This is a genomic window from Candidatus Endomicrobiellum trichonymphae (assembly GCF_002355835.1).
Taxonomy (GTDB): Bacteria; Elusimicrobiota; Endomicrobiia; order Endomicrobiales; family Endomicrobiaceae; genus Endomicrobiellum; species Endomicrobiellum trichonymphae.
Window position 1 is genome coordinate 1,038,088 of the sequence record NZ_AP017459.1, and the last position, 57,671, is coordinate 1,095,758.

The 57,671-nt window shown below is 36.1% G+C and carries 63 protein-coding genes, 2 tRNA genes and 3 pseudogenes (1 of these 68 running past the window's edge); 29 read left to right on the top strand and 39 right to left on the bottom strand.

Annotated features, from left to right (window positions below; translation table 11 throughout):
• Nucleotides 1–740: 740 nt before the first annotated feature.
• From RSTT_RS05315 to RSTT_RS05335, 6 genes are all read right to left on the bottom strand, one after another.
• Nucleotides 741–1,337: a 3'-5' exonuclease gene (locus RSTT_RS05315; protein ID WP_096525930.1), complete on the bottom strand. Its 597-nt coding sequence runs from the start codon at nucleotides 1,335–1,337 to the stop codon at nucleotides 741–743.
• A gap of 981 nt (nucleotides 1,338–2,318) precedes the next feature.
• The gene (locus tag RSTT_RS06870; RefSeq protein WP_269457761.1) at nucleotides 2,319–2,450 is read right to left on the bottom strand and encodes a hypothetical protein; all 132 of its coding nucleotides are present in this window, start codon (nucleotides 2,448–2,450) and stop codon (nucleotides 2,319–2,321) included.
• A 123-nt stretch (nucleotides 2,451–2,573) separates the two neighbouring features.
• Nucleotides 2,574–4,163, bottom strand: a complete 1,590-nt coding sequence (locus tag RSTT_RS05320) for an MBL fold metallo-hydrolase (protein ID WP_096525931.1) — start codon at nucleotides 4,161–4,163, stop codon at nucleotides 2,574–2,576.
• Between the two features lie 14 nt (nucleotides 4,164–4,177).
• The gene (locus RSTT_RS07140) at nucleotides 4,178–4,297 is read right to left on the bottom strand and encodes a DUF4411 family protein (protein WP_096525932.1); all 120 of its coding nucleotides are present in this window, start codon (nucleotides 4,295–4,297) and stop codon (nucleotides 4,178–4,180) included.
• A 54-nt stretch (nucleotides 4,298–4,351) separates the two neighbouring features.
• A complete protein-coding gene (locus RSTT_RS05330; RefSeq protein WP_096525933.1) occupies nucleotides 4,352–4,585 on the bottom strand; it encodes an ImmA/IrrE family metallo-endopeptidase in 234 nt (77 codons plus the stop codon).
• Nucleotides 4,586–4,771: 186 nt separating this feature from the next.
• Nucleotides 4,772–5,254 carry a hypothetical protein gene (locus RSTT_RS05335; protein ID WP_096525934.1) on the bottom strand — a complete coding sequence of 161 codons (483 nt, stop codon included), beginning with the start codon at nucleotides 5,252–5,254 and terminating at the stop codon, nucleotides 4,772–4,774.
• A 447-nt stretch (nucleotides 5,255–5,701) separates the two neighbouring features.
• On the opposite strand from RSTT_RS05335, the gene RSTT_RS05340 reads away from it, so the two are divergent.
• The 16 genes from RSTT_RS05340 to thiC all read left to right on the top strand — a co-directional run bounded on the left by RSTT_RS05340 (nucleotide 5,702) and on the right by thiC (nucleotide 15,123).
• Complete coding sequence (locus RSTT_RS05340; protein ID WP_015423718.1) at nucleotides 5,702–6,355, top strand: histidinol phosphate phosphatase domain-containing protein; 654 nt, start codon at nucleotides 5,702–5,704, stop codon at nucleotides 6,353–6,355.
• 2 nt (nucleotides 6,356–6,357) lie between these two features.
• The gene (locus RSTT_RS05345) at nucleotides 6,358–7,002 is read left to right on the top strand and encodes a tetratricopeptide repeat protein (RefSeq protein ID WP_172412887.1); all 645 of its coding nucleotides are present in this window, start codon (nucleotides 6,358–6,360) and stop codon (nucleotides 7,000–7,002) included.
• 72 nt (nucleotides 7,003–7,074) lie between these two features.
• Nucleotides 7,075–7,449 (top strand): glycine cleavage system protein GcvH, encoded by a 375-nt coding sequence (gene gcvH, locus RSTT_RS05350; RefSeq protein ID WP_015423720.1) that lies wholly within the window; start codon nucleotides 7,075–7,077, stop codon nucleotides 7,447–7,449.
• Nucleotides 7,450–7,465: 16 nt separating this feature from the next.
• Entirely contained in the window at nucleotides 7,466–8,797 is a 1,332-nt protein-coding gene (gene gcvPA / locus RSTT_RS05355; RefSeq protein ID WP_096525936.1) for an aminomethyl-transferring glycine dehydrogenase subunit GcvPA, read from the top strand.
• A gap of 20 nt (nucleotides 8,798–8,817) precedes the next feature.
• Nucleotides 8,818–9,147 (top strand): AvaI/BsoBI family type II restriction endonuclease, encoded by a 330-nt coding sequence (locus RSTT_RS06875; protein WP_096525937.1) that lies wholly within the window; start codon nucleotides 8,818–8,820, stop codon nucleotides 9,145–9,147.
• Entirely contained in the window at nucleotides 9,128–9,520 is a 393-nt protein-coding gene (locus tag RSTT_RS06880) for an AvaI/BsoBI family type II restriction endonuclease (RefSeq protein WP_096525938.1), read from the top strand. Before RSTT_RS06875 ends, RSTT_RS06880 begins: the two co-directional genes overlap by 20 nt.
• Before the next feature lie 7 nt (nucleotides 9,521–9,527).
• Entirely contained in the window at nucleotides 9,528–9,638 is a 111-nt protein-coding gene (locus RSTT_RS07145) for an AvaI/BsoBI family type II restriction endonuclease (protein WP_369698032.1), read from the top strand.
• Nucleotides 9,620–9,814 (top strand): hypothetical protein, encoded by a 195-nt coding sequence (locus RSTT_RS05375; RefSeq protein ID WP_172412889.1) that lies wholly within the window; start codon nucleotides 9,620–9,622, stop codon nucleotides 9,812–9,814. Before RSTT_RS07145 ends, RSTT_RS05375 begins: the two co-directional genes overlap by 19 nt.
• 140 nt (nucleotides 9,815–9,954) lie before the next feature.
• Nucleotides 9,955–10,209 carry a hypothetical protein gene (locus RSTT_RS05380; RefSeq protein ID WP_096525941.1) on the top strand — a complete coding sequence of 85 codons (255 nt, stop codon included), beginning with the start codon at nucleotides 9,955–9,957 and terminating at the stop codon, nucleotides 10,207–10,209.
• Nucleotides 10,210–10,240: 31 nt separating this feature from the next.
• On the top strand, nucleotides 10,241–10,573 hold the full coding sequence (locus RSTT_RS05385; protein WP_096525942.1) for a hypothetical protein: 333 nt from the start codon (nucleotides 10,241–10,243) through the stop codon (nucleotides 10,571–10,573).
• Between the two features lie 24 nt (nucleotides 10,574–10,597).
• A complete protein-coding gene (locus RSTT_RS05390; protein WP_096525943.1) occupies nucleotides 10,598–11,014 on the top strand; it encodes a hypothetical protein in 417 nt (138 codons plus the stop codon).
• A 54-nt stretch (nucleotides 11,015–11,068) separates the two neighbouring features.
• Entirely contained in the window at nucleotides 11,069–12,505 is a 1,437-nt protein-coding gene (gene gcvPB / locus RSTT_RS05395; protein ID WP_096525944.1) for an aminomethyl-transferring glycine dehydrogenase subunit GcvPB, read from the top strand.
• Nucleotides 12,506–12,563: 58 nt separating this feature from the next.
• Complete coding sequence (locus tag RSTT_RS05400) at nucleotides 12,564–12,971, top strand: adenylyltransferase/cytidyltransferase family protein (RefSeq protein ID WP_096525945.1); 408 nt, start codon at nucleotides 12,564–12,566, stop codon at nucleotides 12,969–12,971.
• Nucleotides 12,952–13,482: a hypothetical protein gene (locus tag RSTT_RS05985; protein WP_149030055.1), complete on the top strand. Its 531-nt coding sequence runs from the start codon at nucleotides 12,952–12,954 to the stop codon at nucleotides 13,480–13,482. Before RSTT_RS05400 ends, RSTT_RS05985 begins: the two co-directional genes overlap by 20 nt.
• A 67-nt stretch (nucleotides 13,483–13,549) precedes the next feature.
• Nucleotides 13,550–13,783: an AlbA family DNA-binding domain-containing protein gene (locus RSTT_RS07150; protein WP_096525947.1), complete on the top strand. Its 234-nt coding sequence runs from the start codon at nucleotides 13,550–13,552 to the stop codon at nucleotides 13,781–13,783.
• A 74-nt stretch (nucleotides 13,784–13,857) separates the two neighbouring features.
• Nucleotides 13,858–15,123 carry a phosphomethylpyrimidine synthase ThiC gene (gene thiC / locus RSTT_RS05415; RefSeq protein ID WP_096525948.1) on the top strand — a complete coding sequence of 422 codons (1,266 nt, stop codon included), beginning with the start codon at nucleotides 13,858–13,860 and terminating at the stop codon, nucleotides 15,121–15,123.
• Between the two features lie 17 nt (nucleotides 15,124–15,140).
• On the opposite strand, the gene RSTT_RS05420 is transcribed toward thiC, so the two are convergent.
• Both RSTT_RS05420 and RSTT_RS06285 read right to left on the bottom strand, forming a co-directional pair.
• Nucleotides 15,141–15,608, bottom strand: coding sequence for a hypothetical protein (locus RSTT_RS05420; RefSeq protein ID WP_096525949.1), 468 nt, complete (start codon nucleotides 15,606–15,608; stop codon nucleotides 15,141–15,143).
• 1,056 nt (nucleotides 15,609–16,664) lie between these two features.
• Entirely contained in the window at nucleotides 16,665–16,841 is a 177-nt protein-coding gene (locus tag RSTT_RS06285) for a hypothetical protein (protein WP_172412890.1), read from the bottom strand.
• 438 nt (nucleotides 16,842–17,279) lie between these two features.
• Here RSTT_RS06285 and RSTT_RS05430 point away from each other — a divergent pair, with 438 nt between their 5' ends.
• Both RSTT_RS05430 and RSTT_RS05435 read left to right on the top strand, forming a co-directional pair.
• Entirely contained in the window at nucleotides 17,280–17,807 is a 528-nt protein-coding gene (locus RSTT_RS05430; protein WP_096525951.1) for a DUF4416 family protein, read from the top strand.
• 11 nt (nucleotides 17,808–17,818) lie between these two features.
• A complete protein-coding gene (locus tag RSTT_RS05435; RefSeq protein WP_172412891.1) occupies nucleotides 17,819–18,898 on the top strand; it encodes a metallophosphoesterase in 1,080 nt (359 codons plus the stop codon).
• A 164-nt stretch (nucleotides 18,899–19,062) separates the two neighbouring features.
• Here RSTT_RS05435 and RSTT_RS05440 read toward each other — a convergent pair whose 3' ends face one another.
• From RSTT_RS05440 to RSTT_RS05450, 3 genes are all read right to left on the bottom strand, one after another.
• A complete protein-coding gene (locus tag RSTT_RS05440; protein WP_096525953.1) occupies nucleotides 19,063–20,397 on the bottom strand; it encodes an SPL family radical SAM protein in 1,335 nt (444 codons plus the stop codon).
• Nucleotides 20,387–21,067 carry a phosphorylase family protein gene (locus RSTT_RS05445; RefSeq protein WP_015423729.1) on the bottom strand — a complete coding sequence of 227 codons (681 nt, stop codon included), beginning with the start codon at nucleotides 21,065–21,067 and terminating at the stop codon, nucleotides 20,387–20,389. Before RSTT_RS05445 ends, RSTT_RS05440 begins: the two co-directional genes overlap by 11 nt.
• Before the next feature lie 279 nt (nucleotides 21,068–21,346).
• Nucleotides 21,347–23,665, bottom strand: coding sequence for an ATP-dependent helicase (locus RSTT_RS05450; protein WP_096525954.1), 2,319 nt, complete (start codon nucleotides 23,663–23,665; stop codon nucleotides 21,347–21,349).
• Between the two features lie 421 nt (nucleotides 23,666–24,086).
• Here RSTT_RS05450 and RSTT_RS05455 point away from each other — a divergent pair, with 421 nt between their 5' ends.
• The 11 genes and pseudogenes from RSTT_RS05455 to RSTT_RS05510 all read left to right on the top strand — a co-directional run bounded on the left by RSTT_RS05455 (nucleotide 24,087) and on the right by RSTT_RS05510 (nucleotide 34,424).
• Nucleotides 24,087–24,587 carry a nitroreductase family protein gene (locus tag RSTT_RS05455; RefSeq protein WP_015423731.1) on the top strand — a complete coding sequence of 167 codons (501 nt, stop codon included), beginning with the start codon at nucleotides 24,087–24,089 and terminating at the stop codon, nucleotides 24,585–24,587.
• Nucleotides 24,578–26,242 (top strand): arginine--tRNA ligase, encoded by a 1,665-nt coding sequence (gene argS, locus RSTT_RS05460; protein ID WP_096525955.1) that lies wholly within the window; start codon nucleotides 24,578–24,580, stop codon nucleotides 26,240–26,242. The genes RSTT_RS05455 and argS overlap by 10 nt, the downstream gene beginning before the upstream one ends.
• Nucleotides 26,243–26,495: 253 nt before the next feature.
• A complete protein-coding gene (gene bioB, locus RSTT_RS05465) occupies nucleotides 26,496–27,455 on the top strand; it encodes a biotin synthase BioB (RefSeq protein ID WP_096525956.1) in 960 nt (319 codons plus the stop codon).
• Between the two features lie 836 nt (nucleotides 27,456–28,291).
• On the top strand, nucleotides 28,292–29,602 hold the full coding sequence (locus RSTT_RS05470; RefSeq protein WP_096525957.1) for a sodium-dependent transporter: 1,311 nt from the start codon (nucleotides 28,292–28,294) through the stop codon (nucleotides 29,600–29,602).
• A gap of 257 nt (nucleotides 29,603–29,859) precedes the next feature.
• Nucleotides 29,860–30,194: pseudogene (locus tag RSTT_RS07240) on the top strand (glutamine synthetase III domain-containing protein).
• On the top strand, nucleotides 30,169–31,587 hold the full coding sequence (locus RSTT_RS05485; protein WP_096525959.1) for a glutamine synthetase III domain-containing protein: 1,419 nt from the start codon (nucleotides 30,169–30,171) through the stop codon (nucleotides 31,585–31,587). The pseudogene RSTT_RS07240 and the gene RSTT_RS05485 overlap by 26 nt, the downstream one beginning before the upstream one ends.
• A gap of 62 nt (nucleotides 31,588–31,649) precedes the next feature.
• Nucleotides 31,650–31,919 carry a hypothetical protein gene (locus RSTT_RS05490; protein ID WP_149030056.1) on the top strand — a complete coding sequence of 90 codons (270 nt, stop codon included), beginning with the start codon at nucleotides 31,650–31,652 and terminating at the stop codon, nucleotides 31,917–31,919.
• A gap of 434 nt (nucleotides 31,920–32,353) precedes the next feature.
• Nucleotides 32,354–33,034 (top strand): annotated as a pseudogene (locus RSTT_RS05495) (DNA cytosine methyltransferase).
• Between the two features lie 47 nt (nucleotides 33,035–33,081).
• Entirely contained in the window at nucleotides 33,082–33,285 is a 204-nt protein-coding gene (locus RSTT_RS05500) for a hypothetical protein (RefSeq protein WP_149030057.1), read from the top strand.
• 199 nt (nucleotides 33,286–33,484) lie between these two features.
• Complete coding sequence (locus RSTT_RS06600; RefSeq protein ID WP_197701998.1) at nucleotides 33,485–33,844, top strand: hypothetical protein; 360 nt, start codon at nucleotides 33,485–33,487, stop codon at nucleotides 33,842–33,844.
• A gap of 160 nt (nucleotides 33,845–34,004) precedes the next feature.
• Nucleotides 34,005–34,424: a very short patch repair endonuclease gene (locus RSTT_RS05510; RefSeq protein WP_231941949.1), complete on the top strand. Its 420-nt coding sequence runs from the start codon at nucleotides 34,005–34,007 to the stop codon at nucleotides 34,422–34,424.
• A gap of 286 nt (nucleotides 34,425–34,710) precedes the next feature.
• Here RSTT_RS05510 and cimA read toward each other — a convergent pair whose 3' ends face one another.
• From cimA to RSTT_RS05635, 28 genes and pseudogenes are all read right to left on the bottom strand, one after another.
• On the bottom strand, nucleotides 34,711–36,300 hold the full coding sequence (gene cimA, locus RSTT_RS05515; RefSeq protein WP_096525962.1) for a citramalate synthase: 1,590 nt from the start codon (nucleotides 36,298–36,300) through the stop codon (nucleotides 34,711–34,713).
• Between the two features lie 140 nt (nucleotides 36,301–36,440).
• On the bottom strand, nucleotides 36,441–36,683 hold the full coding sequence (locus RSTT_RS05520) for a type IV pilin protein (RefSeq protein ID WP_172412892.1): 243 nt from the start codon (nucleotides 36,681–36,683) through the stop codon (nucleotides 36,441–36,443).
• The gene (locus RSTT_RS05525; protein WP_197701999.1) at nucleotides 36,680–38,017 is read right to left on the bottom strand and encodes an aspartate kinase; all 1,338 of its coding nucleotides are present in this window, start codon (nucleotides 38,015–38,017) and stop codon (nucleotides 36,680–36,682) included. The genes RSTT_RS05520 and RSTT_RS05525 overlap by 4 nt, the downstream gene beginning before the upstream one ends.
• 249 nt (nucleotides 38,018–38,266) lie before the next feature.
• Nucleotides 38,267–39,184, bottom strand: coding sequence for a homoserine kinase (thrB, locus tag RSTT_RS05530; protein WP_015423737.1), 918 nt, complete (start codon nucleotides 39,182–39,184; stop codon nucleotides 38,267–38,269).
• 54 nt (nucleotides 39,185–39,238) lie between these two features.
• Nucleotides 39,239–39,466 carry a NifU family protein gene (locus RSTT_RS05535; protein ID WP_015423738.1) on the bottom strand — a complete coding sequence of 76 codons (228 nt, stop codon included), beginning with the start codon at nucleotides 39,464–39,466 and terminating at the stop codon, nucleotides 39,239–39,241.
• Nucleotides 39,467–40,068: 602 nt separating this feature from the next.
• Nucleotides 40,069–40,242: a hypothetical protein gene (locus RSTT_RS06290; protein ID WP_172412893.1), complete on the bottom strand. Its 174-nt coding sequence runs from the start codon at nucleotides 40,240–40,242 to the stop codon at nucleotides 40,069–40,071.
• A gap of 131 nt (nucleotides 40,243–40,373) precedes the next feature.
• On the bottom strand, nucleotides 40,374–40,709 hold the full coding sequence (locus RSTT_RS05540) for a hypothetical protein (protein ID WP_149030058.1): 336 nt from the start codon (nucleotides 40,707–40,709) through the stop codon (nucleotides 40,374–40,376).
• 85 nt (nucleotides 40,710–40,794) lie between these two features.
• Entirely contained in the window at nucleotides 40,795–41,286 is a 492-nt protein-coding gene (locus tag RSTT_RS05545) for a Fic family protein (RefSeq protein WP_096525965.1), read from the bottom strand.
• Between the two features lie 15 nt (nucleotides 41,287–41,301).
• Nucleotides 41,302–41,424 (bottom strand): Fic/DOC family N-terminal domain-containing protein, encoded by a 123-nt coding sequence (locus RSTT_RS07160; protein WP_158302861.1) that lies wholly within the window; start codon nucleotides 41,422–41,424, stop codon nucleotides 41,302–41,304.
• Between the two features lie 319 nt (nucleotides 41,425–41,743).
• Nucleotides 41,744–41,817 (bottom strand) — tRNA-Arg (locus RSTT_RS05555).
• 283 nt (nucleotides 41,818–42,100) lie between these two features.
• Nucleotides 42,101–42,174: transfer RNA gene (locus tag RSTT_RS05560), tRNA-Glu, on the bottom strand.
• A 159-nt stretch (nucleotides 42,175–42,333) separates the two neighbouring features.
• Nucleotides 42,334–43,566: an amino acid permease gene (locus RSTT_RS05565; protein ID WP_096525966.1), complete on the bottom strand. Its 1,233-nt coding sequence runs from the start codon at nucleotides 43,564–43,566 to the stop codon at nucleotides 42,334–42,336.
• 211 nt (nucleotides 43,567–43,777) lie between these two features.
• A complete protein-coding gene (gene purB, locus RSTT_RS05570; RefSeq protein ID WP_015423740.1) occupies nucleotides 43,778–45,073 on the bottom strand; it encodes an adenylosuccinate lyase in 1,296 nt (431 codons plus the stop codon).
• Between the two features lie 103 nt (nucleotides 45,074–45,176).
• Nucleotides 45,177–45,800, bottom strand: coding sequence for a phosphoribosylglycinamide formyltransferase (gene purN / locus RSTT_RS05575; protein WP_096525967.1), 624 nt, complete (start codon nucleotides 45,798–45,800; stop codon nucleotides 45,177–45,179).
• Between the two features lie 566 nt (nucleotides 45,801–46,366).
• Nucleotides 46,367–46,684 (bottom strand): hypothetical protein, encoded by a 318-nt coding sequence (locus RSTT_RS05580; RefSeq protein ID WP_015423742.1) that lies wholly within the window; start codon nucleotides 46,682–46,684, stop codon nucleotides 46,367–46,369.
• Between the two features lie 140 nt (nucleotides 46,685–46,824).
• On the bottom strand, nucleotides 46,825–47,787 hold the full coding sequence (purM, locus tag RSTT_RS05585) for a phosphoribosylformylglycinamidine cyclo-ligase (protein ID WP_096526028.1): 963 nt from the start codon (nucleotides 47,785–47,787) through the stop codon (nucleotides 46,825–46,827).
• Nucleotides 47,788–48,099: 312 nt separating this feature from the next.
• Nucleotides 48,100–48,246 carry a DNA methyltransferase gene (locus RSTT_RS06605; protein WP_231941950.1) on the bottom strand — a complete coding sequence of 49 codons (147 nt, stop codon included), beginning with the start codon at nucleotides 48,244–48,246 and terminating at the stop codon, nucleotides 48,100–48,102.
• Between the two features lie 94 nt (nucleotides 48,247–48,340).
• A complete protein-coding gene (locus tag RSTT_RS06705) occupies nucleotides 48,341–48,460 on the bottom strand; it encodes a site-specific DNA-methyltransferase (protein ID WP_231941951.1) in 120 nt (39 codons plus the stop codon).
• Nucleotides 48,461–48,464: 4 nt separating this feature from the next.
• A complete protein-coding gene (locus RSTT_RS05595) occupies nucleotides 48,465–49,016 on the bottom strand; it encodes a hypothetical protein (protein WP_096525968.1) in 552 nt (183 codons plus the stop codon).
• Between the two features lie 525 nt (nucleotides 49,017–49,541).
• The gene (gene pyrE, locus RSTT_RS05600; protein ID WP_096525969.1) at nucleotides 49,542–50,768 is read right to left on the bottom strand and encodes an orotate phosphoribosyltransferase; all 1,227 of its coding nucleotides are present in this window, start codon (nucleotides 50,766–50,768) and stop codon (nucleotides 49,542–49,544) included.
• Nucleotides 50,769–50,770: 2 nt separating this feature from the next.
• On the bottom strand, nucleotides 50,771–51,415 hold the full coding sequence (pyrF, locus tag RSTT_RS05605) for an orotidine-5'-phosphate decarboxylase (RefSeq protein WP_015423746.1): 645 nt from the start codon (nucleotides 51,413–51,415) through the stop codon (nucleotides 50,771–50,773).
• 152 nt (nucleotides 51,416–51,567) lie between these two features.
• Complete coding sequence (locus tag RSTT_RS05610; protein ID WP_096525970.1) at nucleotides 51,568–52,488, bottom strand: dihydroorotate dehydrogenase; 921 nt, start codon at nucleotides 52,486–52,488, stop codon at nucleotides 51,568–51,570.
• A complete protein-coding gene (locus RSTT_RS07210; RefSeq protein WP_371828468.1) occupies nucleotides 52,485–52,631 on the bottom strand; it encodes a hypothetical protein in 147 nt (48 codons plus the stop codon). The genes RSTT_RS05610 and RSTT_RS07210 overlap by 4 nt, the downstream gene beginning before the upstream one ends.
• A gap of 28 nt (nucleotides 52,632–52,659) precedes the next feature.
• Nucleotides 52,660–53,286, bottom strand: a complete 627-nt coding sequence (locus RSTT_RS05615) for a type II restriction enzyme (RefSeq protein ID WP_197702001.1) — start codon at nucleotides 53,284–53,286, stop codon at nucleotides 52,660–52,662.
• Between the two features lie 139 nt (nucleotides 53,287–53,425).
• Nucleotides 53,426–54,207 (bottom strand): annotated as a pseudogene (locus RSTT_RS07015) (DNA-methyltransferase); the annotation flags it as partial.
• Nucleotides 54,208–54,400: 193 nt separating this feature from the next.
• Nucleotides 54,401–55,276 carry a dihydroorotate dehydrogenase electron transfer subunit gene (locus RSTT_RS05625; protein ID WP_096525971.1) on the bottom strand — a complete coding sequence of 292 codons (876 nt, stop codon included), beginning with the start codon at nucleotides 55,274–55,276 and terminating at the stop codon, nucleotides 54,401–54,403.
• A gap of 243 nt (nucleotides 55,277–55,519) precedes the next feature.
• Nucleotides 55,520–56,788, bottom strand: a complete 1,269-nt coding sequence (locus RSTT_RS05630; RefSeq protein WP_096525972.1) for a dihydroorotase — start codon at nucleotides 56,786–56,788, stop codon at nucleotides 55,520–55,522.
• On the bottom strand, nucleotides 56,772–57,671 hold the 3' portion of the coding sequence (locus tag RSTT_RS05635) for an aspartate carbamoyltransferase catalytic subunit (RefSeq protein WP_015423752.1). The gene runs 39 nt beyond the window's last position; the window shows 900 of its 939 coding nt (coding positions 40–939); its start codon lies beyond the right edge, outside the window; it ends in the stop codon at nucleotides 56,772–56,774. The genes RSTT_RS05630 and RSTT_RS05635 overlap by 17 nt, the downstream gene beginning before the upstream one ends.

Consider the following 57,671-nt stretch of genomic DNA (forward strand, 5'->3'; position numbering starts at 1 on the left):
TAAACATTGATTTTCCAACCAGATCTATCTTGACTGGCTCGACTAAGTCGTTTAAAGATTCTACTAGCATGTCCATCACCTTTTTGTAGGCGAACGATTCATTTGTCATTTTACCTTTCCTCCATCAAGATGGTGCTAGCTGGGCTAAAAGGGTATAGGTAACTCTTATCGAGGACTCGACACTATTAATCATAGCTATCATACAGTCAACGTATGGGTGATAATCAAGAATAGTCGACTGAACTCCCTTTTGATATTCGCTAATCTTTCTCTTGCATTACGTAAAAGAATTATTGTGTTTTGCCAGACTTCTGGATTTGGGTACTGACCTTGTCTCATCATTTCCTTTTCAACTTTTAACAGTTGCTCGGCAAACACTTCCTTAAACATTAGATATGACTTCTTTTTCCTGTTCCTGTATCAAACCCTCTCCTGCAAATGCTACCTGTGATACCATAAACATACACATCAATCCTGCAATTAGTTTTTTCATTGTTTCATCCGTTTGTTTAAATTCCATCCGTCCCACATTTGTACCAACTTCTCTGCATCCTTTACCGCTATTTCTTATGGATCAATTCTGTCTATAAACAAATACCTGTTGAAAAATAAACATAAGTTTTTTTCAACATATTCTAACTTTTACTGCATGTAATAATTATGAGGGGTCAATGTAATATATAGAAAAAAAATCACAAAAACATATATTCCGTTCTGTTGGTTAAGTAATGGGCATTTGCTTAATCAGGATTGTATTTATATACGGAAGGCTCTATCATATTTATATCTTTTCTATACATATTTGCAAATATATATTTTGCGACCGAAAACATTGTCAAAACATCTGCCATTGCCCTGTGTCTCAATTCCGCTTCAATGCCTATAGCATCCGCTATATTGCCAAGTTTATTTGAATCAAAACTGAAATACTGTCTTGCAAGTTTTAAAGTGTCTATATAGCGGATATTTTTTACAGGCACTCCTGCCAGGTAAAGTTCTCTGCAGACAAAAAGTAAATCAAAAGGAGCGTTGTGACATACGACAACGCTGTGTCCGATAAAAGAAAATACATTCCCCGCAATCTCGTCAAAAGACGGCGAATTTTTTATCATATCGTCGTAAATAGCATGGACTTTAGAACATTCCGAAGGTATTGGCAGACCCGGATTTACAAGACTTTCATATCTCTCTTCAATACCGCCACACACTTTAAGCATTGCGATTTCAACTATATTCGCGCCTTTTTCGGGATCAAGTCCTGTAGTTTCGATATCTAAAAAAACTAAATTATCGGGCAATTTTTTAAAAAGCAGTTTTACGGCAGATTGATATTTCATTTAATATTCCGTAACTTTAAGAAAAACAATAAGTGTTATCAAATAAATAAGCCCCGTAAAAAATTATCTAGAAATTTGTTGAAAACTCAGAAAAACCAGCTTTCTCTATTTTAAATACCCGGCAGCACGTCAGATGAGAGTATTTAAACAAAAGCGAAGTATAAGGGATAATTATACTACAATAACACCGAAAATCACAAGCGATCCCAAAATAAAACATGACATTATGCCCTTGCCGACAAAACAGTAAAGCAGTATGCTCATCAAATAAACAATTACAAAAAACAGCACTTTTTTATCTCAAATCAATTCCTATGTTTCTAAGTCCACCGACAGCATCATCGTTGCCGCAGAACGCCACTTTCTTTAAATACTCCCCCCCCTTTTTACGACATACCGAGAATATAACTTGCTTTGTGTCACTGTCAAGATTTATTTTTTCAGAGCTTTTAACAACATTCTGCCGCTTCAGAGAAATTGTTCCTGTCGTGATAGATATCAGCTATACGGAATTATAAAATCTTCATCAGCTTTTATTGCTTTGCGGTAATTAAATAACGCTTCGGCACGGTTATTTAATTTCAAATACATGTCGCCAACGCTGAGTTATGCGGCGACAAACAAACTATCGTTTTCTTTTACCTTTTCATAATACGGACAGTGCCTCCTTGTATCTGCCCTCTTCTCTAAACGTATTGCCAATTAAATTGTAAAAACCGGCGTTGCTGAAATTTTTCGACAAAAGAGTTTTTTTAAAACATCCTCGCATTTTCATGAAGTCCGCAGCTTTTAAAACACAACCCTATAAGCTAAGCAAATATGACTTTTAGGAATATGAATCCAGATTTATAGTTTTTTCAAGATAGCGGACTGCCTGTAAAAATTTTTCTCTACTATCATATTCGGAAGCCTCACTAATATAAAGCGACTCCTATACAATAGTAGTTATCAGAATCGTCGGAATCAAGGCCTACAGCGAGTTTAAAATACTTTACCGCCAAAATTATAATTTCCCAATCTAAAAAGAGAAGTGTCGTAATTTCTGTACAATTCTGTGCCTAAAGCGTTTAAATCTACGACTTTACTAAAATCTTGCATACCGTTCGTCCGCATAATATTCGTCTGCCTTCTGAAAGATAACGTCTTTGGAATAACCTAAATTTCCGTCGATGTATATTCCTGTAGACGCAAAAATAAAACACGCCGTTATTATTATCGGACGGTCTTGAAAACATATTAAAATCCTAATTTTACCGATTCTCCGGCTTTTGCGCCGTTTACTCCTTTACAGCCTTTACTTTTCAAGAGTTTTATCATATTCTGTGTATTTTTATCATTTGAATGTATTATGTATATTTTAACATTATTTTTATCCTGATTTGAAAGCCATTTCTGCAACATTTCAAAATCAGCATGATCTGAAAAAACATCATATTTTTTTATTTTTGCAAAACTCTTCGTTCCTGAACGGGTTTTTTTATTTTGAAGCAGAAGTCCTGCATTGCTTTCGGGACTCACGTAATTTACTATTATTATAAAAACATCTTTCCTTATCGACATTGTAGGCACAAGATGTTCTGATCTTCCTTTATCCATATCGCCGCTGGAGGAAATTAAAATTATATTAGAAGCATAATTCCCCATTGTCTGCAGCCTTACACTTTTAGGGAGAATCGAACCATTCTTATACACGCCATCTAAAAACCAGTAGCTGCTAATCGCCGATTTTTCAGATTCATCCTTTTTTTTTGCGGCTTCTTTCTGGTATAAAGCCGTTATGGCGTTTGCGCAGGGAGAAATAGAATAAACCGGTATTTTCTTTGACAGGCTGCCGTCATCCTGCATAAGCTTTAGTTCGTACAAAACTTTCTGCGTTCTGTTAAAAGATAAAGCGGGTATCCAGACAGTTTTTCCTGCTGCGAGAGCTTTTTTCAAATCATTTCTGAAAAGTTCGTATTGTTCCATGCCTACTTTATGCCGGCATTCAGCATAAGTCGCCTCCATAAAAACTAAATCGACCTTTTCCGGAATATCAAACTCGCCGTTAAACCTCGAATAACCGCTTCCCAAATCTCCGGAAAACAAAATTTTCTTATTGTCAATCGTAAAAACAAAACAGGCGGAACCCGGCACATGTCCGGCATTTATAAGTTTTGCTGTAAAGTTATCGGAAATTTTGATATCCCTGTCATATTTAACTGTAGCAAATTGTTTTTCTATCTTTTCAGTTTCTTCTTTACAACAGTTTTTACATAATAAAAATTCAACGCTTTCTCTCGCTTCCAAGTCTTTTAAAGAAATCTCAGTGTCAGAATACTCAGCGGATTTTATATTTTTTTTACAGTCGTCGGTCCAGTGCGCTACAACTTTGCCGTTGTTAGCGTAGCGCGCTTTTTCTCTTTGACTTTTCGACCAGAACCATTTTCGCTCTATCAAATCAAATCCATTTCTCTCTTTGAAAAGAGTCAAAGCAAGTTCTTTCGTAGCTTGAGTCGAATAAATTTTACCTTTAAACCCCCTGTGTATTAAAAGCGGAATTCTGCCGCTGTGATCTAAATGCGCATGCGTCAAAAAAAGCGCTTCTGCTTCAATAAGCTCATCTTGAATCCGCAGATTTTTTAATTTTGCAGTTTCACCGCCGGCAGAACCGCTTTCCTCAGGCATAAAAAGACCGCAGTCGATAAGGAATTTTGAATTTTCCGTCTCCAAAAGAAAACAGCTGCCCGAAACGGTCGAAGCCGCTCCATAGGGAGTTACAGACACACCTGCAAAAACTGCGGGTATAAACAAAAAAAAAGAAAAGATCGCTGAAGCTATTTTTTTCATGTTATTTTACGCCGTTAAAGAGACTCTTTTAATTCTTTCAACATATCAAATGTATTAATGCATTCAACTTTGAAAGTTTTGCAAACATTGGGGATTAGCACTTTTTTCTTTATACGCAAATTAAGTTTTTCCATTGTAACCAATTATATCCATTTGCTAAAGCAAACGCTATCAAATACGGATCGGCATTATCTGATTGCGCAAACTATAGGATTTACCTTAAAACTCTCCGATATGCTGTCAAACCTATATTGATTCTCTTCCCACAATTTACGAAATTCAGATTCAGGAGCTAAAAATTCAGCTGCAATATTACTGCATCTTATTTCGATTTCTTCTTTGCCGGGATGCATTTTGTCGAGATTAAATATCCTGCCTGTATTCAACCATAAATGAGCAAGTTCGTGGGCAATAGTAAACATATCTGCGCTGATTTAGCATCTGAATTATTAACAAATATCAAAAGGAGCATATTCATCATATAACACAAATCCCCTGAATTATTCCACAAGCAATTCCCTTTTTGTGTTATTTGCAACAATTCCATCAAAAATCAACATAATTCCAACATCTTCAATTTTATTGTTTAGCTTATCAAGAGCCTCTCTCTACTTCCCGCAATTTTCCGACCAACTGTAATCAAGCCCCAATGTTTTTCTTATATTTTTTGCAATTTCAACATCACTTAATTTTGAAAAAGAAGCGGCAAAATCTAACGGCTTACTGCCATTTTCAATTCGATAAGAACGCAGCCAATCTTGTTTTCTCTGCATAAAGCAAACTGTTTCAATCAATTCAGGACTTGGACTTCTTATTATAAGTTTATCATCAACAGTGCGACAGTCAGGGACCGGCAGTTTTTCAATAAACGGTTTTTTCAAAAATAAATAACCGAATGGAATCGTTGCTCTTTTAGAAAAATCTTGAAGCTGTTTTAAAGTAGGTTTAACATCTTTTTCCCAAAGAGAAAGTTTAGGGAAAGACTTCGTAAAAAAACCTTGATCTTTTCCCGAACGATCTATTGCCCACTTTATCATTGAATTCTTTATATTGATTCCGTTATCAATCAAATGTTCTCTTATTCCATCCATTTATGAATCAACTTTTCAGTCAACTCTTACTATATAAAAAGCACGACAAACGCGTTTGACAGCAAATAGGCAAACAACAATAATTTAGTCAATACTGCCAAACAAATTATTGTATTTATTATTTATTAGCCTATAACAAAACTATGCAATTGTCCTGTTTCTCCCGCGCATTCTTTACTTTTATTATATCTTTTATCTTTTAAAGCAACTATTTGTGCTTCGCTGCATGTTTAATATGCACTAATGCGTTTTTTCTTTCTTTTGTAAACGCCTATATTGAAAGTCCGTCGTTAAGCATTAAATAAGAACCTCTGTCTTTGACCAAAAAAAAGACTGGATGTTTCGGGAACTTCATATCCTTTAACATGACAAAGAAAGACTTTCATATTAGAAAAAGAATTGACTGTTATTTGTATCTTTGTTATAATTTTTTGGGGATTAAACTAAATGATAGATTTACATACACATACTTTTTTTTCGGACGGCGTTTTAAGTCCTTCTGAACTTGTTTACAGAGCAAAATACAAAGGCTATACTGCCATTGCACTTACAGATCATATCGATTGTTCCAACATGAAAACTGTTATTGCGGGCATAACTAAAGTTGCAAAAATACTGACGGAAAACTATGATATTCTTGTCCTGCCGGGAGCAGAGCTCACCTATATTCCTCCAAAACTTATAAAAGACTCCGCTGCCAAATGCAGAAAACTAGGAGCTGAAATTATCATCGTTCACGGTGAGACCGTAGCTGAAACTGTGCCTCCGAAAACAAATATATACGCTGTTGAAGCAGGCGTCGATATATTGGCGCATCCGGGACATTTGTCCGAAGAGGAAGCCGGTATTGCGGCTGAAAATAACGTCAAAATAGAAATCACCTCAAGAAAAGGACACAATGTAACAAATAAGGAAGTTGCGGAAGTTGCACTTAAAAAAAAAGCAAAACTTGTTTTAAATACCGACACTCACAGTCCAGAAAATCTTTTGAGTAAAGAACTTATAGCGAAGGTTTTGTCGGATGCGGGTCTGTCGTCTAATTATTATGACATTATGCAAAAGAATTCTCTTGAAATTATTGAAAGCAAAAGGATTCAATGAAAATGCATTCTATATCAGACAGAAAATCGATCGGAGGAACAATTTCGGGGTTTGTCGTAAAACAGGCTAAAGGAAATAAAACTAAATTCTTTGCGGTTGTAGCTTTTGCTCTGACAATAATTTTTATAGGAATATTTATTTTGAGACTTCACGCGTTTGAAGAAGCGTCATCTGCAAAACTGGCTGCGGCTTACGCATCTTTTATGCATGGTGACAAAAAAAGCGGAACTGCTCTTATAGACGAAATGATAGCGAAGTTTCCAAAAACTTCCGCCGCCTATCATGCAAGACTTATTAAAGCTGATTTTCTCACTGAAATTCTCGAATATGATGAAGCTCTAAAGATTTTAACTGAAACTGTAAACAACGGAAAATCCGATGCTATAAAATCGCTTGCACACGCAAGGATTATTTACATTTATGACTCTAAAAAAGATTATCTTAACGCCGCACTTGTTTCAAAAGAATTTATCGCCAAATACCCCGACCATTTTCTTACAAGGGATATTTATCTGAATTTGGCTGAGTATTATATTCTTTCCGGCTCAAAAGACGAGGCGGCGGAAGTTTTTAACGAAGTGTTGGTAAACTTTCCTGCAACGCGGGCAGCGGAGAGTGCCCGCAATAGATTTAACCAGATTAAGTAAAGAGAAAAAATATTATAAAGAAACTTTTTTCATTTTACTTATAACCGTATTGGTGTAAGGGGGGAGGACATAATGAATATTCCACAAGATTTAAAGTATACTAAAACCCATGAATGGGTAAAAATTGACGGCAACAAAGCTAAAGTCGGCATAACTGACTTTGCCCAATATGAAATTACAGACGTCGTACACGTGGAACTCCCTGAGATAGGCAAACAGGTTAAAAAAGCACAGCCCGCAGCCGTTGTAGAATCCGTAAAATCCGCTTTTGACATATACAGTCCGTTAAGTGGCAAAATACTTGAGGTAAACGACAGTGTTTTGAGAAGTCCCGAAGTCATAAATCAGTCGCCGTATGAAAACGGCTATTTATTCATAATTGAATTTACAGATGAAAAAGAGATTGCCGATCTGCTTGAAGCAGACAGCTATAAAAATTTAATTTAACAAGAGATACCATTCTATGGATTATACACCTCAAAATCAAAAAGACAAAAAAAAGATGCTTGAAACAATAGGTATCGATGACGTAAGCGAATTGTTTGACACAATTCCTAAAGATTTAAGAGCAAAAAAACTTAATATCTCCGGCGGTAAAACGGAACAGGAACTCTTAAATTATTTTTCGGATATTGCATCTGAAAACAAAGTGCTTATTTCTTTCAGAGGTGCTGGAATTTACGATCACTATATACCATCTTTAGTAGGCGAAGTTATAGGAAGATCAGAATTTTGGACTGCATATACGCCTTATCAAGCCGAAGCAAGTCAGGGTACTCTTCAGTCTATCTTTGAATACCAGAGTTTAATTTGCGCTTTGACCGGACTTGACACGTCAAACGCCTCTTTGTACGACGGTGCAACTGCAACAGCGGAAGCTGTCTTGCTTGCTTTAAGAGCAAGCGGTAAAAATAAAATATTGATTTCGCAGGGTTTACATCCCGAATATATGCAAACCGTAAAAACATATCTTGAAAATTCCAAGGCAGAGATCGTCACTTTGAACATCTCAGAAAACGGCGTGATAGAAAAAGATGCCGTTGATGCATCTGTTGACGACGATACGGCGGCTGTTATAATACAATCGCCAAACTTTTTCGGCGTTGTTGAAGATATGCAGGCTTTGTCCACTGTCATAAAAAGCAGGAATTCGTTGTTTGTCGCAGTGTTAAATCCTTTATCGCTTGGTGTTTTTATATCACCGGGCGAATACAAAGCAGATATTGCCGTCGGCGAAGGACAGGTTTTAGGTTCTGCTATGAGAGCGGGCGGTGCGACATTCGGATTTATGGCTGTAAAAAAAGCTTTAGAATGGAAAATGCCCGGAAGGATCGCAGGGCAGACTACTGACAAAAACGGCAACAGAGGATTCGTGCTGACTTTGCAGTCTAGAGAACAGCATATAAGAAGAGAAAAGGCAACGTCTAACATATGTACCAGTGCGTCTTTAAACGCATTGGCAGGCTGCGTCTTTTTATCAGGCTGGGGGAATGACGGTTTTAAAAATCTTGCTGAAATTAATATATCAAAAGCAAGATATGCTTTTAACAAAATAAAATCTTTGAAAGGATTTAAATCAAAATTTGAAAATAAAGTTTTTTTTAATGAATTCGTCATTGAAACGTCAAAAAATATTAAGAAAATTCAGAACATTCTGCTTAAAAACGGCATTCTCGGTCCTTTGGATTTATCCTGTATAAATGAAAATTTTAAGAATTGTCTTTTGTTTTGCGTAACGGAGCAGAGAACTAAAGCCGAAATTAACAGGCTGACTGAAATTTTAGCAGAAGCGTAGAAGTTAATAAAAGCAGAAAGATGAATATTAAAACTCCTGAGGATTTAGTAACTTCTCGCGAACAAACGAGAGCTGGATTTATTTCTTTTGCATTAGAAAAAAACCGTCGATCTACGCCTGTTACAGAAAGCGCTAAATCATTCAAAATACTGCTTTTAAATGTAAAAATAGCAAAATCCTTACTGAAAGTTCCAGAAATCAGGACAGCTTTGCTAGCGGCATCCGGATTATCTGATAAAGCTTTAAATTACTTTACGGAAAAAGATAAGAATAAAGCTATATTAAGTTTAATAAAAAATTTTCTTGAACCTGCAGGCAAGTATTTTGCAGATGAAGCGGTTTATAGGTAATCTTTTAAATAAAGACGATTCTCTGGGCGGTTCAATGCGTAATATTGTCGGAACTCTTGCGCGACAAAAATTAATAAGAACATTGCTTTCCAACTTGTCGATAATAGGTATTTACTATCAATGGTTCAGCAATAAAACTGAAAATTGGGGAAATAAACCTGCGGATGATTTTGCTATAGAGGAAAACTTAAAAGCCTTATCGTGGATAAATTCAAAAGGCAAAAGACGCATTTTGGTTTTCAATCTGCATATTCCCGTTGTGAGCAATAATGTAGATATATGCCTGTTTAAATCAGATGCCTGCTTTTACAAATACGGAAATATTGCAGATGAACCGAAAAATATTGACTTCATTTGTTGCAGCGACGATTGAAAAGAGAATGGCAAATGAAATATTTTCCCAACTAAAAACTAAGACTCTTTCCTATGCTGCCAATCTGACGATCGATTCCCAATTAGTTAATTATTGCGATTGGTTATTAAAATTATGACTATGAAACAGCTTAACTTATTAGACACTCCTCCAGCTATTGAGAAATGGAAAGTAAACAGTTTTTCTGCGAATAATTTCGGAGAACAGATCGCTCGCTTAAATCTTGAACAAAAACTTATTAATATAACGGAAATTTCAAATGATTTCAACCGGCAAAGCGTAAGCGTTAAGTAAAAAAGATTGTATCCACAGATGGCTGAAATACAAAGAGGGTTTTTCAGCAGATTTAGTAGAGCAGCTACTGGAAGAGTTTAAGATTAAGCCTGGATATACTATTCTAGATTGGTTCTGGAACAACTTTATCAGTGTACAAAATGAAAGGCATTAATAGTATAGGTTTTGATATTTTGCCAATGTCAAAAATTGCTATCAGCGCTAAAGAAGCAGTTTACAAATATTGCACATCCGAACTGATAAAAGATATTGAAAATTTATTACTTCCAACAGATTATACCAAGAGAACAACTTATATTAATATTACGGAGGGGCATATCCCGATGAAACGGAGAGAGAAATATCCTTTTTTACAGAATGGAATAAAAAAATTCCAGATATTCGGCGATCACTAAAAACCTTGTTAGCCTCTGTATATTAAATTCGTTGGAAAAAGTCAGCTATACCGCTAAAGACGGTCAGTATTTAAGATGGGATTATAGAAATAAAAAAATGCTCAAATCCGTGCAGTACAGAAAGCAAAAAGGAAAAGCTCCATTAATTATCAGGTTAGATAAAAGAGAGATTCCGTCTTTGAAAGAAATACTGTTAGATGAACTAAGAAGCGTTACGGGAAATATTATTTTTATTCAAAGAGATAAAAACCGTCCTACGGACTCGACATTAAAATTTGTTGAAGGCAGTGCATTATTTGAATTACCAAAACTTGAAAGCAATATTTTGGACGGAGTAATAACTAACATCGCCTCCTTATTGTAATCGGTATGATTATACGCGTACCTAATGTTTCGTGCTGACTACAATAAAATTCTGATTATTGTTGTTAATAACGAGGCTCTAAATGAAGTAAACAGTTCTCTGATGAAACGCAGTTTCAACGGAGACATAAACAACAAGGGCATACTGCGAATGGTCAATGGATATTTTACAGAACTGTCATTTATTTTTGCAGAAATATTTCGCTTGTCAAAACATGGATCCAAAGTGGCTTTTGTCAATGATAATGTACGTTACGGCGGCGAGATTATTCCAGTAGATTTTATCTCAACAGAACTAGCGGAACAAGTTGGTTTTAATCCCATAAAAGTATATTCTTTGAAACAACAAAAGGGCAACAGCAGTCAGCAGATGAAAAAATTTGGAAGAGTGCCATTGCGAAAAAGCATTGCTATTTGTGGGAAAAGCCCTGATTTAAATTAAGATTAAGAAGTTATATACAGTGTGTAATATAATTGAAAAAGGCAAGGTATAAAAATGGAAAAATTATTGAATGAGTTGTCTTCCGAAAACAGACCGGCCTACAGCGTGGATTCCGACGTTGAAATTGATGCGCAAATTCCCGAAAATTTAAAAAGAAGTTCCGGTTTAGGTCTCCCCAGTATTACGGAAAACGATTTGTCAAGGCATTTTACAAACCTTTCAAGAAAAAACTATGCTTTAAGCACGTCCTTTTATCCGCTTGGATCATGCACGATGAAATACAATCCTTTAATAAACGAGCGCGTTGCAAAAAACGAAGCTTTTAATTTTATACACCCGTATCAGCCGGGAAAAAGCATGCAGGGCGTTTTAAAAATAATGTACGAACTTGAAAAAGACTTATGCGAAATTTCCGGAATGGATTGTTTCTCGCTTCAGCAGGCAGCTGGAGCACACGGAGAGTTTACGGGGCTTTTAATCATCGCAAAATATTTTAAATCAATAAAACAAAAAAGGACAAAAATAATCATTCCTGACACCGCTCATGGGACAAACCCGGCTTCGGCTGCTCTTGCGGGTTTTGGAACTGTTTCTTTAAAATCGGAGTCCGACGGAAGCATATTGCCTGAAAAATTAAAAAAAATTTTAACTCCAGAGATTGCTGCAGTTATGCTTACCGTTCCCAACACTTTGGGAGCTTTTGAAAAAAATATACCCGAAATATCAAGAATAGTTCATGAAAACGGCAGCCTTTTATATTATGACGGCGCAAATTTGAACGCCGTTATGGGCATAGTAAGACCCGGCGATATGGGTTTTGACGTCATGCACATAAATCTTCATAAAACCTTCTCAACTCCGCACGGCGGAGGAGGTCCTGGATCGGGTCCCGTCGGCGTAAAAGAGTTTTTAGAGCCTTTTTTGCCCGTTCCGAAAATAGAAAGCAGGAAATCTAAATTTGTTTTAAATTATAAAAAACCGAAAAGCATAGGAAAATTAAAAGCATTTTTGGGGAATTTTCCCGTGATATTAAAAGCATACGTATATATAAAATCATTAGGTGCAGAAGGTTTGAAAAATGTTTCCGAATGGGCTGTTTTGAACGCAAATTATATGCTTGCCAGATTTAAAGATAAAATTGATGTCCCTGCCGGAAGCAGATGTATGCACGAGTTTGTTCTCTCTCCTAAATCTTTGTTTAAAAACAACGTAAAAACTCTAGATGTCGCAAAGAGACTTTTGGATTATGGCTATTACGCTCCGACCATATACTTTCCGTTGATTGTTGAAGAAGCGGTTATGCTAGAGCCTACCGAGACGGAATCCAAAGAAACTATGGACGCATTTATCGATACTCTTATTAAAATTATTTCTGAAGAAGCAACGCAAGAGCCGCAGAAACTTAAAGAGGCACCGTTTAATACTTCTGTCAGAAGATTAAACGAGGTAGAAGCGGCAAGAAATCCGGTTTTGAAATGGAAAAAAGCATAGCCTCTTCTATAAAGAAAATGCAGAAAGAAGTAAAAAAACTCCAAAAAGCCGGGAAAAAGTGATTTTCACAAATGGCTGTTTCGATTTGCTTCATTTGGGTCATATAAATCTTTTTGAAAAAGCAAAAAGTATGGGAGAGGTTCTACTAGTTGCCATAAACTCGGATAAATCTTTGAGTTGCCTGAAAGGTCCGCAAAGACCTTTGTCATGGGAAAAAGATAGGGCAAAACAGCTTCTCTCTTTAAAGTCTGTAGACTATGTAGTCGTGTTCGACGAGCAGACACCGAAAGAAATTTTAAGCGAGCTGCGACCTGATATTCTTGTAAAGGGCGGCGACTATAAGCTGTCTGAAATAGTCGGAAGAGAATGTGTGAAGAAAGTTTGCAGATTCCCTTTTATAAAAGGAAAATCAACAACAAATTTAATAAATCTGATAGTAAACCGTTATGGCTATAAAAAAATGTAAAGCGGAGAGCGAAGTTAAGAATAAAATAAAAGTTTCTTCGTCTGATGCTCTCAGATATACGGAAAATGTAATTCCTGAAAATTTTAACCGGGAATCTGTTCTAAGAATAATAGATGCAAATTTAAACCGCTGCCGCGAAGGGTTAAGAGTCGTTGAAGACGGTCTGCGTTTTGTTCTCAACGATAGTTTTCTTTATAAAAAAATCCGCAGGATTCGTCACAGCGTCGATAAAATCTTAAGAAGCAGTTATGACGAACTTATAAAAGAAAGAGAGTCTTTTGACGATTCTGGCAGACAGATGCCGGAAATATCAAAGAAAGAGCTGGCAGGTATAATAACTGCAAATTTTAAGCGGACGCAGGAATCTTTAAGAGTTTTAGAAGAATATTCAAAAACTCTTTTTCCAAAAGCATCTACAGATTTTAAAAAACAGAGATATGCGGCATACGATGCCGAAAAATCTGTTTATTTAAAATATAGAAAGTTTTTGTTGCAGACGGTGGCACTATGACAAAGAAGTTCTCTACAGTGAATAAAAAAATAAAACAAATGCTTTCCGCGGGGGCGAAAGATCAAATATAGAGTTTAAAGAATGCATACACGACATATCAAATACAGTGTATGAAACTATATATGCATTTTTGAACGCGAGAGGCAGAGCCATTTTACTTGGAGTTAAAGATAACGAAAATATTATCGGAATTACAAAAGAGTATATTTCGTCAATTAAACAAGACTTTGTTACTGCTGTAAATAACCCATCAAAATTGTCACCGACAGTTTGTCTCTCTTCTGAGGGAATTTTTTTATAGATGAGAATAATATTTTATATATTATTGTGCCGGAAAGTTCTCAGGTACGCTACAAAGATATAAACGGAGGAAAAATGACATTGATAGAAGATGCTCAAAATAAAAAAGCGAACGGTCTGATAAAGAGAGCGTCGGAAGCCGAAAATTTAGATGAAGAATTTATAAGAGCCGGCACTGCTGGCGGGAGCATTGTCATACCCAAAAATGTCAATAGAAAACTTCGGAAAATAGTCGCCGTCGGAAAGGGCTTAAAAACAAAAGTTAACGCTAATATTGGTACTTCGCCCGATCATATTGATATTGTGGGTGAACTTGCAAAACTTGATGCCGCCGTCAAAGCCGGCGCCGACGCTGTTATGGATTTATCAACAGGCGGCGACTTAAAACAGATAAGAAAAGAAATTCTTGAGGCTTCGCCGGTACAGGTAGGAACAGTGCCAGTTTACGAAGCTGCCTGTAAAACGGTTGCAAAAGGCAAAAAAATATCTGAAATAGATGGCGAGTTATTATTTGACGTTATAGAGGAACAGTCGCAACAAGGTGTGGATTTTATTACCGTTCACTGCGGAATTAATAAAGACACCGTAGAAATATTAAATCGTCAAAAGCGACTTGCGGGTGTTGTAAGCAGAGGTGGATCTTTTTTGGTTAAGTGTATAAACGCGACTGGAAAAGAGAATCCTTTATTTGAGAATTACGACAGACTTTTGAAAATAGCAAAAAAATACGATGTTACACTGAGTCTAGGCGACGGATTCAGACCAGGCTGTGCGTTTGACGCTTCAGACGGATCGCAACTTGCCGAACTCTCAGTTTTAGGCGAGCTTGTTTTAAGAGCGAGAAAAGCTGGCGTTCAGTCTATGATAGAAGGTCCAGGACATGTTCCTCTGAACCAAATTGAAGCAAACGTAACTATTGCAAAAAGATTGGGGCACGGAGCACCGCTTTACTTTTTAGGACCTCTGGTAACCGATATAGGTGCAGGTTATGATCATATAACTTCTGCAATCGGCAGTGCATTAGCGGCAGCTTATGGAGTCGATTTTATTTGTTACGTTACTCCTGCCGAACATCTAAGGCTTCCTGACGTTGGGGATGTCCGCGAGGGCGTTATCGCCGCAAGACTTGCCGGACATGCCGCAGATATTGTTAAAGGAGTTAAAGGCGCAAGCGAGCGCGATGCCGAAATGTCCAAATGGCGTAAAGCAAGAAACTGGGAAAAACAAAAAGAATTCTGTATAGACCCCGTAAAATTTGCAAGAGAAAGAGAAAAACTTCCACCGCAACAGGAAGATGTATGCACAATGTGCGGAGAGTTCTGCGCTATGAGAGACGAATAAACAAAGCAAATACCGGCTCAGCTTTCCGCCTCTTGTAAGCGCTTTTTAGATTCTTTATATTTAAGCTTTTCGATGTTTTTTTCTTTTTTTAAGAAAGATATATAATCAGGAAACGCTACAATTTTTCTTGCTTTGCCAAGCCACACGTAAGCAGCCAAGTCTTTCTGAAACTTAATCTTTACGGGGTTTGCAGGAGCCGCTTTATTTATATGCCATGCCGAACCGATAATATTCTTGCTCTCAGTCGTTTTTTTATTTGCCGCTGGCATATTTCCGTATATTTTTAACTGTTGTTTCACTATTTCTTCTGCTTCTTTAGGTTCCGGAATAACGCTTATAAAATTGACATGCAGTATTGCCAGCATGCCTGGCGATTTTTCTTGAAACTCTACAAAATAGTCAGTTTTTTCGGCAAAATTCACGAAACAAAAAATATCTGTCGCAAAGATTAATGTAAAAGATACCGTAAAAAAAAAATTTTTCATTGTAAATCTTTGAAATCAATACGTACTATAAACTTTAGAAACAATCGTGAATAGCTTTAATTTTTTCAAGAATCTTCCAAAAGTGGCACTACCCTACCGCAAAAGAATTCCACCGCTTTTCGGTCATTATCTTGTTGCACCAGTACCTAAATAAAACATTATTCAAAACTAATTGTCTATACTAAAACTATAAATTAGTCCGTCCGGATAAAGCTATAGTCAAAGATTCAAGAAGAACATCACTACCTTGTTCTTTAATTCTTGAGATTATATGATATTTCACAAGGTTCTATTTTCAACAATACCCTCTATCCTCTATATATAACAAGCGAGACAAAACAATATAGACAACACAATGTAATAGCATAAAATTTCTTATCTTACAAATAATACCTTATTAAACTCATTTTTTATTTAGATTATTTTTTCATGAGAAAGACGTCATCACAGTATTAAGGATATGCATAGTCGATATTCCTTTAAGATATTCATAGCTCTCCAATTCTGTATTTCCAGTTGATTCATTATTCTCTACGTACCACAGTTCATTAATAGAACTAACCGTTATGGGGGATAGCGTTAGCGTCAGACTTCTTTCTTATAAGTTTATCACGACTGAAAAAACACAAAACGTAGTAAAACATAGTGCAACAAAACAACATACTAATCTTTTCACTTTTAATCTTTTGTCAACTCAATAAATTGATTATTTAAGAATAATATACTTATGTCGCTTTCAGGCTTTACAGTGTCTATTGCATACTCTTCGCACTATACTCTCTCTGTTCTTCTTTCTGCTTAGCAGACAAAATAAGCAAGTCTCTGGCTCTTCTCTCTGCTGTCTGGTATACCATCATTTACAACATAGTCTAAATGCTTCAATGCGACACTTTATATATTCAAGGACTTTATAGCTTGTGTACCGGCATAGAAATAGCTGCTTTAATAACAGACGTAATTATGTTTATATATTTTGAATAAGCAGGTTTAATTCTTCTTTTTTTCTATCATTTGAATGAATCCTCATTTTAGATATATTTCCCCGTCTCTTAACTCCTAAAAGAACTTAGTTTTCAGCTTTATGCTCGGAACGTGTAAGCTAAAACACTTATCTTTCGTTCCTTTTTCTTTGCCTGTCTTTATAACTTCAGCAAACATAATCTTATCGCTGTCAAAATAGATTGCTTTTTCAGTCTTAATAAGTCGCGCGGCATTGAGGACATTGCATTTCACTTCTCCAACTGTGATAAGACCCAACAGAAAGCAAGTCCGCCTAAACGGTCTTATAACTAGTTTCATAAAAACATTTTAAATTTCTTTTCGCCGCTCTTTCTTAAAAATTATCAGGTTTGTCATAGGTAGATGTTTACGCAGACACAGAGAAATAGAGTTGATGTCGTCTACTTTTATCCACCTCTCCATTCAGTATATCATCCTTTTTGTCCTCTTCACTTTCCTACTATCTTGCTGGCTATACCTCTACAAATACTATTAAATCTTTTTATCACAAATAAATTAACTACTTTTCTTAAGTCGTCCAGAGTACTTATCAACGCAACGTTTAACAGCTCCTCAAATATATAATCTAATCTTAATATACATATTTTACAATTTTAATGCTTTATAGTAAACTTTATCTGTACAAAATAAAAATGATGAGGAGTGGAAAGAATGGGCGTTATAAGCGCACCGAAAAAAGCGAAATTGTTCTGCGGTATAATTTCATCCAGTGCAGAAATAGAACAAAAATCACTTGCAGGACTTGAAAAAAAATTCGGTGAAATTGATTTGACAAGCACTGTTATACCTTTTGACTTTTCGGATTACTATAATCCCGAAATGGGCGGTAATTTGAAACGTTTTTGGATTTCGTTTAAAAAATTAATAACTGCTGCCGATATTGCCGGAATAAAAATTTTTACAAACTCAACTGAAGCCAGCTTTTCTGTAAACAACAAAAGACAGATAAATATTGATCCCGGGTATATAACTCCTGCAACCGTTATTCTCGCTACGACAAAAGATTACAGCCACAGAATTTATCTCTCCGACGGCATATACGGAGAAGTTACAGCGATATATAAAAAAGCCGCAGTTGTTAAACTTCCATGGTCATATCCCGATTACCTTTCTAACACAGCAAAGGAATTTCTTTTGAAAGCGCGGAAAGATCTTATAGAACAATTGAGAACGGCATGATGTCCATTTTAATGATACTGGTAATATACTTAACCGGATATATTTATATTGCATGGCGCGTGAATTCAGGTTTAAATATACGCAGATCTTACAGTATCTATTCATATTTGACATTTGCTGCTTTCGGAATTATAAGTATTCTTTCGCTTGCCGCCGGCCATAACAAAATTCCATTTATTTCCGCAATAGTGACTTTCGGCTTTATATGCATGGGAACCTGCGCAATAATGTTCTCTTTTCTCGTCGCAAGCGATATATTGAATTCGGTTAATTTAGTGTTTAAAGTCAGGAATTTGAGATATTATTCAACTCTGACAGCTGTAATTTTAGGCATGGCAGCATCGGTCTGGTCTTTATTGAATTTTGCGTTCATATTGAACGTAAAAGAAGTAAAAATAAAAGTTCCGCAGCTCCCTGTAGATTCCTTGAAAATAGTACAGCTTTCAGACATACATATCAGTTCGTTCACTTCATCTGAAATCATAAACAAAATTTTTGATAAGGCTATGTCTTTTAAACCCGATATGGTAGTTATTACGGGCGACGTAATAGACACTGATCTCAACAAAGACGATAAATATGTTAAATACGGTTTTAAAAAATTAAAAGCAAAATACGGCATTTTTGCCGTCTCGGGAAACCATGAATATTATGCGGGTATTGAGTCGTATTTTTCAATGCTTAAAAAATTAGGATTTAAAGCCCTTCAGAACGAAAGCACTTTGGTTGAAAATCTGGTTAATGTGGCAGGTATAAACTATATAGACTGTGACAAATCTGAAAAAATTTCAAAAGTTTTTGCCGATGCAGATAAAAATTATCCCGTAATTTTTTTAAGCCATGAGCCGAAATCTTTTGACGAAGCTTCAAAACATAGCGATATAAAAATAATACAACTTTCAGGACATAGCCATGCGGGACAGATTCCGCCTGTTGAAATAGCGAGAAAATATTTAATGAAATACAATTACGGCTTATATTATAACAACGATGCGGTTATGTACATAACTTCCGGAACGCGTTTATGGGGACCACCGATGAGGTTATTTAACACAAGCGAAATAGCAGTGATAACATTGGAACGCGGGTAAACCGAATCTATGCCTAAGGACGGACATATCCGCGGTAAGAAGTAAAAATTAGAACGCAGAGAAATTTATGTGCATTAAAATAAATGGGAAAGAACCGTAAGAAATACTTCAATCAAAAATCTGCTGTTCCGGTAATAAATTTGAAAAACTCAGTTCTTTGAGAATTAAGTTTCGAATACTGCTTTCCATACTTGACTGTCTTCCATACACAGATATACTACGGCTCTGGATTTTTTTGATTTAATAATCCGGCTTAAGTATTTATACATTTCAATTCTCAAATCTCTAAAATATCTTAATTTATGTCCTTGTTCTAAAAGAAGTTCACCGTTGAGTATTTCGATACCGGGAAAACGGTTTTCAATAACCGTTTTCTGCGTCGCCGGCATTCTCAAAGATCCCAGACTTATCCATTTTATGCTATAATTTGGCACGATGTCAAAAACCATATCTATTGTTTCTCTATATCCCTGTTTCCAGTTGTCATAATAAATTATCGGATCAAAATGAAAAGCTGTACTGAAACCGTTTAAAGCGCATTCTTTTGCTGCTTCGAGCCTTTCTTTAATTAGCGGAGTTTTAAATTCGTTGTCTTTGCTGATTCTTATTGAATTTACGCTCCATGCAACAACAATATTTTCTTTTCCTCCGCTTTCAAGCAGATTTTTGACATTTGCGCTTTTTGTTTTAAATTCAAAAAAGGTATCATTCTTTTTTTTAAAATAGCCGATTATTCTTGTTGAAAATCTTGTAATATCGTCAAAAACTAATGAATCTGTAAATTCGCCATTTCCTATTCTTTTAAAATTAAAAAACTCTTTTATCGAACCCTCAATTTTTTCATCGCAAAGATAATCTTCAATGTTGTAAGGTATGATAATACCGGCTGTATTTTGATATCCCTGCAAAAAACAATAGCTGCAGTCGTATATGCAACCCATGCCCAAATTCATAACCGAATACCCGCAGTTTACAACTCCGGAAGTACAGGGACATTTTTTAAAAAAATCATACTTTTCCTTTACAATAAACAAATTGTTGCTGCGGTTATTATAGTCTTCTACAGTAAAAGAATTATTCCTTGTAAAATTTTTTAACGACTCTACTTCGGCATACTCTGAATCGGGAAATAATGTTTTAACTCTTTCAAAAAGAGGAGTTATACCGGCGTCTGATTCGTAATAAATATTTTTCGGATAAAATTTCCGTGATTTTAAATCAGCTTTTAACAAAATATCAGTTTCATATTCAGGCAGATAAAAAGAACTTAAGGGAATTTTGTTGAAAGTCCCGGGGTATCTGCGTTTGAGAAGAAACTCTTTGACTGATTTATAGTCTTTTCTGTGAAAATCATTCAAAAGACTCTCAATTTTTACCTTTTCAATTTTTGATATTTCACTTAACAGCCGCAATATCTCTCTAGATTTATTGACTCCGAAATTGGGAAACCTATTTTTAAAAGCCTTGCCCTCACTTAAATTTTCCGTATTATTTTTCATTGCAGAACCTTAAAATCATATCTGCGAGTTTTTTTCTTGACGCGACTATTTTTCTCTTTAAAGATTCAGCGCCAATATCGGTTGTAAAGCCCCGTCCGACTAAATCTGTAACGTACATAAAACAAACGGCATTTCTCTTTATTCTTTTTGCCGCAGACAAAATTATTGAAGATTCCATATCTACAGCCGATATTTCCTTTTCTCTAAACCAATCTGAAAAATTTGATTCCAGTGCTAAAGAGCCAACGCAGGCGGAATTTGTTTCCATTAAATTTTCACGGCAGTTTTTTTTGTAAAAATCAGAAAGCAAACCTTTTGACGACCGGTAATATTCGGGATTTTTATCACAGTTTAACATCTTTGAAAAGCTTTCCAGATTATAGGCTTTGTCAACTGCTATTAAGTCGCCGTATTCTGTGCTGCCAAAGCCGCCACATCTTCCGAAAAGAAAAATGTTTTTACATTTTGTGTGTTCTAAATGCAGGATTGTGTCTCCCGCAAGAAAATTATTTTTTAAAGCAATAATGGTCGCATTGCCGGCATCTGCATATTTGACAAAAAGCCCGCTGGAAGTTTTGTCTGTAAAGGTCGAAATATCAAAACTCTGGCATATAATACAGTTTGGTCTTATATTTTTTTCAACAGTACAGAAATATTTTTTAAAATCCATGCAGACATTTTATAAAATTGCTGAAATTTTACAAAATCTCCGCCAAAGATATATATATATCATGCAGGAGAAAAATTAACGATACGTTTGGCGACGGTAATAGTCTTTTTCAGAAGTTTAAAGTAATTATGGGCAGAGATCCGTCCTGAAACTGCTAAATGTGCCGAAAGTTAGGAACGGGAGCAAAGCAATTATGCTGTCTTTCGGGAGACAGTTAATGAGATCTTTAAGCCTTAAAATCTCCCGATATCTCCGGGATTTGCATGGAAATCCGCAATATTAAATTAAAGTGAGATTGGCTATTCTTGCGAGCAGTTTTTTCCACTGTCCAGTTTCAAATAAAACTACAAGTTTTAAATCGTTTCCCACACCGCTTTTTTCAATAATTTTACCTCTGCCGAAAACAGGATGCGAGACCGCCGTTCCTATTTTGTACGGACTCAAATCTTCAGCGGGATTATCAAACCGTTCAGCTTTTGTTATCTCCCCACCGGACGACATATAACCGTAACTCCCGGCGTTTGTATACACTATTTCGGCTTTAAAAGATTTTTTATTAAAACTTCGGAAATTTTGTTCACGACCGAAACCGTCGCTATGTATTATTGTCCTGTTAAATCCTTGACTCAATCTATTTTGAAAATTCTGTTTTCGGTTTTGTTCCATTTCGGCAGACTCGTCTTTAAATCCCGCTTCCGCAATAAAGCGTGACGGCATATTCCATATTATCTTGCCGTAAACTTTTCTTTCTGTCGACCAGCACAAATACAAACATTTTCTCGCTCTTGTCATTCCCACATACATAAGTCTTCTTTCCTCTTCCAGCTCTTTGTCATTAAAAGCGGATTCCCCCATAGGAAACAATCCCTCTTCAAGTCCGCAGATGAAAACATTGTCAAATTCCAGTCCCTTAGCTAAATGCAGAGTCATTAAAGTAACTTTTCCTTTTGATTCGTCAGGAGAATCTGCATCGTTCATCAAGGCAATCTGCGTCAAATATCCGGCAAGCGATTTATCAAGCGAACGGTTTTTTTCAAAGTCATCAACAGCGGATATCAATTCTTGTATATTTTCTATTTTTATCTTCGATTCGGGCGTGTTTTCCGCCTCAAGTTCTTTTAAATATTCGGAATCTGTTATGACTTTTTCGACTATCAGTTTAACAGAACCACTGTTTTTTAATGTGGAAAAATCTTTTATAAACTGCGCAAAAGAATTCAAAGCTTCTACCGGTCCTTTGGTTAAACCCGCCTCCTGCGCAAAAGGTACGGACTGCCAGATAGACATATTTTTAAGCTGAGCAAAATTTTCGAGAGTTTCTATAGATGTTTTCCCGATTCCTCTTCTGGGAATATTTATAACTCTTTTAAAACTCACATTGTCGTTCGGGTTGTATATAAGTTTTAAGTAAGCTATGACGTCTTTAATCTCTGCACGGTCATAAAACCGCAGCGTGCCTACAATGGCATAAGGTATGCGGGATAATCTGAACGTGTCTTCAAATGTACGGGACTGCGCATTTGTCCTGTAAAAAACTGCATAATCTGAAAATTTACATTTATTGTCGTATGCATTCGAATAAATTAACTCAGCAACTTTTACAGCCTCGTCGTTTTCATTTACGGCTTTTAAAACTGTTACGGATCCGTTGTCGGGATTCTGCGTCCATAACCGTTTTGATATTCTTGCATTGTTGTACTTTACAACTTGGTTAGCCGTCGATAAAATTTTCGGAGTTGACCTGTAATTTTGCTCTAATTTCACCGATTTAGCGTTCGGATAATCCTTTTCAAAATCCAGAATATTATTTATGTCAGCTCCTCTCCATGAATAGACTGACTGATCATCGTCGCCGACGACGCATACATTATGGTATTTCCCTGCAAGCAGCTTTATAAATATATATTGCGCGTGGTTTGTATCCTGATATTCATCCACCATAATATACTTGTATTTCTCCCGATAATGCTCCAGCAGCTCCGAATGCCGCTGCAAAGCTGAAACAGTCCGCATTATCAGATCGCCAAAATCCATAGCGTCTGCTCTTTCCAATTTCTTCTGATATAGTTCGTAAATTTTTGCCACTGTAATCCCGAAAAAATCGCCCGCAGATTCAGCTTCGGCTACCATATCAGACGGAAATTTTAAATTGTCTTTTGCACGACTTATTTTATCTGCTATTATTGAAAGCTTGAATTTTTTCTCGTCAATACTTAGTTCTTTTACACAATCCTTGACTACGCTTTTCTGATCGATGAAATCGTATATTAAAAAATAGGGATTTAAGCTGATTCTTGAAGCTTCAGCACGCAGAAAATGAGCGCAGAACGAGTGGAATGTTGATACCCATACGTTTACCCCTACCCCCGGGATAAGATCAGATATTCTTTTCTTCATTTCCGAAGCAGCTTTGTTGGTAAATGTGACAGCCAAAACAGATTGCGACACAACGCCTAAAGAAAGCAGATATGCAATTCTATGCGTGATGACTCTGGTTTTGCCTGTTCCTGCCCCAGCGAAGATTATCAAAGGACCCTCGGTGCAAAGAACGGCTTCTGCCTGAGAAGGATTTAAATTTTTAGTCAACATTTCTTTCATTTCTTATATGTTTTCACCGCGTCACTGTTTTCTTCAGTCATAAAGACAAAAGAAAAAATTAAATGTTTATTGCGAAATTATACACTCTCATATCCGCGCTTGCATTTTTTTACCCTCCGTCTCCTTAAGACTTTGCATCAACGGATTTAAATGTGCCTATATTATAGCAAAAAATTGCCTGTCAGCCCATCCTAGAAGTATATGCCCCTATATGAAAATTTTGATATAATTAATTAAAAGTAATATTCGGACGGTATAGACCAGTCAAAAAAAAAAATTTTATATTGTCTGTCTTTTTCTAAAATGCACTACTTTTGAAGAATACTGAAAGAAAGAACAAAAGACAGAATGCAAGAGATAAAGTCTGCTTAATATAACAAAAAGAATCGGAAACAATATTAAACACTACAGGAGAAACTAAATGGATATTTTACTTGAAAGGAAAAGCGTCCGCAAATATACAGACGAAGACGTTAAAAAAGAGGATTTAGATTATATTTTGTGCGCCGCCATGTCTGCTCCTACAGCGAGAAATACGAGATGTTACTCTTTTATCGTAATAAAAGACAAAGAAACGCACAAAAAAATTGCTTCTCTACACCGCGCCGCACAGATGATTTTGCAGGCTCCTTTAGCGATTTTGGTCGTAGGCGATCAAAATGCCGCTTTTGAAAGATACCTGCCTCAAGATTGTGCGGCAGCAACCCAAAATATACTCCTTGCGGCTACTGCAAGAGGATATGGGTCGGTTTGGTGCGGCGTTTACTCTAATGAAGAAAGATCAAAAGCTATGGAGAAACTTTTTAATCTTCCCGAAAATATAAAAGCCTTTTCTCTCGCCGTCATAGGAAAATCGGCGGACAACAATCCGCCGAAAAACAGCTGGCAACCTGAAAAGATTAAGTATGAAGTATGGAAATGATAAGACAAAAAATAAAAGACAGTTTAAAAGTTATAATCGCAAAATATTTACAGGGTAAGGGAATAACGGACAGACTGAACTTTACCTTAGAGATTCCACCGAGAAATATCGATGCCGATTTTGCTTTTAATGCAGCAATGCTTATAGCAAAAAAAGTTAAAATAAATCCTAGAACCGTCGCTCAGGAACTCATAGATATTACGGTTAAAGAAATTCCGGAACTTATAGAAAAAGCTGAAATCGCCGGAGCGGGTTTTATTAATCTGCGTATTAAAAATGAAATTCTTTACAAAGAACTTGAGACAATTCTTAGAGAAAAAGATAAGTACGGCAGCTTTCCTGAAAACAATAAAGAGAAAATTCTGGTGGAATTTGTTTCGGCAAATCCTACCGGACCTTTACATATCGGACACGGACGCGGCGCCGCGATAGGTGATTCCATTGTAAGAATATTAAAACATCTGGGATATGATGTTATAAAAGAATATTATTTAAACGACTACGGAAACCAAATGCTTGTTCTGTCGAAATCTGTGGAAATTCGTTTTAGGCAGCTTAAGGGAGAGAAAATTGATTTCCCTGCAGACCACTATCAGGGCAGCTATATCATTGATATTGCAAAACGTCTTATTTCTGAAAACAGAGATATTGATGAAGTAAATTTTAAATATGAATCCGTAAAAGAGATTCTGTCCTGGATAAAGGACGATCTTAAGGATTTTGCAGTAGAGTTTGACGACTGGTTTTCAGAGACTAAAATAACTGCCGATAAGGATAAAAATGGTAAAACAGAAGTTGATAAGACATGCGAATATCTGCTTGCGAAAGGCAACGCTTATGTAAAAGGCGACGCATTATGGCTTGCTTCAACAAAATTCGGAGATGACAAAGACAGAGTCTTAAAAAGAAGCGATGGCAGATATACTTATCTTGCTTCTGATGCTGCGCATCACAAAAACAAGTTTGAACGAGGTTTTACAAAACTTGCCAATCTTTGGGGTGCAGACCATCACGGATATGTCGCAAGAATAAAAGCTTGCGTACAAATGCTGGGTTTTGATAAGGAAGCGCTAGATATTATTCTTTATCAGTTTGTCTCGCTTGTAAGAAACGGACAGTCCGTAACTATGTCAACTCGTACAGGCGAGTTTATAACTTTAAAAGAAGTTGCAGACGAAGTCGGAAAAGACGCATGCAGATTTTTCTTTTTAATGCGCGCTCCCGATTCACAGATTGAATTTGATCTGGAACTTGCAAAAAAACAGTCAAGCGAAAATCCGGTTTTTTATGTTCAGTATGTCAATGCAAGATGCAGTTCTATTATAAGGGAGAGTAAAAACAGAAGCGGTATTACATCAGAAATCAAAAATATAAATTTTTCTTTACTTAACACAAAAGAAGAAAGAGATTTAATAAAACAGCTTGCGGCGTTTTGCGATACGCTTGCCTTATCTGAAAAAACTATGAGTCCGCATCATTTTACGGTCTATTTGATTGAACTTGCCGATATATTTCACAAATTCTATGAGAATTATCGCGTTTTGACCGGTGACGCAAATCTTACTTCGGCAAGACTTAAACTAATTGAAGGCGTTGCGATAATAATTAAAAATGGGTTAAATCTTTTGGGGGTTTCCGTTCCGGATAAAATGTAAATTAAAACAGAAAAGATAAGATTCAACAACTCACAATATATTCTCAAATATATCCGTTATTCATTTTTCTAGTCAATAATTTCAACTTTCTAAAAGACGAAAGGCCATAATTAATAACTAACCTAAGTTATTCAAAAATTGAATACCGGCTGAAAAAGTCTACAGTCTTATACTCATTTAGTCAATCTCATATATTTTAAGGTTGACAATTTTATTTACATATTGTAAAATTTATTTGAAGAAGAAAATACAAATGGAAAATTTAATACTTGAAATTATAAGCGGTAAACAGGTCACAAAAGAAGAAGCTCTAAAATTTTTTGATTTTGAACTCGAAGAAATTTTTTTTGCGGCTACAAAAATACGCAGAAAATACAAGGGCAACAAAGTAAAAGTTTGTTCTATCATAAACGCAAAATCAGGACAGTGCAGCGAAGACTGCAGATTTTGCACTCAATCGGCTTTTAATAAAACCGATGTGAAAGTATATTCTCTTACAGATACTGAAAAAATAAAAGAATTTTCCACTAAAGCGTTAGAAAATGTGGGATGTTTCGGCATTGTTTCAAGCGGCAATTCTTTAAACGATGTTGAAATAGAAAAACTTTGCGAAATGTTTAAAAATCATAAGAAAGTATCGCATTTGGGCGTTTCCATAGGCAAAATATCAGACGAAACTTTTCTTAAACTTAAAGAAGCCGGCATAAAAAAAATGCATCATAACCTTGAAACGTCTGAAAATTTTTATCCCAATATTTGTTCTACGCACAACTATCAGGAAAGAGTCGACACGATAAAAAGAGCCAAAAAATTCGGTTTTGAAATCTGTTCCGGCGGACTTTTCGGTATGGGCGAAAGTCTTAAGGATAGAATAGATTTGGCATTTACTTTAAAAGCTCTCGACGCTAATAGCATTCCGATGAACTTTTTAATGCATATCAAAGGCACAGCACTCGAACACCTGCCTGCATTGCCGCCCGTTGAAATTTTAAAAACAATAGCAGTTTTCAGAATAATTTTGAAAACTCCAGATATTATGATTTGCGGCGGCAGAGAAGTAAATCTGAGAGATTTACAATCTTGGATATTTCAAGCAGGTGCAAACGGTATGATGACCGGCGGCTATCTCACCACAATAGGCAGAGACATAACTTCCGACAAACAAATGATAAAAGATTTAGGCTTAGAAATAGAACCTAACCATACCTACTAAAATCCCTTTTATATTTCTTATATATACTACTTACATAACATTTTCTGTCATGTTGATGGGACAAAATCTCCTCAACATCTTGTATTCCCCTGCCCGAAAACTGCGTCTTTTACCAACGACTTAACGCTGGATTTTTCAATCAATAGATATATGTTTAACTCTGCCGTTTTTTAATATTCAATGCGGCGAAAAACTCCTCTTCTCCGCTGTAAAAAGGTACAAGCATAGACTAAGACAAGAACTTCGGCAACGCGAAAAAATATCTTCTCTGTGATCTAAGGGAACGAAGTCTCCGAAACATCCAGTCTTTTCCTGTTCTATTCAAGACAGCAAACGCAAGAAAAAACTATATAGAGTTCTCCTCTATATCAACTTCTTTCTTTTAAGCTCCAGACGAGACAAAAAACTTGGAATTCAAAAACTTCCAATGTAACACGAACTGATTTGCCGGCAAATATTTTGTTTCCATCTTTTTTATTACAGACATCGCTGTACAATAAAAGCTTGCAACTTATGCTTATAATACCTTCTACTTATAGGTTGTCCTAAAAACCAAATAAGCCGCATTTTTGAGAGCTAATTTCGGGACAATAAAAGGAAAATATAACTGATTAAAAAAAACAGATAAGAAAGTAAGAAATATCAAAGTGTTATATAAACTCCGCTGATGAAAAACACAATATGTAACGCATAACATAAATTTACTTGATAAAATAAGAAAAATTTTTTACAATACCACTTATCTTTATTTATAATTTATATGAAAAAATAGTTTTTTTGACCTGCAAAGAAAAAGATTAAAAAATTTATAAGAACACACTGGAGAAACAGCAATTATGAGTGCTATCAAAGATTCTTTTTCATCAAAATGGGGCTTGATTTTTGCTGCCGCAGGTTCGGCTATAGGTTTGGGGAATATATGGCTTTTTCCATATCGCGTAGGAGAACTGGGCGGAGCAGCATTTATAATTCCTTACATTACCTGTTTGCTTGTTTTGGGATTTATTGCAGTAATCGGAGAAGTGTCTATCGGCAGACTTACGGGATCAGGTCCTGTCGGAGCTTTTAAAAAAGTTCTGGAAATACGGGGCAAAAACGGAAAAATGGGAGAGATTTTCGGATGGATATGTGTTTTAGTTTCTTTGATACAAGCAGTAGGTTATACTTTGGTAGTATCATGGGTAGTGCGTTTTCTGGTAGGGTCGGCTACCGGTTCGGCTTTTAATGCGACTGACAGCTCTCAATATTTTGATTTCGTCAACAACAGCCAACCCTTATTATGGATCATCATCACTGTGCTTACTACCGGTATAGCCATAGTAAAAGGCATTGAAAAAGGCATTGAAAGATGTTGTAAATTTATGATTCCTGCAGTTATTATTCTGCTTTTGGTCTTGGCAATAAGAGTTATTTTTCTGCCGCATGCTTTGGAAGGATACAAATATCTTCTTACCCCTAGATGGGAATTTCTATTTGATCCCAGAACGTGGATGCTGGCTCTGGGACAGGTTTTTTACTCACTGTCAATAAGAGGATCGACTATGGTAGTATACGGTTCTTACTCAAATAAGAGCGACGATATAATTTCTTCCGCAAAGAATATTGTAGTTTTAGATACAATGGCTTCAATAATTGCAGCTTTGCTAATAATTCCCGCTGTATTTGCTTTCGGCAAAGACATCAAAGCCGGACCCGCTCTTATGTTTATAACAATGCCTGATATTTTTAAAGGCATACCTTTGGGACAATTTTTCATGTTTATTTTCTTTATTGCGGTATTTTCTGCCGCGATTACCTCGCTTATAGGCATGTTTGAAGTCGTGGTTGAAGTAATGCAAAATAAACTTAAAATTTCCAGGCTTTGGGCCGTAGCCGCTGTCTGCGTAATAACGGCATTTATGTGCAATATTTTTGTAGTGGGAAATATCAGATGTGTCATTGATATTCTTGAAATCCATTTAATCCCGTTTTGCGCTTTAGTCAGCGGTATTTTCTTTTTTTGGATTGTTCCAAAAAGCATGGTTTTTCAGGAAATTCAAAGTGGACGCTCTAAACCGATCGGTACATGGACTATACCTATAGGACGCTACGTTCTCTGCAGTATCGTAATTATAGTTTACATCCTCAATATCCTTCAAGTGAAATAACAGGCTTAAATAAAATATAAAGCGACAAAGAACGCCGGAGATTAAAATTTTCGGCGTTTTTTCCGCATCCTTGACCCAATTTTGGCAAAAAACAACAAAATCATAAATAAACAATCTAAAACTTTATATATTTTCATGTTGACATCATATCCGGCAAAATGTTAAATTAATGTACATTTTTACAAAGATAGTAAGAAGGAGAATTTATGCGATCAATTCATGATTACTATGCTGAATTAGTATTCACAAAGAAAGTAATGGAACAAAAATCAAGTAAAAATATTTACAAAAAACTTACAGCGGCTATTGAAAATTTGGAATCTTTAGATCAGTCAATAGCGGGTGAAGTTTGCGCACGCAATGAAAGAATGGGCGCTCGAAAACGGTGCAACGCATTTTACACATTGGTTTCAGCCTCAAAGAGTGTTGGCACCGCTCAGAAACACGATTCATTTATAGATTACAGAGTGCTGACGGAGAAATAATAGAGAGATTCTCAGCTTCCCAGCTTGTCCAATCTGAACCTGACGCTTCTTCTTTTCCATCAGTCGGAATAAGGTCAACCTTTGAAGCAAGAGGATATACCGCATGAGGGGAGGGATCCCACATCTCCTGTATTTCTTCTTGAAGCAGGGAAAACAAAGGTTCTGGTAATTCCTTCAGTTTTCCTTTCATGGACCGGAGAAGTTCTCGATCTTAAAACGCCTCTGCTCAGACCCCTTACCGCTTTAAACGAAAAATTAATAAATCTTCAGAAACTGCTTGGAAATAAAAACGCAAAATATATAAAAGTTTTTGCAGGCATTGAACAGAAATATTTTCTCCTTTCAAAAGAAATAGTAAAATCAAGACCTGATATCGCGATTACCGGAAGAACTCTTTTCGGCAATACGCCTGCAAAAGGGCAACAAATGGAAGACCACTACTTTGGAAATATTAAAGGGAATATTTTAGAATTCATGGAAGATGTCGATCATGAACTATATCGAAAAGGCATCCCGCTAAAAACAAGACACAATGAAGTCGCTCCAAACCAGTTTGAACTGGCGCCTCTCTATCAGGAAGAAAATCTAGCAATAGACCACAACTTACAGATAATGGAAACTCTTATAAAAGTTGCCGATAAGCACAATATGGTTGCTCTATCGCACGAAAAACCGTTTGCGGGAGTAAACGGCTCGGGAAAACATTTCAATTGGTCTATAGTCGATAATACCGGTACAAACTATTTTGAACCTTCAAAATCTCCGCTTAAGAACATATCGTTTCTTTTAGCCATCAGCGCAGTATTGCTTGGCATAAAGAAATTCGGCGGAATCTTAAGAGCAAGCGTTGCAGACGCTGGTAACGACTACAAACTAGGCGCAAATGAAGCTCCGCCGGCAATTATGTCCGTTTACTTAGGCGAATCTATAAACGATCTTTTAGATTCAATAGAAAAAGCAAGCACAATAAATGAAAAAGAAGTAAACGAAATTACGCTGGGCATACAGAATCTTCCGAAAGTCAATAAGGATTATTCCGACAGAAATAGAACTTCGACTGTCGCCTTCACTGGCAACAAGTTTGAATTCAGAGCACTCGGATCCTCATCAAGTCCGGCAGAGTCGGGAACTACGCTTAATCTTATTGCGGCTTACGGATTTGACGAAATATACAAGAGAATTGAAGCAAAGAAAGGCGATGACGTAAAAAGGAAAGCTTTAGAAGTGGTAAAAGAAATAATTACGGAAACAAAAGACATCAGATTTGAGAAAAACGGATATTCTCAGGACTGGCATGAAGAAGCCGTAAAAAGAGGACTGCCTAATGCAAAGAATACTCCGCAGGCATTGAAACTTTTTCTTACTGACGATGTAATAAAAGTTTTTTCAAAATATAACATATTAACCGAAAGAGAATTAAGGTCAAAAATCGAGGTAAAACTTGAAGGCTATGTAAAAAGACAAAAGAGATTGAATACAAATATGCGGAAAAAGTTGTAAACACTCTCCTACTTCCTGCAATTCTTAAACATATAAATCTTTTGGCAAAGGCAAACAAAAACTTGGGCAAGTTCAACATAAAGCCAGAAATATTCTCAAAAGAGTTAAAAATTTTCATTAAACTTTACGACGATATAAAAAAATATTGTATTGATCTGGATAGTTTTCTTGCTGCAGATCACAGTGATATTACCGCAACAACCGATGAATTTTCATCTAAAGGCACAGAAATTCTGACAAAATTAAGAGACAAAGTTGACACTGCTGAGGATTTGGTTGCAGACGAGTTCTGGCCAATGGCAAGTTATCAGAAACTTTTGAACGCTTTTTAATGAAAAAATGCCCGAAAACTTATAAGATTTCAAAAGAGACAAGACACTGCACAAAAGCAAAACGTTTAGGTTAAATCGTAGAAGTTTAGTACATATTTGGAAAAAATAAAATAGTCAATATATAGACAATAAAGGATATTTTGCAGTAGTTGATATATAATTACGTGAACTTGCTTTATAACTTAGTTATAAAATGATAGGTAAGTTCCATTTAAAAAATATTGATACGTAGACTTGAACTACTATTATGCACGACTGACGTCAACAAAAGCAAAAGCAGAAAAATAAATAAAAAGAACTATACATATCGTATATATGCAGTTGGCACAAAATCAACATCAAAAGTCCTCTAATATCATTAGAGGACTTTGAAATTAAAGGAAAAATCAAGGTTACATTTGACTTTCGCTTTTGTATTTTTAGAGGAGTATTACATGTATAAATTTATAGATTTGCTCTGCGGCATCGGCGGATTTAGGGTTGCTTTAGAAAAAAGAGGATTAGAGTGCGTTTTTTCAAGCGACATAGATACTTATGTACAAGAAGCCTATAAAAAAAATTTTGGGGAAAAACCAAGCGGAGATATTACGTAAATAAGCGAAAAAGAAATCCCCAAACACGATATCTTATGTGCGGGTTTTCCCTGTCAATCTTTTAGCATATCAGGCAAAATGGGAGGCATTTCAGGTCCTAGAGGTCGTTTATTTTATGAAATACATAGAATAGTCGACTATCATAAACCTTATATTCTGCTTTTAGAAAATGTAAAAAATATATTAACTATTGACGGCGGAAACGTTGGAAAAACTATAGAGAGCAGGCTTGACGAGTTGGGTTATATTTTACATAAAAATATTTTAAACGCTTCGTACTTTGGAATTCCTCAAGCTAGAGAAAGAGTATATTTTGTAGCTTTAAGAAAAGATATGAAAACGTCCAATAAAAGAGCTTTAGACTATAATACTCCTAAAGCAAATCGTAAAAATATATTTTTAGAAGATATTTTAGAGACTAATGTGGATGCAGATTTCTTTATAAATAGAAAGGATATTCGCGTATTAAAGAAGGAATATGAAGTGGAAAACAAACTAGAGCCTAAGGGTCGGTATTGTTAGAAAGGATTTACAGCCCAAAAAGGACGCGCTATAACTCAATCGGCTTGTTGGTTGGCGGCGTTGGAGCAAGAACGGGACTTTACAAAACTTTGCAAGGCATTAGACGCCTTACGATAACGGAAGCTAAGAAAGTTATGGATTCCCCGTCTATCACATTGTTAGCGAAGGAGTGCAGGGGTATCGACAGTTGGGGAATGGCCGTAGTGCCGGAAATGATAGGACATGTTTACGATAGTATAAAGGTGTTATAAAATGACAAACGAAAAAATAGAAACTTTCTTGCGGGACGAAATATAGAATATGCAATTAAAACCAGTATTGTTGACCGAAAAAGTGTAATTGATAAGATAAAACAGAAATTTAATATAAGCGGAGAACTAGAAAATGCTTCGCTGGCGGGGATATATGGTGATAAGTCTGACTTAAGAATAGCCTTTACTTGCGGTCATTATGTCGAGGCTAATATTAAAAGGATATAAATTAGGGTTTAATCAGCTCACAAGGACATCCGTAGCTAGATTTTGCGAAATTTTTGGATTAGATAACGAATATAAGCAAGAATTGGAAAATATTGTTGTGGCAAAAGTCCGCAGTCCTAAAAATCCATTATTTTCAGAGCAAAACCGGAATAAATGGGGTAATTTTTTCAGAGAGAAAGCAAAAGATTTATTGAAGTGGGGATTTGCAAAGAACTCAAGCAGAGAAATTTTAATCCTTTACGATAGATGCACTTCTATCGTAAGAATTTATGCGATGAAAGAAGTTTTGTCCAAACTATCTACTGAAATCCGATTTACAAAAGGCGTTTAACATAGGGGAATGCGTATCTTTTCAAAGAAAAGGTGGTATAAGTAGGGATATTCCAAAAACAAGCATTAAACATCCCGGAAATAACATTCAATTAAAGCTAAAAACATACAAAATGATAGAGCTTTTAGAAAATATAAAACTAGATGAATATCGAATATGAGTGATATTTTTAACAAAAAAACGCTCTGCAATAATGAGTTGCGTAAGGTCGTCAAAAAATAATTCTACAGAGTTAAAACTAATCTCTATATTTAAGGAATACGCTATAAAAGACTGGCAACGTAATTATAAACTTGAGGGTAAACCTGATTTTGTATTTAAGAATGGCAAGAAAGTTGTTTTTACAGACGGCTGTTTTTGGCACGGGCATAAATGTAGGAATACAATGCCAAAGGATAATAGCGAATACTGGACTGCTAAAATAATAAGAAACAAAATAAGAGATAAAGAAGTATCAAAGATATTAAAAGAAAAGGGCTGGCAAGTAATAAGAATTTGGGAATGCGAATTGAATAATAAACATAGAGCAAAGCTATTAAGAAAACTATTGCCCACTCTGCAAAGTCAACCTGTTAAGTGAATATTTATTTTTGCTTTCCACCGTGGCAGCAGTTAATGTTTACGAATTTAAATTAAGATCTCGCAACTAATCTGCAGGCTCTTTCTTTATGTATATATTTGCCATTTTAAAACCAAAATGTTGATAAATAAGGTCTCAAGGCTAAAGGACAAAAAATGTAGAAATAAGTACTGAATTAAAAGAAACAATTTCAGGCAGTCCCACAAGCTACTTCTCTAAAATCACAATAATAATCTTAGCGATCACCAGCATTGACAAAAAATATGTTTGTTGAACCTAGTTTTGATTACTTTTTACTTTTTAACAATTTATATTCGACTGAATCGGAAAGAGCCTGCCAAGATGCATCTATGATATTTTCGCTGACGCCGATTGTTCCCCAGCTTTTTGAAGCGTCGGAAGATTCAATCAACACTCTTACTTTTGCAGCTGTATTTGCGTCGCTGTTTACAACTCTCACTTTAAAGTCCATCAAAAATACGCTTTTTATATCCGGATAATATTTTATCAATGCCTTGCGCAGGCAGTTGTTTAAAGCATCGACCGGACCGTTGCCTTCCGCAACAGTATGTTCTTCTTTGCCTCTTACATCAAGCTTAACTGTCGCTTCGGAAACTATATTTCCGTCAGAATCTTTTTCAACCATAAGTCTGTAACACACTAAAGAAAAAAAGGGTTTAAAAGATCCTAAAGCTTTCTTTGTAATTAAAAAGAAAGAAGCATCGGCATTTTCGTATTGGTATCCGTTATTTTCCTTTTCTTTAACTATCTCTATAACTTTTTTAATTTTTTCAGAGGCATTTCCGTCATCAGTGTCTTTAATGCCCATTCCCATCTCATTGAACTTAGACATAATATTGCTTTTACCGGATAAATCGCTTATCAGAATTCTTCTTTTATTCCCGACAAGGGCAGGACTTATATGCTCATAAGTTTCAGGATTTCTTTCTATTGCGGAAACATGTATTCCAGCTTTGTGCGCAAAAGCATTGTTTCCGATATACGGACTTGAATCGTCCGGCACGAGATTTGCTATCTCATCAACATATCTTGAAAGTTCCGAAAGCTTTCTCACATTCTTTTTAGATATGCATTCATAATTTCTCTTAAACTCAAGAGCAGGTATTATTGAACACAAATTTGCATTCCCACATCTCTCACCAATTCCGTTTATCGTACCCTGAACCATAACGCAACCTTCTTCAACGGCAGCGATGGAATTTGCAACGGCACATCCGGAATCATTATGAGCATGTATCCCAAACTTGGCTTTTGGAAAAAAACTTATTGTTTTTCTGATAATACTCTGTATGTCGGAAGGCAGCATTCCGCCGTTTGTTTCGCATAGACAGATTATATCCGCTCCCCCGTCAATGGCGGTCCGCACTGTTTCAAGAGCATATTCTCTATTGTTTCTATAACCATCAAAATAATGTTCTGCGTCAAATATCACTTCAAGCTTTTTAGATTTCAGGAAAGCTACACTGTCAAAAATCATTTTCAGATTTTCTTCGTTTGTGGTTTTAAGCGCATATTTGACGTGCAAATCCCAAGACTTGCCGAATATACATGCCGTCTTAACTCCCGATTTAGCTATTGCATGTAAACTTTTATCTTCCGAAGCCTTGCTTCCCTTGCGACGCGTAGAACTGAAAGCCGTAAGTTTCGCATTTTTGAGTCTCAGACTGCCAAGCTTTTTCATCTGAGAAAAAAACAGTTCGTCTTTAGGATTAGAGCCTGGCCAGCCACCTTCAATATATGAAATTCCAAAAGAGTCTAAAGCTTTTGCAATTTTTATTTTATCCTCAACAGTAAAAGCTATTCCGGCTCCCTGCGAACCGTCTCTTAACGTTGTATCAAACACTGATATCTTCACTTTTACTCCTAGTTTGTATAAATAAATGTTAAGTGAGTTCCAAGCCAAGTCACTTCAATCCATTCAAAGTGACTAAAAAATACAGTTTTGTCATTGTGGATTTGACCTCTCTGCCGTTTTTAATGACGCAACAGTAACTTCTATGCAACGCGAACATCCTTGTCGCCGCTTTTATCCGCCGTAACATTTTCGCTGGAAACACCGACCGGCACTTCTTTTAAAGAAATATTTTCTACTGCGGATTCTTTAACATCAGAAATATTCTGCACCGTCTTTGTTTTTTCTATATAGCTTCTGTAAATGGGAACGGCTATAATGCTCAATATGCCTACTATACTAATCACTATTACAAATTCTACCAATGTAAATCCTTCTGATTTCACAATAAATTCTCCTGATTTTTTTTGGATAAACCAAAACTTTTATGCAGTTCCTCAACCGCCTTTACTATATCAACTTCATCGACAATACACGATATTTTAATTTCACTTGTGGAAATCATTTCAATATTTATGCCTTTTTTGTAAAGTACTTCAAACATCTGCGCCGCTACACCCGGATTGCTTTTCATACCTATGCCGATAATCGAAACTTTTGCGATATGTTCATCGCAAATAACGCTTGTACTTGTAGCCTTAAATTCAGGAATTGTCCTGTCAAGTTCCACCTGCGTTTTTTTCATATTCTGTTTGCTTACAGTAAATGAAATATCATTTTTCTTATCAACAGCTGCAGATTGAATAATCATATCTACATTAACTCCGATTTCTGCAAGTCTGCCGAAAATTTTTGCGGCAACTCCCGGAAGATCCGGCAAATCTATTATCGTAAATTTTACCTGATTTTTATCAAAAGTTATTCCTGAAATGAGCAAATCTTCCATCTGCTTCCTCCTGATTTTTTCTTCGCTTGTTATTATAGTTCCCTGATTTTCGTTGAAAGTGCTTCTCGAATGTATTTCAACGCCGAACTTTTTTGCGACTTCAACACTTCTTGACTGCAACACCTGAGCGCCAGATCCTGCCATTTCAAGCATTTCGTCATAAGATACGCAGTCAATTTTTCTTGCGTCCTTTACAATTCTGGGATCAGTAGTATATACACCCTCGACATCAGAATATATTTCACATGAATCAGCCTCTAACGCCGCCGCTAAAGCAACAGCAGTTAAATCCGATCCTCCTCTGCCTAACGTAGTTATGTCTCCGTTGGGATTTAAAGCCTGAAAGCCTGCGACTATGACGATATTGTTTTTCGCAAGCTGACCTTTAACCTTTTTCTGATTGATTTTCTTAATTTTTGCGCGCGTATGATCTGCATCCGCCGAAATTCCCGCCTGTGGTCCGGTCATAGAAATTACTCTTGAGCCTACAGAATCGATTGCCATTGCCAGAAGCGAAATTGAAATCATCTCACCAGTTGAAAGCAGCATATCCATTTCCCTAGACGGAGGATTAGACGTAATTTTGCCAGCCATTTCAAGCAAATTGTCTGTTGTATCGCCTGGTGCCGAAACCACAACGACAACTTTATTGCCGGCTTTACTTTTCGCAACTATTTTACCGGCAACATATTTTATCTTATCAGCATCTGCTACGGAAGAACCTCCGAATTTCATTACCACAAGAGCCATCTTATTTTCTCCTAAAATTACAACTATTTCAAACACGCCCAAAGACGTGTTACTCCGAGTTTGCCCCGAAATTACTATTGCCACAGCTTAGCTTCTTTCTCAAATACACTGCCCTCGAAAATTACGTACCGTGTCCACTGGATACGGGGCACTATAACCGCACCAAAAACGATCTGGTTAAAATTGAATTCGCCAGAATAAAGAAAAAACATCAATCTCTGGATGTCTGAGTCTGAGAGATTATGTCTTTTGTCACATTCTTAACTGAAGATTTCCGACAACAATTCTCAGCAAACAACAAATGAATAACGAATCTGTTAATTTAAATTACATCTAAACTTCTAAAACACCTTTAGTATCAAAATCCAGTATATGTGATTTTATCGAAATATTCTCTTTCTCCCACCTTTTCACCATAGCCTTTTGGACGTTTAACCCATCTTCCTCTTTACAAAAAGCGGCAAGCGCAGGTCCAGATCCTGAAAGAAACGCACCGTAAGCCCCGGCAGATATCGCTGCTTCAAAAACCTCATCCATAGCGGGAATCATTTTCCCTCTGTACAACTGATGAACTTTATCCTGCATGCCTTGTTTGAGAAGCGAATAATCCCCGCGGCAAAAAGCGGCCGTAAGCATCGCAACTCTTGAAATATTAAAAACTACATCCTTTAAGCCAATGCTCTCAGGCAAAATCTGTCTTGCGTGTTTTGTTCTCAGCTCAAAAGACGGAATACATAAAACAACTTTAAGTTTTGGAATAGGCAGATGCAAGACAATTCCATGATCTCCATCTCCGTCTTTACTGCACGCACACAAACCTCCGAAAACCGCCGGAGCAACATTATCGGGATGCCCTTCAATTTTAACGGCAAGATCTGCAATCTGAGATTTATCCAATTCTTTTCCGCACAAAACGTTTGCAAGAGCAATACCTCCAACTATAGCCGAAGCACTAGATCCAAGCCCTCCGTTTAAAGGAATGCCCGTTTTAATTCTTATATTCAAATTTTTTAAATTATATTTATCTTCTTCCAAAACCTTAAAAGTTTCCAACATTGACTGCCAAACGAGATTTTCCTCGCCTTTCGGAAGCAATTTTTCCCCTTCGCCATCCAATATAAAACTTGTTTTTCTAGCATTTGGAACATATTCCGATTCAAATTCATTGTATAGCGACAAAGCCGCTCCAAAAACATCAAACCCAGGACCTAGATTTGCCGTTGTTGACGGGACGCGTATTTTTATTTTCATTTTTTTACCTTTATTAATAAATTACTGCATGACTGTATCAGATGAATTAAATTTTTATATCGATTGGACATCTTTTACTTCGGGAACTGCCTGTTTAATTGTATTTGTAACGCCGTACTGCAAAGTCATAGCAGCCATAGGACAACCTCCGCAGGATCCGGTAAGTTTTACTTTCACAATTCCATCTTCGCTTACATCTATTAATTCAACATCGCCGCAGTCCGCCTGCAAGTGAGGTCTTACAGATTCTAAAGCTTTTTCTACTTTTTCTCTTAAACTCATTTTCCGTCCCCTGTCGCAATATTTTTACTTTTAAAAAAATCTTCCAAAAGCTAGCTAACTGAAAATAAATTCAATCTTTCAAACACAATTCTACTTCTTCATTATAACATAATATAAATAAAGACAAGCTTTTATACACGATTATTCGCGTTCGTTTGCCGACAAGATAATCTCAAGGTAAATATTATAAAACCCGAGTTTCAGGTTAAGCAAAATTTCTTTTACATATTATTCATTTTATTTTGTCTGCTTATGTTTTAACTTCGTCTAGTTTACCTGAAATACTTTAGACGTTTTAATAGGGCGTACATGTAAGATAAACAACCTTTATTGCACCTGACACAAGTCTTATTAGTCCATCCTTACCTACCGTAACTATAATTTATTCCTCTTTAACCTTGTCTACGACTAAGCATCCTATTCCTTTTTTGCTACACGACTTTAAAATCAAAATACCTTATATCTTCATTACTGTTCATTATGCATCATTCTAATATAAAAAACATAACTGCCACTTTTTACTCGAGTAAATTTATAATATCTGCAAATAAATATATGGAGTCGACTGTCCTTTACCCGTTATTATTTTTTTAATAAGTCCGCTATTTTCTTAATCTCCTAAGAATATTTCTCGCCGTATTCTGCGATTCTATTTTACTTTCTTCCGCAAAAACAGCTGAATTTATTATCGGTCTTTTAAAAAAAATATCAAGCGCATCTTTATAATACCGTGATTTTGTAGCTTCTTTGAATTTTTCACTTTTATGTTCGTACAACTCATTTATCTCTTTTACTTTTTTGTATTATTTTTTGTTCGCTCTTTTACAGCTGCAAAAAAGAATTCTATTCATTCCTGCCATTGGTTATTTTGAGATATGTTCCGCAATGATTCATAATACCTGTTTTTTTATTTCATTTCCAAATATACTCTTAAACCTACTAACGTCAAAAAACACACAGTCCAAACACTCCACCATCTTACTTCGTATAAAAATGCCATTTTTTTAACTTTATCCAAAGATATTTTAGCATCCTTGCTTTCTATTCCTTCCGCCTGTATTCTGTCTATTTCAATATTGTCGCGATAAATAACGGCTTCTCTGTATGTTAAAGTCCCCTCAATGCGTTTTTCCTCAAGATTTTCAAAACTATCCTTAACATTCCTTTTATCAATAATACCTCCTGCAAATGATACCTGCGATACCATCAACACACACATCAATACCGCAATTAACTTTTTCATTTTACTTTCCCCTTTTATTTTTATTACATACATTGTGTGGCACTTACACAATCATTACAATTTCCGCAACAATTATCAATTTCTGCTATTTTCTAAATATTGGCTCATATAGGTCTGTGCAAAAACCGCTTAAATATAGAAACAATGTTATCAGCATTCTGCCGTTTCCTTCGTCAAAAGGATGTATAATTTCAAGTTGCACGTGTATAACAGCCGTCTTAATAAGCCGTTCTTCCAGACTGTTTCTCAAGTAATCTTCACAATTCTTTATATATTCAAGTATGAGGGAACGTTCCGGCAGAATATAAATTGTCTGTTCTATTGATGCATCTTTTTCCCCTATAAAAACCTGTTTTATCCTGAAATCGCCGGGATGCGCAGAACTGTCCCAGCGGGAATTACGCATACGTATATACGCATTTCTTTTAAAAACGATAAAGAAAAGCTCTCTATCGTTTCTTAACTTGTCTTCTGCCCACCTCAACGTTTTCCTGTAATTCTGCAAAACATTTATCTCTTCTATTTTCCTACCATCTGTTATATTTTCACCAGCTTTGTACTCCAAAACTTCACTCATTGTTAACTTAGTGCCTTAAATTTTTGAAGATAATTCAGCATCCTTTCTTACTAACGTTGAAAGCAGTATTTCAGGATTCGACATACACTCCAACAGTCCGTCATATCTACCTATTTCAGTATTAGTTTCCCTTAACAAAATTGTTAACTTTTACCAATTAATATTTCTGACAGGCAGTTTTACAGGAATATAAGGATCCATTCACATCTCCTACTACAGTATAACATCTTCATAGCAAACTGTTTCACATATCTTTTATTCAAAACGAATAGATAACAATAGTTTTGGTTTTATTACTGTCTAATAAATTTGACCACAACTTTTATAGACTAACTTATTAGAACACAAAAATTTGAATTTTATTATGCTCTATTAAAAATCTGTTAAATATAAATTACCCGCTTTAAATATTATTCATCGGCTTTTTTATTGTAAAGAATATATTTAGATAAAAGAGCGCGCCCAAGAGGAGTTGAACCTCTAACCTTTTGATTCGTAGTCAAATGCTCTATCCGATTGAGCTATGGGCGCATAAAATATTTTTGAGTTTGGGCAACATTTACATCAGCGTCCTAATACCTGAATCATCCTATCAATATAATAGATTATGCTTTAAATATGATAAAAAGAAAAAAGGATTTAGCTGACAGTTAAGGGACTGTTGCTACCGACAAGTTTACCACTGAAAACAAACAGTCAATTAACATGAAAAACAAAACTCAAATTTATTACTGTTTAATGTTAATATGCTGTTCATACTAGAGCGTATAACTAGATAGCAGCTTGTAGTGCGTATTCAAAATATAAAGTAAAGCGCTGCCAACGGGATTTGAACCCGTGATCTCCGCCTTGAGAGGGCGATGTCCTGAACCGCTAGACGATGGCAGCAGAATAAATATTACATATCTGATTTCTCAAAAAAGCATTTAAGAGATTGTCATTATAAGAAAAATCACAGAACTAGAAAGTCCGGGACATATTTTCAGAAACCAAATACAGACATTGGAGTTGTCTTATCAGTCTGCCGCTGCAGAGTATTTATTTTTATTACATAATTTTTCCGACATAATATCCGACTAACGTAAATATACCCATAACAAAAACAAAAGCCGCTAATTTTGAACGATATATAAGCAATCTTGGAATACGCTTCATCATCATAACAGGCATCAGATATGCATATATAGCAACTATAGGCGCAGACAAAGCTCCGAGTACAAACAAAATTGAAAGATTAGAAACCGACAAAAACCATATTATGGCAAACAACACTGCAGTGCTGACATTCCTCATTTTCTCAAGATCCAGAGTGCTTTTACGCGCAGGGTTTTTCCAAGTTATGATTTGGACAATAATACCGTTCAAACCTTCTCTGGTTCCTTCAAAATGTCCAAAATACGAACTTGCTATGGCAAGAAATGAAACAACCGGAAAAATATACTGCAAAATAGGACTGTTATAAGCTAAAGAAAGTGTTGTCAGCGCATCCGTATTATTCTTGTTGGCATTAAACAGAATTTCAGGCGTAATACAAAAACATAGAGAAATCACAAAAAACATAACAAAAATCAACAAAAGAACAGAAGTCCATTTGACGACAAGATCTGTATGTTTGATTGCTTCATCAATTCTGTTGTATTGTTTTCTGTAAAATGCAGCTAGTGAAGAGCAAACCGGCGAAAAATTCATTGCGAAAACTAAAAGCGGTAAAAGCAGAAGCGAATGTTTTGTGAAATTTCTTATTGTAGTAGGTTCATAAAGAATTGATAAATTCCAATGCGGAATCATATACGCAGAAACAAAAACTAATAGAACTATCAAAGGAAATGTTAAAGCAGACGTAACAAGAACCACAGTTTTTTCATTTCCAAACAGCATCGCTGTCATAGATAAGAGAATAATCAGTGTAAGCAAAGGTCTTGATATTTCAGTAAGATGCATTTGATTAACCAAAAACGTATTTATAATATTCGTCAATCCTATAGAGTATCCAATACAAGCGCTAACAATGGATAAAAAGTAAAGAATGGATATAGTAAATCCCACTGTACGACCCAAGTCATGTTCTATTGCTCCGACAATATCTGTAGCTTCAGGACAAGAAGCAACTATCCTGGTTATTCCGCTGTGCGAAACGTAAGTAAGCGGGAAAATTATCAGCGCCAGTAATATAACAGGCCAAATACCGCCCGGCCCGGCTTGAATCGGCAAAAACAACATACCTGCTCCGACAGCAGTTCCAAAACATGTTAAAATCCATCCTCTGTCAAAATTGTTCACTTTTGATTGTTCTCCTTTTCTAAAAAAAGCAAAAACGCTAAAGATTTTAACCTTCAGCGCCTTTTCTGTTTTTTTACTAATAATATTATATTATTAGTATATAAGTATTATAATAATTTTTTTTCATTTTGTCAATCCCCAGTCATAAAAAGAAGTATCCGGCATATATATTGAAGCGTAAAGCAACCTTTGCTTTATTTAAAACACATTCCTACTCGTTAAATGTCCGTTTAAAAATATAGTCAATATTTTTAAACTGTGACTTGACATCGCAGTCTCTCTTTATCTCTTCCGCACTCAAATATTTTTTTATGTCCCAGCTTTTTAAATATGCTTCTTCCAAAGATATTTTATTATCTCTTGCGTCAAAAGCAGCAGCCTGAACCACCGCGTAAGCATCTTCTCTAGACATTCCTTTATCTACAAGAGAAAGCAACAGCGTGCCGGAGAAAATAACGTCTTTTGTTTTATCCATATTTATCTGCATATTTTCGGGATAAACATTAAGTCCAGACAACAAAGTCTGCATTCTTATAAGCATATAATGCGAAATTATAGAAGCATCGGGAAACATAATTCTTTCCGTAGATGAATGGCTTATATCGCGTTCATGCCAAAGGGCAATATTTTCCATTGCAGTTGCGGCATAACCTCTCAGAAGTCTTGCGAGACCGCATATATTTTCAGAAATTATCGGATTTCGCTTGTGAGGCATTGCCGACGAGCCTTTTTGTCCTTTTGTAAAAGGTTCTTCGGCTTCCACAACTTCAGTTTTCTGCAGATGTCTTATTTCCGTTGCAATTCTTTCAAGAGCTGAACCTAAATGAGCAAGCGTTGAAAAATAAATTGAATACCTGTCGCGCGGAATAATCTGTGTCGATACAGTCTCCGGCTTTAAACCCATTTTTTTACACACATATTCTTCAACTTTCGGGTCTAAGTGCGCCATAGTCCCTACTGCGCCGGAGATTTTCCCGTAACTTACAGTTTCAAGAGCAAAATTGAGTCTGTCTAAAGATCTCATAACCTCACAGTACCATGAAGCCGCTTTCAAACCAAATGTCATAGGTTCTGCATGAACGCCATGCGTTCTTCCCATTATGGGAGTCATCTTATATTTCTTTGCCAAGTCGGATATTATAACAGTCAGCTTCTTTGTTTCGCCAATAAGCAGTCTCGACGCCTGTTTTAACTGTGCCCCGGTAGCAGTATCCAAAACATCGGAAGAAGTCATACCTAAATGCAAAAACCTGCCATCGGGACCAGTAGTCTCAACAACTGCGGTCAGAAAAGATATTACATCGTGTTTAACGGTAAGCTCGATTTCATTAATTCTTTCAACGTTAATTTTTGCTTTTTTCTTTATTATTTCCACAGCTTTTTCAGGAACCGTGCCGAGTTCTGACATAGCCTCAGCAGCAAAAATTTCAACGTCAAGCATTTTTTTAAATCTATTTTCATCTGACCAGATAGCAGCCATTTCAGGTTTTGTATAACGCCGTATCATTTTCTAACCTCTTATATTTATTTATTTTAATCTGAAAATTTACTTAAACCCTGCTTGCGCATAATAAAAACTTTTTTACCCGTATTGAAAATCTCAACCGTTCTCAGAGTTCGTTTTCAACAACTTTTTTTATTGCTTCCGGATATATGCGGTGTTCTACAGCTAAAACTTTCTTCGCAACATCTTGCGGAGTATAGCTCTTAAACACTTCAACTTCCCGTTGTATAACTATTTTCCCGGTATCATATTCTTCTTCCACAAAATGCACTGTTACTCCGGATTTTTTTTCTCCGGCTTTCACAACGGCTTCATGAACATGATACCCGTACATTCCTTTCCCGCCGAATTTCGGCAGAAGAGCGGGATGTATATTCAACATTCTGCCGCGGTAAACATCCATTATTTCTTGTCCTATCATTCTCATATAACCGGCAAGACAGACAATATCCACTTTTGTGTTCTGCAGTTCTTCTAATATTGCGCCGTTAAAAGATTTTTCATCTTCAAAATCCTTTCTTTCTATACAAACGGCTTTTATATTCTCATTTTCTGCCCGCCTAAGAGCGTAAGCGTTCGGATTATTTGAAATAACCAAAACAATTGCAGCAAGTCCTTTTAAGATTCCTCTATTTGTGGAATCTGCTATAGACTGCATATTAGAACCAGAGCCGGAAACTAAAATTGCAAGACGTTTCACAATATAACCTCTATTTTTTCTCTCTTTCATTATTGTAATGATACTACGAGACAAGAACCTTTAAGGGTCAAGAAAATCAAAATTAAATTCCTCGCGGCGCAAAATATTTTATCGCTTATTGATTTAACCAGCCTTATTTCCTTACAGCTTGTGAAAATATAACCGTTTCCTATTGGGATATTCCCGCTTAAGTCTATTTTTATTCCATAAATTAATAAGAAACGCTACACTGCCAAAAAACAGCCCATTAAAGTTTTTTATGTCAGTATCCTGCCCTGTATCAATTAAGTGAAGGATGCCTATGGCTGCAATCAACTCCAAAAGAGAAATATTAGAATCACATAAGAAAGCTATTAAGCCGCATGCTATAAACGTTAATGTCCAAAATACTGATCCTATTCTTTTTTCTTTAACTCATTCTTTTAAAAAAGGCAGTTGCAAGAGTTTCTACATCTATTCTTTTAGATTTTTCTATGCCTGCAAAAGATACCTGCTGAACATATTTTAAAGTTTTGTAAAGCATACTTACTGCACAACCGGAAAAAAATAATACACAAAACTAGGATTATAAACACTTATATCTAAGCGAAAACTTATTAAAAATGCACAAATAAAAATAAAAAAGCAGGTATTACCACTACATGTCCTATTGTCAGTTTAATTGGTTCTATTTTCTTATACTTTCTTTTTCTTTCCAATTTCATTATTTTTACTTTTTCCTCACTTTCTAGTTTCCTTAATCTTTTCATTTCATATATCAGCAAATCAGTTCTATTCTCTTTTGACAAACTTCCAATTTTTTCCAAAATTCGATCTAATTCTTTCTGTCGCTTCATTTTTTCATCTTCAATACTTTTTAATTCCAACTTTGAATTTTCATCCGCATAAATTAAAGAATCTCCCAGCAGCGTCACAGATAAAAGAAATATTGCAACAGACAGACTGATTCCCGCTGTTTACAAAGTCAATACTACCGTAAAAACATGCCTGCCAATTGATATGTCCATTTCTTTAATCCGCGCCCGCTTAAAACTCTTTCGATTTAATATTCACATTATACAAGTTCAACGCCTCTTTCGCCTTTTTTAACACAACCTATTGCCTTTGCACCTTTAAAAAACTCTTTTACCTGCAAAGCAATTTCAGAATGCACAATTAAAACCATGCCTATTCCCATATTAAGAGTCCTGTAAATATCTTTTTCCGACACTCTGCCCTTTTCCTGAATAACTTTAAAAATCTCAGGAACTCTCCATGAATTTTTTTCAATAACAACCCTGACATTTTCAGGCAAAATCCTTTCTATTTTATCGTAAAAACCTCCACCTGTAATATGAGCAATGCCGGCTATATTTCGTTCTTTTGAATTAAATTTTGCAAGAGACGCAAGAACTTCCTTAACATAAATCCTTGTAGGAGCAAGCAGCTGTTTTGAGTACTTTTTTAATTCGCCGTCCGAAAAAACCTTTCTTATAAGAGAATAACCGTTTGAATGCGGTCCGCTCGACGGCAACCCTATTATAATATCGCCGGACTTTATTTTACTTCCGTTTATTTCTCTATCTTTTTCAATTATTCCTACCGAAAAACCCGCTAAGTCGTACTCGCCGTCTTTATAAAAGTCGGGCATTTCGGCAGTCTCGCCACCGATAAGCTGCGAGCCAGACAACTCGCATCCCTTAGCTATGCCTCTAATAACCTGTTCCGCCCGATCTACATTAAGTTTACCGCAGGCAAAATAATCTAAAAAGAAAAGAGGCTTTGCCCCTGCACATATTAAATCGTTGACATTCATTGCAACCAAATCTATTCCTACCGTATCATGCTTATTGAGCATGAACGCAATTTTCAGTTTTGTTCCCACACCATCTGTTGAACTCACAAGATTATATTTTGTTCCTGCAATAGGAAATAACCCGCCGAATCCTCCGATTTTGGGGAGTTTCTTTTTAAGTCTTTCCACAAGCTCATTCCCGGTATCGATATTGACGCCTGCTTTTTTATAAGTTATCGCCATTTTATTCCTCTTTTTGTTTTGTCCGCTGATTTTTATATTAGCATTTTTCAATAAACTTTTTTATCATTTTAAAATTTTCTGTATTCTCAAAAAGAGCCAAATCCCCAATTTCCTTTTTTACGGCGCAATAATTTGAGACAGCTTTTGACTTATTCCTTAAAATTATCGTCAGTTTATCAATACCTGCATTCTCGTCGGAATATAAAAATACTGTTTTATATCATTTCAATCCTTATCCATCAGCGTAATTATCTCGCCTAAATAGAAACTTACCCAAGAACTGCCGATTTTAGAATTAGATTCAACACTATATTAGCTTGGCTTGTTTTTTGCTATATCCACATAATTATCGTCAATATCAAAACCTATATAACGTCTGCCTAATTTCTTCGCGGCAATAGCCGCTGTTCCTGTTCCTACAAAAGGATATAAAACAATATTATTTTCGTCTGTCGCCATTAAAATAAGTCTCTCAAGTAAATGGACAGGCAGTTGACAAGGATGGGGGTATCCCCTTCCTGTACTTATTGTGTTTTAGTCTATGAATGTCAGTTCACACATCAGAAACCAGCGGACCATAAGGATGTAAAAATATTGAACCTGTGGATTTTGTAACTCTTGCCAACTCTAAAATCCACATTTTACACCAATCAAGATATTCCCAATCTTTCAAATGATCATTCCACACGCTTAGCATAGTCGTAGTTTTTGGGCACACAAATAGGAGAACGTCGTCCATATAATCCGTTCAGTTCATCATAATAATGTTTTTGTTGAACATATCCTGCCGACAGTACGTTTAATTCGGGTGTCTGGTAATCAGAAATTATTTCGGATTTATTTATTACCCCCCCCCCCCCCGCGATAAAACAATACATTTCCCCGTCTTTCTCAAAACAATCCCAGCCGTCCACTCTCTTTACATAATAGTAGTGGTCTTTGGAGACGCAGCAAGGGTTAATTTTTCCGTCCAATCCGCTCAATTGGTCATATACACCGTCTTCGGCGCACTCGAAGCTTTTGTCATCGTAGTCAAAATATGTTATTTCCGGCAAACCCAATTTACTTTTAATTCTTCCCAAAAGCTTGTCCTTGTTATGGGACGTGCCTCTGTCTTGATAATTATGCTTCTTTTTAAGTTTTGCCGACAAACGCTCAACGACTTCTTCTTTATCTGTTATTTCTTTGTACCCATGTTTTTCTTTCCATCTTAAGCTCCCTAGTTTCAAAACTTAACGAATCTGATACTTCCGTCCTTGTCAAAAATCCTTCTCTTGCAAGGTTTTCATAAATTTCAGGTTTTTCAGTTTTGAGTTTTTTGCTGTCAAATTTTAAGTACGAAATATCTGCCGTATTTTTTTCTCAAGTTAAAAGGAGTATCTGCAAACGTCATATCGACGATCCTGTCAGACAATCTCTTCAATAGTTCTATACAATTACCTGCAGTGAACAGTATTAATATATTAGTGAAATCTATCAAAAAAAGAACTTATTCTATCTCCACTTCTTTTTTCAGATAGGAACTACAAAAAATATGACACTGCAATTACAAAAATTGTCTAAATCGACGTCATCATCAAAAGCAACACTGCCAAAGCAACCAAACCAGCTACCATATATAGATGCAGCAAGCGATATATGCGGTTTTATATATGCTGAATACAAACTTTTTTAAAATATTTTAAATTAAAACCAGCAAATAAAAGAACCGGCACCATCCGCAGAATCATCCGTTCGTGCCATATTTTTAAACGTTATTTTCTGCTGCCGGGTTTCACCGCGTTGCTGCCTGCCTTACACATTGGACATTCATCTTCTTTAAAACTTTTCACCTCAAGACTTAAAAGAGAAAACCTCGGAACTCCAAAATCAACTTTTCCTGCGCTTCTGTCAACAAGAGACACAACGGCAACCAACGCTTCGGCTCCAGCGGATTTAAGAGAATCTATGGCTTCTTTCGTTGAAAGACCCGTTGTTATAACATCTTCAACTACCAAAACTTTCTCATTTTTATCTACAAAAAAACCTCTTCTCAAGCTGACCTTACTATCAATTCTCTCGGTAAATATTGCCCGCACGCCTAAAGCCCTGCCCATTTCGTGTCCTATAATAACGCCGCCCAACGCGGGAGATACAACAACATCAACTTTTATATTATTTTCTTTAATTTTCTTTGCAAGTTCTTCAGCAAGTCGAACGGCTTCTTTAGGATACTGCAAAATCAAAGCAGCCTGAAAATACATATCCGAATGAAGTCCGCTTGAAAGCTTAAAATGCCCGTTTAAAAGAGCTCTGTTTTTTTTGAACAGTTTTCTAAGTTCTTCTTGTCGCTGTCGCATTTTTTTACCTCCCTCAACAGACTTTTCCCCCCCAAATACGTTTTTTGATCCCAAAAATATCAGAACAATTCCCATCATGATATTCAGTATCTTAACAACGATATCTGGCAAAATCGCACCTGCAAACTTGCCGATAATAATTATAATAATCATAAATATAGGCGTTGTCAGCAAAAAACCAAATCCAAAAATACTTGCATCTTTCAAATCCATATCGCGTTTGCTCATTTCAAGCGAAAAAATTCCAGCAATAAACACGATGGTAATAGGATTTGCCGTATTCAATCCGAACAGCCAAATAAACAAATCATGTCCCCCAAAAGTATCGGAATTAACAGCATTTCCCGTTGTTGCGAACAATACTCCAAATACAATTAATATAATACCGACAATAATATCCAAAATCCGCTGGTATTGTTGTATTTTCTTCATAGCGGATACTGAAAGAACAGCTAAAAAAGTGTATATAAGGTCTGAAAGCGTTATACCCACGACACCCATAAGCAGTTTACTGACCGGCAAAGACAGCGACAGTCGAAAAACCAGCATACAAATAGGACCTATACTGCCTATCTGCAGCAAAAATCCTATTTTCAATCCTTCAAGTAATAACCTATTTGTTTTTCCTATTGAATATTTCATATTTAATCTTTCATTATACTCCCATAAATACTTTTTGCAGCTTCAGCAGGATTTACAGCTTCTAGTATTGGTCTTCCTACAACTATAAAATCCGCGCCTTCTTTAACTGCAGCTTCCGGAGTCGACACTCTTTTTTGATCATCGTCAGTCTTTGCGAGTCTGATACCTGGAGTTACAACGTTAAATTCTTTTCCGCACTCTTTTTTTATAAGCCCTATTTCAAGCGGCGACGATATTACGCCGTCAATCCCACAGGTTTTTGCGAGTTTTGCTCTTTTTATAACTTCCTGCGGAACCGTAATTTGACTTGTTAAAACCGTTACCGCCCATATTCTGGGTCTGTTTTCGACGGATGTGGCAGCCTTAAGCATTTCTTCCCCACCTGTCGAATGAACAGTCAGACTAAAAACACCGAGTTCTTTCGCAGATTCAATAGAACGTTTTACGGTAGCGGGTATATCGTGAAACTTTAAATCCAAAAACACCTCTTTTCCACTGTCTTTTATCATCTTTACTACCTCTCTGCCGAACCTTAAAAACAACATCGGACCCACTTTATAAACGTCGACGTAAGAAGACGTTTCTCTTATAAGTTTTTCAGCTTTTTTAAAATCGCAAACGTCTAATGCTAAAATAATTTTATTCATTCATCTCCCCCAGTATAACTCAGATGCAATAAACAAGCCAGCAGCTACTACTAAAAACAAAACTTTGAAAATCCATTATCTTTTTTAGATTTTTCAAAGTTTCGCGGCAAAGCCTCTCCGCTTTTCATAGTAACAGACTGCAATAAAAATCATCAGGCATTTCTAACTTTGTTGATACTGCCGATTATTTTTTTTACGGATTTTATATTTTTTTCTTTCAATATATCCTCAATTCCATCAATAATTGCTATTAAGTTCCCGGGGGAAACTAAACTTGAACTTCCAACACTGACAGCCGCCGCTCCGGCAAGAATAAATTCAACGGCATCCTCCCCCATCATTATACCGCCGCAGCCTATAATAGGTATTTTTATGTCCTGATAAGCATCATACACACATCGTACCGACATAGGTTTTATGCAGGCACCCGACATCCCACCTTTTACTGTGGAAAGTTTAGGTTTAAAAGTACGGATATCTACCGCCATAGCCGGATAAGTATTTGTAAGCGTTACTCCGTCAGCACCTGCATTCTGTGCCGTTAACGCAAGTTCAGAAATATCAGTTACTAGCGGAGAAAGTTTCGCAATAACGGGAACTCTCGATACTTTTTTTACGCCTCTTATAACATCCCGCATCAAAGGCAAATCATGGCAGACTATCTTCTTTTTCAAATTGGGACAAGACAAATTAAGTTCTATTGCCGATACGCCGTTTTGGCTGCTCAATATTTTTACTGTCTCGACATATTCGCCCACTGCAGCTCCTGCAACACTTACTATTACAGGCACACCGATTTTGTTTAATTTTTCAAGAGGTTCTTCAATAAAAGCTCTAACGCCGATATTCTGCAAGCCTATGCTATTTAATATTCCGGATGCAACTTCGGCAATCCTCGGCTGCAAATTCCCCGCACGCGGTTCCAGAGTAACAGTTTTTGTCACAACCCCACCGAGTCTTTTTAAAGGAATTAAATCTGCAAGTTCATAACCGTAGCCAAAAGTACCCGATGCCGTAAGTACGGGATTTTTCAATTTAATTCCTGCAAAATTTACACTTAAATCTGGTATCATTCTATTCCGCTATCTTCCACTATCTTAAAACTTTCAGAACGAATAAGTTTAATACTGTTATAATCATCCGGATTTATAAATTCAAACTGCCATATTGAATAAGTATTGCTACTTATCGCCTTTTCAAAAAATAATATGACTATTTTCTTGTTTGTTGTTTTCTGCCATTGCCTATAGGGGGGGGGGGTAAAACAACTGTCGGATAATTATATTTGCAGCTTCAAAAGATTTTGCCTCAATCAAAACTACTTGTCCCTTCCCCTCATAACCAGCATCGACTTCTGTCTGGACACTTTTTACATTTATTTTTTGTTTGTTGATAGTAAAACTAAAAGAAGGAGTATACTTTCTGCCTCTTATAGTTAAAACCAATGAATTATCGTTCATAAAAGTACGGATTAAACTGCTTGCATAAGCGTAGTCTAAATGTTGCATTTCCGAATTGCCTATTTTAGATGCATCTAAAATAAAATCAAGTTTAGATGAATATATTTTGGTTCCCATATTGATTTTAGGAATATCAACATATCCCTCGCCTTTTATTATGTTGTAACAACCGTTTTTTACTGGCAGCAAAAACAAGTTATTACTAATAAAAATATCAGGACGCTTTTCTCTTGTATCCTGTTTGCATAAAATACGAACTTCTCTTTCACTTGTTTTTTTAAATTTTTGACACGATTTTTTTATCTGATCCGCATTCAGAATAAAAGGTGATTTGTTAAAGGCATGCTCAAGTATTTTCCAATCTTCACAAATTTTTAACCAAGCTCTGTTACAGGACTCGCTACGAGACATTATTTTTTACCTTTTTTGAATTCTTTTTCTGCGAAGTTCTTTTCCTACTTACATATTTTGCTTTGGGTTCAAGCAAAAAAGGTTGCACAGAACTACAATTTATTTTATCAGTTTCTGCAGCGCCTATTTTATATTCATTTAAATTTTCAAATCTTTTTACGGATAACTCCAAGTATCGCTTTTCCTTATCTATGCCGATAAACATCCTGCCGTTTGTTACTGCCGCAATTCCTGTAGTTGAACTCCCTGTAAAAGGATCTAATATAATGTCACCTGCTTCCGTACTTGCAAGAACAATTCTTTTAAGCAGATCTAACGGTTTCTGAGTAGGGTGCTTCCCAAATATTTTTTCGGAAGGGTTAGGAGTTCCTATAGACCATACGCTTCTCATCTGTGACCCGTCTTTTTTAAGCAGATCTTCTTTCCATTGTCCCTTTTTCATCAAATCATAATTAAATATATGTCTACTTTTTTTTCTTTTCTCGACCAAATTATTGTTTCATGACTTGCGGTAAAAAAACGACAGCTTAAATTCGGCGCTGCATTTGGTTTAAACCAAATTATATCGTTTAAAAAGTGATACCCGTTAATTTCCAAAGCAACACCGCATTGATAAATGGAATGATATGTACCGCTTACCCAAATTGTACCGTTAGGTTTTAAGACTCTTTTACACGCTTTTAGCCATGCAATATGAAATTCTAAATTTTTCTCTGTTCCACCGCCTAAATCCCAATCTCCTTTTTTCACACTTACCCTCTTTCCCGCATAACATGTAAAAGAACCGTTTGATAAAAAATAAGGAGGATCCGCAAATATCATATTTACAGAATCTATAGGCAGTAATTTTAAAATTTCAATACAATCTCCATTATATAGCGTAAATTTTTTTTTTGAATAATATTTTCTAGTTGCAGTCATTACAATTCAACTTTTAATTTTCTGCCTCACTTACGGTAAAAAATTTCCTTTTTTTCTTCTATAAGTTTATCTCTCTGAAGTTCCTACATGCCGTCAATCAAGCAATAAACAATATAACTGCTTAAATTCATAATAAACCTATTGAAGCGCATTCGTAGAGCATCATAAATTTACCATTTTTAATCCCAGTATTTCATAATTCTACATCTTTTATTTCAAAAACCGGGCCATCCTTACAAGTCAATTTATTCTCCCCGTTTATTTTTACGGCACAGCCTTGACAATTCCCTATACCACACGCCATCTTTTTCTCAAGACAGACAAAACCTTTTACATTTTTTTCTTTAGCAATCTGCAAAACCTTCTTAAGCATAGGAACAGGTCCGCATGCAAACAACGTATCGACATCTTTTAAATTCTCTGACAGAACGTCGGTAATATAACCTTTATATCCTTTTGAACCATCTTCCGTAGAAACAACGATCTTCCAACCCATTTTTTCAAATTTATCAAGACACAACAAATCTTTTTTTGAACGCACGCCGTAATAGAGAATACCTTTTCTACTCAATTTAGTGGCAAGAAAGTGAACTGACGCTATTCCTGTACCACCGGCAACGATGACAGGATTAAAATCTATATCTCCAGACTTTTGATATGACTTTTTTCCGTAAGAGTCGAAAGAAGCGCGGGACAAAAACTTTGAGGAGGCATTCGAAGTTAAACCGTACCCTCTGCCCAGAGGACCTAGCATTTTAATCTCATCACAACCGTCTTTCCCCTCTCCTCTGCGGGAGATAACCCTACCGGAGGAGCGTCCCATTTCAGACAAAATTTTTGTGCCTTTGCCAACAACACTATATAAAAAACTTATAGTACCTTTTTCAACGCAATGAATACTAATAGGGCGACGCAAAAAAACTTCCAGAATGTCAATCATAAAAAACTGTCCCGGATAACAATATTTAGAAATAGCATCCGCTTTAACTTTCAATTCAAAATAACCGGCACAGATTTCTTTATTGGAAATTATTTTATAACTTTTATCGAATCTTTTTGACGTACACATATACCCTCATCTCTATTCTTTCTTTCAAGCGAAAGGGAATAAAAGAGCGAAGAAAAACAACAATATAAAAACACTCAATATTTTAAATCAAGCTAATAAATAAAGTACGGACTTTTTGTTTTTGAAACGACACCTGCATAATCAAAAGTGTAAATTAGGAAGCGTATAAGCCTAATCATACAGGACACAATCATAAGTGGGGCAATATCCGCTTACGTTTAAATACAAAAAAAGACAATGCTTTTAAACCTGCCAAACTATATTTCCCCCCACTATAGTCATAACCGCACCACCTTTAAATTTTCTTCCAATAAAAGGAGAGTTCTTACTTTTTGAAACTATATTTTCTTTTTTAAACTCATAAGAATATTTCATATCTATTATCGTAATATCGGCAATATTTCCTTCTTTAAGAGTGCCTCTTCCCTCAAGGTTAAAAATCTTTGCAGGGTTTGAAGTCATTTTTGACAACGCTTTAGAAAGACTTAAAACACCGCTATCAACAAGTTCATTTAAAATAAGACTTAAAATTGTTTCAAAACCTATAATCCCAAATGGAGCCAGATCAAACTCTCTGTTTTTTTCTTCTTCCATGTGCGGAGCATGGTCTGTAGCTATGCAATCTATCGTACCGTCTGCAAGACCTTGTTTTATGGCATCTACATCCTCCTGTCTTCTCAAAGGAGGATTCATTTTTGTATTAGTATTATAACCTTTTACGATATCATCAGTTAAAGTAAAATAATGCGGACAAGTTTCCGCAGTAACTTTTATACTCTTTTTCTTTGCCTGCCTTATCAGTTCAACTGAACCCGCGGTGGAAACGTGCGCAATATGAAGATAACCTCCCGTGAGATCCGCGAGCATTATATCGCGGCTTATTATAACTTCTTCAGCCTGTTTTGGAATACCTCTTAAACCCAGCATCATAGAATTTTTCCCTTCGTTCATTACGCCGTTTTTACTTAACTCTTTATCCTCGCCATGCGAAATAACGGGAAGTTTAAACATTTTTGTATATTCCAAAGTTCGACGCATTATCTGCGAATTCGCTATCGGAAGACCATCGTCGCTTACCGCAACAATACCCGCTTTTTTAAGAACTCCTATTTCAGAAATCTCCACACCATGCGATCCTTTAGTAGCGCATCCTATCGGGAAAACATTTACGAGTCCCTCTTTTTGAGCCTTAAGAAGAACAAACTCGACTGTCGGGGCGTTATCAATAACAGGTTTGGTATTTGGCATGCAGAAAACAGTTGTTATCCCACCTTTTGCAGCAGAACGCGTCCCTGTATAAATAGTCTCTTTTCTTTCCTCGCCGGGTTCTCTAAGATGAGAATGAATATCAATAAGTCCCGGAACGGCAATTTTTCCTCTACCATCAACAACTTTATCGGCATCACCTAAAAATTTTGATACGATTCTGCCGTTTTCAACAAAAATATCTCCGATTAAATCTCTATTCTGTAATGGATCGATTATTTTAATATCTTTAATCTGAAGACGCATTTTTCCTCTTGGGCTTTAAAAGACATAAAACCGCCATTCTCACTGCTATTCCGTTTGTAACCTGCTCGTTAATTACGGCATTAGGACTGTCCGCAACATCGGAAGATATTTCTATCCCCCTGTTCATAGGGCCGGGATGCATAATTAAAACACCAGGTTTTGCCATAGCAAGCCTTTCTTCTGTCACCTGATAAAGCTCTACATACTCATGAACTGATGGAAATAAATTTTCCTGTTGTCGTTCAAGCTGTATTCTTAAAATATTTACAACATCGACTTTTTTAATAGCCTCATTTAAATCGTAATAAACTTTTACGCCTAAATCCTCAATATTTGACGGAATCAAAGTTGGCGGACCTACAACTGCAATTTCCGCCCCCATTTTTATCAGCGCCCAAATATTTGATTTTGCCACTCTTGAGTGTAGAATATCGCCTACGAGCAATACTTTTAATCCCTCAATTTTTTTCTTCTTTTCATACATAGTATATAAATCAAGAAGACCTTGTGTAGGATGTTCGTGAAAGCCGTCACCTGCATTTATTATAGATGCATTGAGATTTCTTGCAAGTATATCTGGCGCTCCCGCCAGAGAATGTCTGATGATCAGGTAATCCGCTTTCATTGCTTCAAGAGTTTTGCCAGTATCTATAAGACTTTCACCTTTAACAATACTTGAGGTATTCACCGTAACGTTTACAACATCGGCAGAAAGTCTCTTTGCGGCAATTTCAAATGAGTTCCTTGTGCGGGTGGAAGGTTCATAAAAAAGCGTTACTACAGTTTTACCGACTAATGTCGGAACTTTTTTAACAGATCTTGTAAAAAGACTTTTAAAAGGTCCTACTGAATCCAAAATTGTTTGCAAGTCTTTTTTGCCTAA

Coding starts and splice junctions, on each gene's coding strand:
- RSTT_RS05315 (WP_096525930.1), bottom strand. CDS start 1,337: ATGAAATATCAATCTGCCGTAAAACTGCTTTTTAAAAAATTGCCCGAT.
- RSTT_RS06870 (WP_269457761.1), bottom strand. CDS start 2,450: ATGCGGACGAACGGTATGCAAGATTTTAGTAAAGTCGTAGATTTAAAC.
- RSTT_RS05320 (WP_096525931.1), bottom strand. CDS start 4,163: ATGAAAAAAATAGCTTCAGCGATCTTTTCTTTTTTTTTGTTTATACCC.
- RSTT_RS07140 (WP_096525932.1), bottom strand. CDS start 4,297: ATGGAAAAACTTAATTTGCGTATAAAGAAAAAAGTGCTAATCCCCAAT.
- RSTT_RS05330 (WP_096525933.1), bottom strand. CDS start 4,585: ATGTTTACTATTGCCCACGAACTTGCTCATTTATGGTTGAATACAGGC.
- RSTT_RS05335 (WP_096525934.1), bottom strand. CDS start 5,254: ATGGATGGAATAAGAGAACATTTGATTGATAACGGAATCAATATAAAG.
- RSTT_RS05340 (WP_015423718.1), top strand. CDS start 5,702: ATGATAGATTTACATACACATACTTTTTTTTCGGACGGCGTTTTAAGT.
- RSTT_RS05345 (WP_172412887.1), top strand. CDS start 6,358: ATGCATTCTATATCAGACAGAAAATCGATCGGAGGAACAATTTCGGGG.
- gcvH (WP_015423720.1), top strand. CDS start 7,075: ATGAATATTCCACAAGATTTAAAGTATACTAAAACCCATGAATGGGTA.
- gcvPA (WP_096525936.1), top strand. CDS start 7,466: ATGGATTATACACCTCAAAATCAAAAAGACAAAAAAAAGATGCTTGAA.
- RSTT_RS06875 (WP_096525937.1), top strand. CDS start 8,818: ATGAATATTAAAACTCCTGAGGATTTAGTAACTTCTCGCGAACAAACG.
- RSTT_RS06880 (WP_096525938.1), top strand. CDS start 9,128: ATGAAGCGGTTTATAGGTAATCTTTTAAATAAAGACGATTCTCTGGGC.
- RSTT_RS07145 (WP_369698032.1), top strand. CDS start 9,528: ATGGCAAATGAAATATTTTCCCAACTAAAAACTAAGACTCTTTCCTAT.
- RSTT_RS05380 (WP_096525941.1), top strand. CDS start 9,955: ATGAAAGGCATTAATAGTATAGGTTTTGATATTTTGCCAATGTCAAAA.
- RSTT_RS05390 (WP_096525943.1), top strand. CDS start 10,598: ATGTTTCGTGCTGACTACAATAAAATTCTGATTATTGTTGTTAATAAC.
- gcvPB (WP_096525944.1), top strand. CDS start 11,069: ATGGAAAAATTATTGAATGAGTTGTCTTCCGAAAACAGACCGGCCTAC.
- RSTT_RS05985 (WP_149030055.1), top strand. CDS start 12,952: ATGGCTATAAAAAAATGTAAAGCGGAGAGCGAAGTTAAGAATAAAATA.
- thiC (WP_096525948.1), top strand. CDS start 13,858: ATGACATTGATAGAAGATGCTCAAAATAAAAAAGCGAACGGTCTGATA.
- RSTT_RS05420 (WP_096525949.1), bottom strand. CDS start 15,608: ATGAAAAATTTTTTTTTTACGGTATCTTTTACATTAATCTTTGCGACA.
- RSTT_RS05430 (WP_096525951.1), top strand. CDS start 17,280: ATGGGCGTTATAAGCGCACCGAAAAAAGCGAAATTGTTCTGCGGTATA.
- RSTT_RS05435 (WP_172412891.1), top strand. CDS start 17,819: ATGATACTGGTAATATACTTAACCGGATATATTTATATTGCATGGCGC.
- RSTT_RS05440 (WP_096525953.1), bottom strand. CDS start 20,397: ATGAAAAATAATACGGAAAATTTAAGTGAGGGCAAGGCTTTTAAAAAT.
- RSTT_RS05445 (WP_015423729.1), bottom strand. CDS start 21,067: ATGGATTTTAAAAAATATTTCTGTACTGTTGAAAAAAATATAAGACCA.
- RSTT_RS05450 (WP_096525954.1), bottom strand. CDS start 23,665: ATGAAAGAAATGTTGACTAAAAATTTAAATCCTTCTCAGGCAGAAGCC.
- RSTT_RS05455 (WP_015423731.1), top strand. CDS start 24,087: ATGGATATTTTACTTGAAAGGAAAAGCGTCCGCAAATATACAGACGAA.
- argS (WP_096525955.1), top strand. CDS start 24,578: ATGGAAATGATAAGACAAAAAATAAAAGACAGTTTAAAAGTTATAATC.
- bioB (WP_096525956.1), top strand. CDS start 26,496: ATGGAAAATTTAATACTTGAAATTATAAGCGGTAAACAGGTCACAAAA.
- RSTT_RS05470 (WP_096525957.1), top strand. CDS start 28,292: ATGAGTGCTATCAAAGATTCTTTTTCATCAAAATGGGGCTTGATTTTT.
- RSTT_RS06600 (WP_197701998.1), top strand. CDS start 33,485: ATGTCGAGGCTAATATTAAAAGGATATAAATTAGGGTTTAATCAGCTC.
- thrB (WP_015423737.1), bottom strand. CDS start 39,184: ATGAAAATAAAAATACGCGTCCCGTCAACAACGGCAAATCTAGGTCCT.
- RSTT_RS05535 (WP_015423738.1), bottom strand. CDS start 39,466: ATGAGTTTAAGAGAAAAAGTAGAAAAAGCTTTAGAATCTGTAAGACCT.
- RSTT_RS05540 (WP_149030058.1), bottom strand. CDS start 40,709: ATGAAAAAGTTAATTGCGGTATTGATGTGTGTGTTGATGGTATCGCAG.
- RSTT_RS05545 (WP_096525965.1), bottom strand. CDS start 41,286: ATGAGTGAAGTTTTGGAGTACAAAGCTGGTGAAAATATAACAGATGGT.
- purB (WP_015423740.1), bottom strand. CDS start 45,073: ATGATACGGCGTTATACAAAACCTGAAATGGCTGCTATCTGGTCAGAT.
- purN (WP_096525967.1), bottom strand. CDS start 45,800: ATGAAAGAGAGAAAAAATAGAGGTTATATTGTGAAACGTCTTGCAATT.
- purM (WP_096526028.1), bottom strand. CDS start 47,787: ATGGCGATAACTTATAAAAAAGCAGGCGTCAATATCGATACCGGGAAT.
- RSTT_RS06605 (WP_231941950.1), bottom strand. CDS start 48,246: ATGGCGACAGACGAAAATAATATTGTTTTATATCCTTTTGTAGGAACA.
- pyrE (WP_096525969.1), bottom strand. CDS start 50,768: ATGAAATATTCAATAGGAAAAACAAATAGGTTATTACTTGAAGGATTG.
- pyrF (WP_015423746.1), bottom strand. CDS start 51,415: ATGAATAAAATTATTTTAGCATTAGACGTTTGCGATTTTAAAAAAGCT.
- RSTT_RS05610 (WP_096525970.1), bottom strand. CDS start 52,488: ATGATACCAGATTTAAGTGTAAATTTTGCAGGAATTAAATTGAAAAAT.
- RSTT_RS05615 (WP_197702001.1), bottom strand. CDS start 53,286: ATGTCTCGTAGCGAGTCCTGTAACAGAGCTTGGTTAAAAATTTGTGAA.
- RSTT_RS05625 (WP_096525971.1), bottom strand. CDS start 55,276: ATGTGTACGTCAAAAAGATTCGATAAAAGTTATAAAATAATTTCCAAT.
- RSTT_RS05630 (WP_096525972.1), bottom strand. CDS start 56,788: ATGCGTCTTCAGATTAAAGATATTAAAATAATCGATCCATTACAGAAT.